The sequence below is a fragment of the Streptomyces sp. NPDC002676 genome (assembly GCF_053592455.1).
Genome location: NZ_JBSFVT010000003.1, coordinates 57,329 through 114,204 on the forward strand (window position 1 = coordinate 57,329; position 56,876 = coordinate 114,204).

At 69.4% G+C, this 56,876-nt stretch carries 51 protein-coding genes and 1 pseudogene (2 of these 52 running past the window's edge); 28 read left to right on the forward strand and 24 right to left on the reverse strand.

The window, feature by feature from the left end:
• Positions 1–1,158, reverse strand: partial view of a cytochrome ubiquinol oxidase subunit I gene (locus ACWD3E_RS10590; protein ID WP_451387179.1) — the 5' portion only. 351 nt of this gene lie to the left of the window's left edge; the window shows 1,158 of its 1,509 coding nt (coding positions 1–1,158); its start codon is at positions 1,156–1,158; the stop codon falls past the left edge of the window.
• Positions 1,159–1,563: 405 nt separating this feature from the next.
• Positions 1,564–2,643 carry a histidinol-phosphate transaminase gene (gene hisC / locus ACWD3E_RS10595; protein ID WP_451387180.1) on the reverse strand — a complete coding sequence of 360 codons (1,080 nt, stop codon included), beginning with the start codon at positions 2,641–2,643 and terminating at the stop codon, positions 1,564–1,566.
• A gap of 419 nt (positions 2,644–3,062) precedes the next feature.
• Here hisC and ACWD3E_RS10600 point away from each other — a divergent pair, with 419 nt between their 5' ends.
• The 3 genes from ACWD3E_RS10600 to ACWD3E_RS10610 all read left to right on the forward strand — a co-directional run bounded on the left by ACWD3E_RS10600 (position 3,063) and on the right by ACWD3E_RS10610 (position 6,659).
• Positions 3,063–4,175 carry a LacI family DNA-binding transcriptional regulator gene (locus tag ACWD3E_RS10600; RefSeq protein ID WP_451387181.1) on the forward strand — a complete coding sequence of 371 codons (1,113 nt, stop codon included), beginning with the start codon at positions 3,063–3,065 and terminating at the stop codon, positions 4,173–4,175.
• A gap of 344 nt (positions 4,176–4,519) precedes the next feature.
• Positions 4,520–5,599 carry a metallophosphoesterase gene (locus ACWD3E_RS10605; RefSeq protein ID WP_451387182.1) on the forward strand — a complete coding sequence of 360 codons (1,080 nt, stop codon included), beginning with the start codon at positions 4,520–4,522 and terminating at the stop codon, positions 5,597–5,599.
• Between the two features lie 181 nt (positions 5,600–5,780).
• The gene (locus tag ACWD3E_RS10610) at positions 5,781–6,659 is read left to right on the forward strand and encodes a hypothetical protein (RefSeq protein WP_451387183.1); all 879 of its coding nucleotides are present in this window, start codon (positions 5,781–5,783) and stop codon (positions 6,657–6,659) included.
• A gap of 129 nt (positions 6,660–6,788) precedes the next feature.
• On the opposite strand, the pseudogene ACWD3E_RS10615 reads toward ACWD3E_RS10610, so the two are convergent.
• Together ACWD3E_RS10615 and ACWD3E_RS10620 are read right to left on the reverse strand one after the other, a co-directional pair.
• Positions 6,789–6,929: pseudogene (locus ACWD3E_RS10615) on the reverse strand (thiamine biosynthesis protein ThiC); the annotation flags it as partial.
• A 19-nt stretch (positions 6,930–6,948) separates the two neighbouring features.
• Positions 6,949–7,938, reverse strand: a complete 990-nt coding sequence (locus tag ACWD3E_RS10620; protein WP_451387184.1) for a DUF5937 family protein — start codon at positions 7,936–7,938, stop codon at positions 6,949–6,951.
• A gap of 103 nt (positions 7,939–8,041) precedes the next feature.
• Here ACWD3E_RS10620 and ACWD3E_RS10625 point away from each other — a divergent pair, with 103 nt between their 5' ends.
• Complete coding sequence (locus ACWD3E_RS10625; RefSeq protein ID WP_451387185.1) at positions 8,042–9,334, forward strand: MFS transporter; 1,293 nt, start codon at positions 8,042–8,044, stop codon at positions 9,332–9,334.
• 61 nt (positions 9,335–9,395) lie between these two features.
• On the opposite strand, the gene thiC is transcribed toward ACWD3E_RS10625, so the two are convergent.
• Positions 9,396–11,210, reverse strand: coding sequence for a phosphomethylpyrimidine synthase ThiC (gene thiC, locus ACWD3E_RS10630; protein WP_451387186.1), 1,815 nt, complete (start codon positions 11,208–11,210; stop codon positions 9,396–9,398).
• 240 nt (positions 11,211–11,450) lie between these two features.
• On the opposite strand from thiC, the gene ACWD3E_RS10635 reads away from it, so the two are divergent.
• Positions 11,451–12,866, forward strand: coding sequence for a YibE/F family protein (locus ACWD3E_RS10635; RefSeq protein ID WP_451387187.1), 1,416 nt, complete (start codon positions 11,451–11,453; stop codon positions 12,864–12,866).
• A 92-nt stretch (positions 12,867–12,958) separates the two neighbouring features.
• Here the strand turns inward: ACWD3E_RS10635 and ACWD3E_RS10640 are convergent, their stop codons facing one another.
• The 4 genes from ACWD3E_RS10640 to ACWD3E_RS10655 form a co-directional block, all read right to left on the reverse strand.
• Positions 12,959–13,396, reverse strand: coding sequence for an SsgA family sporulation/cell division regulator (locus ACWD3E_RS10640; protein ID WP_451349875.1), 438 nt, complete (start codon positions 13,394–13,396; stop codon positions 12,959–12,961).
• A gap of 99 nt (positions 13,397–13,495) precedes the next feature.
• Entirely contained in the window at positions 13,496–14,287 is a 792-nt protein-coding gene (locus ACWD3E_RS10645; RefSeq protein WP_451387188.1) for an IclR family transcriptional regulator, read from the reverse strand.
• Between the two features lie 296 nt (positions 14,288–14,583).
• Complete coding sequence (locus tag ACWD3E_RS10650) at positions 14,584–14,796, reverse strand: DUF5326 family protein (protein WP_365176290.1); 213 nt, start codon at positions 14,794–14,796, stop codon at positions 14,584–14,586.
• 141 nt (positions 14,797–14,937) lie between these two features.
• Positions 14,938–15,255, reverse strand: coding sequence for a cupin domain-containing protein (locus ACWD3E_RS10655; protein ID WP_451349877.1), 318 nt, complete (start codon positions 15,253–15,255; stop codon positions 14,938–14,940).
• A 59-nt stretch (positions 15,256–15,314) separates the two neighbouring features.
• Between ACWD3E_RS10655 and ACWD3E_RS10660 the strand changes: the two genes are divergently transcribed.
• The 5 genes from ACWD3E_RS10660 to ACWD3E_RS10680 all read left to right on the forward strand — a co-directional run bounded on the left by ACWD3E_RS10660 (position 15,315) and on the right by ACWD3E_RS10680 (position 19,021).
• Positions 15,315–15,692, forward strand: a complete 378-nt coding sequence (locus ACWD3E_RS10660; RefSeq protein WP_451387189.1) for a phage holin family protein — start codon at positions 15,315–15,317, stop codon at positions 15,690–15,692.
• 7 nt (positions 15,693–15,699) lie between these two features.
• Positions 15,700–16,203 (forward strand): low molecular weight protein-tyrosine-phosphatase, encoded by a 504-nt coding sequence (locus ACWD3E_RS10665; RefSeq protein WP_451387190.1) that lies wholly within the window; start codon positions 15,700–15,702, stop codon positions 16,201–16,203.
• The gene (locus ACWD3E_RS10670) at positions 16,200–17,348 is read left to right on the forward strand and encodes a cystathionine gamma-lyase (protein ID WP_451387191.1); all 1,149 of its coding nucleotides are present in this window, start codon (positions 16,200–16,202) and stop codon (positions 17,346–17,348) included. The genes ACWD3E_RS10665 and ACWD3E_RS10670 overlap by 4 nt, the downstream gene beginning before the upstream one ends.
• Positions 17,349–17,547: 199 nt before the next feature.
• Positions 17,548–18,453: a LysR family transcriptional regulator gene (locus ACWD3E_RS10675; RefSeq protein WP_451387192.1), complete on the forward strand. Its 906-nt coding sequence runs from the start codon at positions 17,548–17,550 to the stop codon at positions 18,451–18,453.
• An 85-nt stretch (positions 18,454–18,538) separates the two neighbouring features.
• Positions 18,539–19,021 (forward strand): NUDIX domain-containing protein, encoded by a 483-nt coding sequence (locus ACWD3E_RS10680; protein WP_451387193.1) that lies wholly within the window; start codon positions 18,539–18,541, stop codon positions 19,019–19,021.
• A gap of 4 nt (positions 19,022–19,025) precedes the next feature.
• Here ACWD3E_RS10680 and ACWD3E_RS10685 read toward each other — a convergent pair whose 3' ends face one another.
• Entirely contained in the window at positions 19,026–20,504 is a 1,479-nt protein-coding gene (locus ACWD3E_RS10685) for a globin domain-containing protein (protein ID WP_451387194.1), read from the reverse strand.
• Between the two features lie 324 nt (positions 20,505–20,828).
• Complete coding sequence (locus ACWD3E_RS10690) at positions 20,829–21,461, reverse strand: HAD family hydrolase (RefSeq protein WP_451387195.1); 633 nt, start codon at positions 21,459–21,461, stop codon at positions 20,829–20,831.
• A gap of 150 nt (positions 21,462–21,611) precedes the next feature.
• On the opposite strand from ACWD3E_RS10690, the gene ACWD3E_RS10695 reads away from it, so the two are divergent.
• Positions 21,612–22,478, forward strand: a complete 867-nt coding sequence (locus ACWD3E_RS10695; protein WP_451387196.1) for a GNAT family N-acetyltransferase — start codon at positions 21,612–21,614, stop codon at positions 22,476–22,478.
• 79 nt (positions 22,479–22,557) lie between these two features.
• Here the strand turns inward: ACWD3E_RS10695 and ACWD3E_RS10700 are convergent, their stop codons facing one another.
• Positions 22,558–22,977 (reverse strand): GlcG/HbpS family heme-binding protein, encoded by a 420-nt coding sequence (locus tag ACWD3E_RS10700; protein ID WP_451387197.1) that lies wholly within the window; start codon positions 22,975–22,977, stop codon positions 22,558–22,560.
• Positions 22,978–23,102: 125 nt separating this feature from the next.
• The gene (locus tag ACWD3E_RS10705; protein WP_451387198.1) at positions 23,103–24,311 is read right to left on the reverse strand and encodes an MFS transporter; all 1,209 of its coding nucleotides are present in this window, start codon (positions 24,309–24,311) and stop codon (positions 23,103–23,105) included.
• Positions 24,312–24,453: 142 nt separating this feature from the next.
• On the opposite strand from ACWD3E_RS10705, the gene ACWD3E_RS10710 reads away from it, so the two are divergent.
• Both ACWD3E_RS10710 and ACWD3E_RS10715 read left to right on the forward strand, forming a co-directional pair.
• Entirely contained in the window at positions 24,454–24,912 is a 459-nt protein-coding gene (locus ACWD3E_RS10710) for a MarR family winged helix-turn-helix transcriptional regulator (RefSeq protein WP_451387199.1), read from the forward strand.
• 9 nt (positions 24,913–24,921) lie between these two features.
• A complete protein-coding gene (locus ACWD3E_RS10715) occupies positions 24,922–25,374 on the forward strand; it encodes an N-acetyltransferase family protein (protein ID WP_451387200.1) in 453 nt (150 codons plus the stop codon).
• A gap of 59 nt (positions 25,375–25,433) precedes the next feature.
• On the opposite strand, the gene ACWD3E_RS10720 is transcribed toward ACWD3E_RS10715, so the two are convergent.
• A complete protein-coding gene (locus ACWD3E_RS10720; protein ID WP_451387201.1) occupies positions 25,434–26,822 on the reverse strand; it encodes a serine hydrolase domain-containing protein in 1,389 nt (462 codons plus the stop codon).
• A 62-nt stretch (positions 26,823–26,884) separates the two neighbouring features.
• Positions 26,885–28,363 (reverse strand): replicative DNA helicase, encoded by a 1,479-nt coding sequence (gene dnaB, locus ACWD3E_RS10725; protein WP_451387202.1) that lies wholly within the window; start codon positions 28,361–28,363, stop codon positions 26,885–26,887.
• A 482-nt stretch (positions 28,364–28,845) separates the two neighbouring features.
• Here dnaB and ACWD3E_RS10730 point away from each other — a divergent pair, with 482 nt between their 5' ends.
• Positions 28,846–30,183 carry an MATE family efflux transporter gene (locus ACWD3E_RS10730; protein WP_451387203.1) on the forward strand — a complete coding sequence of 446 codons (1,338 nt, stop codon included), beginning with the start codon at positions 28,846–28,848 and terminating at the stop codon, positions 30,181–30,183.
• Positions 30,184–30,335: 152 nt separating this feature from the next.
• Here ACWD3E_RS10730 and rplI read toward each other — a convergent pair whose 3' ends face one another.
• The 4 genes from rplI to rpsF all read right to left on the reverse strand — a co-directional run bounded on the left by rplI (position 30,336) and on the right by rpsF (position 32,020).
• Positions 30,336–30,782, reverse strand: a complete 447-nt coding sequence (gene rplI, locus ACWD3E_RS10735) for a 50S ribosomal protein L9 (RefSeq protein ID WP_451349894.1) — start codon at positions 30,780–30,782, stop codon at positions 30,336–30,338.
• An 18-nt stretch (positions 30,783–30,800) separates the two neighbouring features.
• Positions 30,801–31,037 carry a 30S ribosomal protein S18 gene (gene rpsR / locus ACWD3E_RS10740; protein ID WP_003949403.1) on the reverse strand — a complete coding sequence of 79 codons (237 nt, stop codon included), beginning with the start codon at positions 31,035–31,037 and terminating at the stop codon, positions 30,801–30,803.
• Between the two features lie 41 nt (positions 31,038–31,078).
• Positions 31,079–31,654 carry a single-stranded DNA-binding protein gene (locus ACWD3E_RS10745; protein ID WP_451387204.1) on the reverse strand — a complete coding sequence of 192 codons (576 nt, stop codon included), beginning with the start codon at positions 31,652–31,654 and terminating at the stop codon, positions 31,079–31,081.
• A 75-nt stretch (positions 31,655–31,729) separates the two neighbouring features.
• Complete coding sequence (gene rpsF, locus ACWD3E_RS10750) at positions 31,730–32,020, reverse strand: 30S ribosomal protein S6 (protein ID WP_003956532.1); 291 nt, start codon at positions 32,018–32,020, stop codon at positions 31,730–31,732.
• A 237-nt stretch (positions 32,021–32,257) separates the two neighbouring features.
• Between rpsF and ACWD3E_RS10755 the strand changes: the two genes are divergently transcribed.
• The 3 genes from ACWD3E_RS10755 to ACWD3E_RS10765 all read left to right on the forward strand — a co-directional run bounded on the left by ACWD3E_RS10755 (position 32,258) and on the right by ACWD3E_RS10765 (position 34,920).
• Complete coding sequence (locus tag ACWD3E_RS10755; protein WP_451387205.1) at positions 32,258–32,572, forward strand: hypothetical protein; 315 nt, start codon at positions 32,258–32,260, stop codon at positions 32,570–32,572.
• A 105-nt stretch (positions 32,573–32,677) separates the two neighbouring features.
• Positions 32,678–33,799, forward strand: a complete 1,122-nt coding sequence (femX, locus tag ACWD3E_RS10760) for a peptidoglycan bridge formation glycyltransferase FemX (RefSeq protein WP_451387206.1) — start codon at positions 32,678–32,680, stop codon at positions 33,797–33,799.
• Positions 33,800–33,888: 89 nt separating this feature from the next.
• Positions 33,889–34,920, forward strand: coding sequence for an alanine racemase (locus ACWD3E_RS10765; RefSeq protein ID WP_451349898.1), 1,032 nt, complete (start codon positions 33,889–33,891; stop codon positions 34,918–34,920).
• Positions 34,921–35,023: 103 nt separating this feature from the next.
• Here the strand turns inward: ACWD3E_RS10765 and ACWD3E_RS10770 are convergent, their stop codons facing one another.
• Positions 35,024–36,580, reverse strand: a complete 1,557-nt coding sequence (locus tag ACWD3E_RS10770) for a glycosyltransferase family 87 protein (protein ID WP_451387207.1) — start codon at positions 36,578–36,580, stop codon at positions 35,024–35,026.
• A 119-nt stretch (positions 36,581–36,699) separates the two neighbouring features.
• The gene (locus ACWD3E_RS10775) at positions 36,700–39,357 is read right to left on the reverse strand and encodes a transglycosylase domain-containing protein (RefSeq protein ID WP_451387208.1); all 2,658 of its coding nucleotides are present in this window, start codon (positions 39,355–39,357) and stop codon (positions 36,700–36,702) included.
• 394 nt (positions 39,358–39,751) lie between these two features.
• On the opposite strand from ACWD3E_RS10775, the gene ACWD3E_RS10780 reads away from it, so the two are divergent.
• From ACWD3E_RS10780 to ACWD3E_RS10795, 4 genes are all read left to right on the forward strand, one after another.
• On the forward strand, positions 39,752–40,435 hold the full coding sequence (locus ACWD3E_RS10780; RefSeq protein ID WP_451387209.1) for a PadR family transcriptional regulator: 684 nt from the start codon (positions 39,752–39,754) through the stop codon (positions 40,433–40,435).
• 44 nt (positions 40,436–40,479) lie between these two features.
• Complete coding sequence (locus tag ACWD3E_RS10785) at positions 40,480–41,562, forward strand: inositol-3-phosphate synthase (RefSeq protein WP_451387210.1); 1,083 nt, start codon at positions 40,480–40,482, stop codon at positions 41,560–41,562.
• Positions 41,563–41,656: 94 nt separating this feature from the next.
• Positions 41,657–42,934 (forward strand): MFS transporter, encoded by a 1,278-nt coding sequence (locus tag ACWD3E_RS10790; RefSeq protein ID WP_451387211.1) that lies wholly within the window; start codon positions 41,657–41,659, stop codon positions 42,932–42,934.
• Between the two features lie 99 nt (positions 42,935–43,033).
• A complete protein-coding gene (locus ACWD3E_RS10795; protein ID WP_451387212.1) occupies positions 43,034–43,555 on the forward strand; it encodes an LppU/SCO3897 family protein in 522 nt (173 codons plus the stop codon).
• 105 nt (positions 43,556–43,660) lie between these two features.
• On the opposite strand, the gene ACWD3E_RS10800 is transcribed toward ACWD3E_RS10795, so the two are convergent.
• Positions 43,661–45,127, reverse strand: coding sequence for a CCA tRNA nucleotidyltransferase (locus ACWD3E_RS10800; RefSeq protein ID WP_451387213.1), 1,467 nt, complete (start codon positions 45,125–45,127; stop codon positions 43,661–43,663).
• A 258-nt stretch (positions 45,128–45,385) separates the two neighbouring features.
• Between ACWD3E_RS10800 and ACWD3E_RS10805 the strand changes: the two genes are divergently transcribed.
• The 7 genes from ACWD3E_RS10805 (at position 45,386) to trxA (ending at position 55,223) form a co-directional block, all read left to right on the forward strand.
• The gene (locus tag ACWD3E_RS10805) at positions 45,386–47,755 is read left to right on the forward strand and encodes a DUF6049 family protein (protein ID WP_451387214.1); all 2,370 of its coding nucleotides are present in this window, start codon (positions 45,386–45,388) and stop codon (positions 47,753–47,755) included.
• Positions 47,756–47,800: 45 nt separating this feature from the next.
• Positions 47,801–50,194 (forward strand): murein biosynthesis integral membrane protein MurJ, encoded by a 2,394-nt coding sequence (gene murJ / locus ACWD3E_RS10810; RefSeq protein ID WP_451387215.1) that lies wholly within the window; start codon positions 47,801–47,803, stop codon positions 50,192–50,194.
• Between the two features lie 118 nt (positions 50,195–50,312).
• On the forward strand, positions 50,313–52,034 hold the full coding sequence (locus ACWD3E_RS10815) for a protein kinase family protein (RefSeq protein ID WP_451387216.1): 1,722 nt from the start codon (positions 50,313–50,315) through the stop codon (positions 52,032–52,034).
• A 26-nt stretch (positions 52,035–52,060) separates the two neighbouring features.
• Entirely contained in the window at positions 52,061–52,783 is a 723-nt protein-coding gene (gene sigM, locus ACWD3E_RS10820; protein WP_451387217.1) for an RNA polymerase sigma factor SigM, read from the forward strand.
• A complete protein-coding gene (locus ACWD3E_RS10825; RefSeq protein ID WP_451387218.1) occupies positions 52,780–53,697 on the forward strand; it encodes an anti-sigma factor family protein in 918 nt (305 codons plus the stop codon). Before sigM ends, ACWD3E_RS10825 begins: the two co-directional genes overlap by 4 nt.
• A 172-nt stretch (positions 53,698–53,869) precedes the next feature.
• Positions 53,870–54,817, forward strand: coding sequence for a thioredoxin-disulfide reductase (gene trxB / locus ACWD3E_RS10830; RefSeq protein ID WP_451387219.1), 948 nt, complete (start codon positions 53,870–53,872; stop codon positions 54,815–54,817).
• A gap of 73 nt (positions 54,818–54,890) precedes the next feature.
• Positions 54,891–55,223 carry a thioredoxin gene (trxA, locus tag ACWD3E_RS10835; RefSeq protein ID WP_451387220.1) on the forward strand — a complete coding sequence of 111 codons (333 nt, stop codon included), beginning with the start codon at positions 54,891–54,893 and terminating at the stop codon, positions 55,221–55,223.
• Positions 55,224–55,285: 62 nt separating this feature from the next.
• Here the strand turns inward: trxA and ACWD3E_RS10840 are convergent, their stop codons facing one another.
• Together ACWD3E_RS10840 and ACWD3E_RS10845 are read right to left on the reverse strand one after the other, a co-directional pair.
• Entirely contained in the window at positions 55,286–55,903 is a 618-nt protein-coding gene (locus tag ACWD3E_RS10840; protein ID WP_451387221.1) for a GNAT family N-acetyltransferase, read from the reverse strand.
• A 325-nt stretch (positions 55,904–56,228) separates the two neighbouring features.
• Positions 56,229–56,876, reverse strand: partial view of a ParB/RepB/Spo0J family partition protein gene (locus tag ACWD3E_RS10845; RefSeq protein WP_451387222.1) — the 3' portion only. 513 nt of this gene lie beyond the right edge of the window; the window shows 648 of its 1,161 coding nt (coding positions 514–1,161); the start codon falls outside the window, past its right edge — the gene reads right to left on this strand; its stop codon occupies positions 56,229–56,231.

Below are 56,876 nucleotides of genomic sequence, written 5' to 3' on the forward strand. Positions count from 1 at the left end.
GCTGAGGGCCTTCTTCCTGAACAGGACCAGATGCGGCACCTCGTCCTCGCCCACGCGCAGATGCTTCGGCAGCATGAACTTCTTCCGGGTCAGCCAGAGGCCGGCCAGGCCGATGGCGAAGGAGGTCATGCCGAAGCCGATCATCCAGCGGAAGCCCCAGAAGGTGACGGGGATGTTGGGCCGGTAGTCGCCGGGTCCGAACTTCTTCTGCTCGGCCTTGTTGACATCGTTGATGCCAGGGACGTATGAGCCGAAGTCGTCGTTGGCCAGGAAGGACAGCAGACCCGGGATCTCTATCGCGACGGTGTTGTGGCCCTTCTGCACGTCACCGTAGGCGAAGATCGAGAACGGCGCGGGCTTCTGGCCGTCCCACAGCGCCTCGGCGGCTGCCATCTTCATCGGCTGCTGCTTGAACATGACCTTGCCGAGCGTGTCACCGCTGATCGCGGTGAGCATGCCGGCGATGACCACGGTGATGAGGCCGAGGCGCAGCGAGGTCTTCATCTCGCGTATGTGCTTCTTGCGGGACAGGTGGTAGGCGGAGATACCCACCATGAAGGCACCGCCGGTCAGGAACGCCGCCGACAGCGTGTGGAAGGCCTGGCTGAGCGCGGTGTTCTGGGTCAGGACATGCCAGAAGTCGGTGAGCTCGGCGCGGCCCTTCGCCTTGTTGATCCGGTAGCCGACGGGGTGCTGCATCCACGAGTTGGCCGCGAGGATGAAGTAGGCCGACAGGATCGTGCCGAGCGAGACCATCCAGATGCAGGCCAGGTGGATCTTCTTGGGCAGCTTGTCCCAGCCGAAGATCCACAGCCCGATGAACGTGGACTCGAAGAAGAAGGCGATCAGTGCTTCGAAGGCCAGCGGGGCACCGAAGATGTCACCGACGAACCGCGAGTAGTCCGACCAGTTCATACCGAACTGGAACTCCTGCACGATGCCGGTGACCACACCCATCGCGATGTTGATCAGGAAGAGCTTGCCCCAGAACTTCGTCGCCCTGAGGTACTTCTCGTTCTCCGTGCGCACCCAGGCCGTCTGCAGTCCGGCCGTGAGGGCGGCCAGCGAGATCGTCAGAGGGACGAACAGGAAGTGGTAGACGGTAGTGATGCCGAACTGCCAGCGCGCCAGTGTCTCCGGCGCCAAAGCCAAATCCACGTCGTCAGCTCCTTACTCCGCCGCAGAAGCGGCAGTTTGCCCCTTTTGTTGCAACATCACGGGAGCAATGAGACTCGCTTGTGAACGCGTTCACATTCACAAGCCATTATGACGCACTGATTTTCGACACTCGAAGGGGGGTCCCCCCCTTCGCCTCGATGTCAACCCCTCGGCAGCGACTTCAACATCTTGTTGAATTGCGCGCCTCGACACGGGTGTGGCTGTTTCACGTGAAACGGATGCCCGGCAGGCAGTGGAGCCGGGCACCGTGGCCTTCTGGACGGACGGCGACGCACTCGCCCTCCCCTACGGCCGCCCGCGTCCTGGCCACCGTCCGCGACGGAGACCCCGTACGCGTGGAACTGACGGACGGCCAGGACTGATCGCACCGGCGGGGAGCGCGGACTACAGCTCCTTGCGGAACCCTTCCGCCACCTTCAGGAAGATGTCGTTCGCCTCGGACTCCCCGATCGTGACCCGCACACCCTCGCCGGGGAACGGCCGGACCACCACGCCGTGCTGCTCACAGGCCTGCGCGAACGCGACCGTGCGCTCCCCGAGCCGCAGCCACACGAAGTTCGCCTGGGTCTCCGGCACGGTCCACCCCTGGGCGCGCAGCCCGTCGACCACGCGCGCACGCTCGCACACCAGCGAACCCACCCGGCCCAGCAGCTCGTCCTCGGCGCGCAGCGAGGCCACCGCCGCGTCCTGCGCGAACTGGCTCACCCCGAACGGCACCGCCGTCTTGCGCAGCGCCGCCGCCACCGGCTCATGGGCGACCGCGAAACCGACGCGCAGCCCGGCGAGCCCGTACGCCTTGGAGAACGTGCGCAGCACGCAGACGTTCGGCCGCTCCCGGTACAGCTCGATGCCGTCGGGCACCTCGGTGTCGCGGATGAACTCGCGGTAGGCCTCGTCCAGGACCACCAGCACATCGCCGGGCACCCGGTCGAGGAACCGCTCCAGCTCGGCCCGCCGCACCACCGTGCCGGTCGGGTTGTTCGGGTTGCAGACGAAGATCAGGCGCGTCCGGTCGGTGATCGCGTCCGCCATGGCGTCCAGGTCGTGCACATCGCCGGGCGTGAGCGGCACCTGCACCGGCCGGGCACCGCTGATCTGCGTGATGATCGGGTACGCCTCGAAGGAGCGCCAGGCATAGATCACCTCGTCGCCGGGCCCGCTGGTGGCCTGCAGCAGCTGCTGGGCGACACCCACCGAGCCGGTGCCGGTGGCCAGGTGCGAGAGCGGGACACCGAAGCGCTCCGACAGCTCGTTCATCAGCTCGGTGCACGCCATGTCCGGGTAGCGGTTGAAGGCGGCGGCGGCCTCGGTCACCCGCTCCAGCACGCCGGGCAGCGGGGGATACGGGTTCTCGTTGGAGGACAGCTTGTAGGCGGCCGGTCCGCCCGCGGCTGCGGGCTTCCCGGGCTTGTAGGTGGGGATACCCTCCAGCTCCGCGCGCAGCTTGGGGCTCGTCTCGCTCACCGCAGTCCTCCTCGCGACCGCCGGCGGACTGTCGACGCCGCCGGCTTCCATTACTCCTCACCATATGAGGATTCGGCGCCGCTGCGTACAGGTGCGGGGCAAAGCTCGTGATCCCCACCGGCATCAGGGGCATCGTCAGACGAAGGCGTACGCATCGGGGGGCGCGCCCTACATATATCTATGCGCCGGTGGCTTGCGCCCTGGCGCGCATCACCCGTGAAGGTGAGTTGAGACCTCTTCGAAACATCCGGCCCTTGGCAGGCCCATGCGCGTCAACACGCAACGTCCTCCCATCAAATCGAGCAACCGCCTTAGTTTCAAAGGCAGTTGGCGCTATATGATCATGCAGAAACGTGCCTGTCGACGCGTGCATATGCGTCCGCACTACCCCACCGCATGAGCCCTACTATCGGCTCGCCATGACAGCAGCAGGGAAGCACCAGGTGAGCCGCGCGGAAACCTCACGGCGAAGCAGCCGACCGGGCCGGGCGGGCATCAGAGACGTGGCCGCCGCCGCCGGGGTCTCCATCACGACCGTCTCCGATGCCCTCAACGGCAAGGGGCGGCTCCCGGATGCCACCCGGCGCCATGTCCGCGAGGTCGCCGACCGGCTGGGGTACCGCCCCTCGGCCGCCGCCCGCACCCTCCGTACCGGCAAGTCGGGGCTGATCGGCCTGACCGTGACGACGTACGGGGATGAACCTTTCACCTTCACGGAGTTCGCGTACTTCGCCGAGATGGCGCGGGCCGCCACCTCGGCCGCGCTCGCCCGCGGCTACGCCCTCGTCATCCTGCCCGCGACCTCCCGCCACGACGTGTGGTCCAACGTTGCCCTCGATGGCACCGTTGTCATCGACCCCTCCGACCAGGACCCGGTGGTCAGCGAACTCGTCCGGCAGGGACTGCCGGTCGTCTCCGACGGCCGCCCGGCCGGCGCGCTCCCGGTCACCGCCTGGGTCGACAACGACCACGAGGCCGCCGTACTCGGCATCCTCGACCACCTCGCCGACGCGGGCGCCCGCCGGATCGGCCTGCTCACGGGCACCACGACGGACACCTACACCCACCTGTCCACCACCGCGTACCTGCGCTGGTGCGAACGGGTCGGCCAGGCCCCGGTCTACGAGGCCTACCCTGCGCACGACCCGTGCGCGGGCGCCGTCGCCGCCGACCGGCTGCTCGCCCGCCCCGACCGGCCCGACGCCGTCTACGGACTGTTCGACCCCAACGGCACCGACCTGCTCGCCGCCGCCCGCCGCTACGGCCTGCGCGTCCCCGACGACCTGCTGCTGGTGTGCTGCAGCGAGTCCACCGTGTACGCCAACACCGAGCCGCCGATCACCACGCTCTCCCTGAAGCCGCGCCGCATCGGCACCGCCGTGGTCCAGCTCCTCATCGACGCCATCGAGGGCGTCGAGTCGGACCATCCGGTCGAGCAGGTGATACCGACCGAGCTGATCGTGCGCACCTCCTCCCAGCGGCGCCCGCAGCGCACGACGGTCAGCCCGCCGCGCACCCCGGACGAGGGATAGCGGGGGAGCACGGAAGCACCGGACGGCGCACGGCCGGGACACGCGACGCGCACGGTCCGGTGCGCCCCCGCACGACCGGCCTCCCACCCCCGCCGGCCGCCCCGCACGACCGAGCCGTCCGCCCCGCCGGTCGGCTGACGCGGGCCGGTATCCGGGCGGCGCCAGGGGTAACCCCTGCCCAAACGGGGCGAAAGCCGCGGTGAACTGGAGTCTTGTTCCGATTCACCACCCCTGGGTCATCACACGGCGCGACGCGCATTCCTATGATGGGCCCACGACACCGCGGGCCGTGCGACCAGGCAGTCCGAAGCGGTGCAGATGCGGCGCGATGGTGGAGGGGTCGGATGACTCAGGGGGCCGGTCAGGGACCCGAGACGGAGCGGACGGCGACGTTGCGCGACTTCCGGGTACCCGCGTACGTCCATGAGACCGGTCCGTACGTCCAGGCCGTCCACCCCGGCGACACCGACACGCCCGCCGAGGAGACGTACCCCGACGGCTACACGCCCACCCAGCGCGACCTGCCCGTCATCAACCGCGGAGACACGCTCCAGGTCCCCGTCGATCCGGCTCCCGCCGCCCCGGCCCCGCAGCCCGCGACCGGCCAGGGCCCCCTGTACGTCGTCGGGGACGTCCATGGCTACCTCGACGAACTGGTGGCCGCCCTGCAGGAGAAGGGGCTGATCGACGCCTCGGGCCAGTGGTGCGCGGGCACCACGCGGCTGTGGTTCCTCGGCGACTTCACCGACCGCGGCCCGGACGGCATCGGCGTCATCGACCTGGTGATGCGGCTGTCCGCCGAGGCAGCCGCGGCAGGCGGCTACTGCAAGGCCCTCATGGGCAACCACGAGCTCCTGCTGCTCGGCGCCAAGCGGTTCGGCGACACCCCCGTCAACTCCGGCGCGGGCACCGCCACCTTCCAGGCCGCCTGGCTGCTCAACGGCGGCCAGAAGACCGACATGGACCGCCTCCAGGACCACCACCTGCAGTGGATGGCCCGCCTGGACGCCGTCGAGGAGGTCGACGGCTATTTGCTCCTGCACTCCGACACCACCGCCTACCTCGACTACGGCGACTCGATCGAGGCGGTCAACGACACCGTCCGCGAGACGCTCACGCGCAACGACGCGGACGAGTGCTGGGACCTGTTCCGCAAGTTCACCAAGCGCTTCTCCTTCCGCGACGAGGGCGGCGCCGACGCCGTCCGCTCCCTCCTCGATACGTACGGCGGCACCCGCGTCGTTCACGGCCACAGCCCCATTCCCTACCTGCTCGGCGAAGTCGGCTCCGAGGACGGCGAGGAAAGCACTGGTCCCGTCGTCGAGGGGCCGCACGTCTACGCCGACGGGCTCGCCATCGCCATGGACGGCGGAGTGACCATGGCCGGAAAGCTGCTGGTCCAACAACTTCCCCTGGATAACTGACCGTTCAGCGGGCAGGCGTTCACCGGCGGCTGCGCACACGTCGGTAACTCAATTTCCGGCAATCCCCTGTCACCGCGCGCCGTCACGGCTCTACCATCGGCTTATCCGTAGCAGGCTCCCCTCCGTTTCTGCCCGACGGCTCGCCGGCGTGCGAGCCACAAGCCCTACGGAGCATCGGGGGATGCACATGAACAGCGTTCCGCAGCACCTGCTGAGCGAGGACCGCCAGGAATTCGAGCGGATCCTCGATGAGGCGCTGCGCTCCGCACCACACCGACCGGAACTGGCCGCTGTCGGACAGCGGCTCAACCCCGAACAACTGCGCACCATGGCGCTCAACGCCAGCACACTCATCACGGCCGCCGCGGCGACCGAGTACCAGCACTACGTGACGGTCCGCGAGGAACTGCGCCGTCCGGCGCCGTCCGTCCTCCCGGTCCCCGACGACTCCGGTTCCACGGAACCGGCTTCGGACGGGCCGGGGCTCGCCACCGCCCTTGGCGACACCCCTCTCGGCGAGGCCGCCGAGACCACCGGCGCGGGCGCCGTCGCGGTGATCGCCGTGCTGGCGCCGGTCCTCGCCGGAACCGCCGCGGCGATCTTCCTGCTCGTCGGCTACATCCTGAAGACGGTCGCCCCCGGGCAGACCTTCGCCCAGACCATGCTCACCGCCGGCTGGGTGTTCGGTGCCGTGACCGCGGCCTCGGTCCTCGTCGCCGCCGTCGGGCTGCTGCTCACCGCCCTGCGCAACGGCGCCGCGGCGGACAGCGACGCCCACGACGCGGCGGCCGAGAAGGTCGCCAGGGCCAGAGAGGCCTGGCGGGACGCCCTGCTGGAGCGCGGCATCCTGCCGTTCCTGCAGGATGCGCTCACCCAGCCCGGCGCGGCGGCCCTGCAGCACACGGCCCGTCCCACCCCGACCGGCCGCATGCCCCGCCTGGGCTACGGCCGCCCCGGCTTCAGCAGCCCGGACGACGGCGCCGCATCCGGCCGCCCGAGCTTCACCAGTCCCGACTACACCAGCCCGGACTTCGGCGGCCCGGAGCACCAGCCGGAATAGCCCGGCTCACGCCCCTCGAAAGGCGTGAGCCGAACCGGGCGGGACCAGACCTGCCTTCGCGGCCGACCGGGCGTGGCCCCACCACCCCGGTCAGCCGCCTCCTGCCGTACGGGCGACGTCAGCCGGCCGTCAGTCGGCCAGGGGGAGATAGACCCGGTTGCCCGCCGCCGCGAACTCCTTCGACTTCTGGGCCATACCCTCCTCGGTCTCGGCCCGGCTGCCGCCGTGCTCGCGGCGGATGTCCTGCGAGATCTTCATCGACGACAACTTCAGCCCGTAGGCAGCACATTCACCCATCACCTCGTGCATCCGCAGCAGCCAGCAGGACTTCCGCCGCCTCGGTGCGGATGTACAGCACGTACCGGCCACTGCGGTGCGCGTCGACCAGGCCGGCGGAGCGGAGGGCGGTCAGGTGCTGGGAGACTCCGCCGGCGCTGATCCCGGTGCGGCGGGCCAGGTCGGTTGTTGAGGCGGGTGTGTCGAGTTCGGCCAGCAGGCGGGTCCTGGACCGGCCGATGACCGCTGCCAGGGCCTGTGGGAGGGCAGACCGCCGTTCCCAGAGTGCGGCCACGCCGCGCGGCGGATAGCGCAGGGTGGGTTGCCAGTTCGGGCTGATCACGGAGAAGATCCTGGGCCAGACGAACACCGACGGCACGAGCAGGAGGCCGCGTCCGCCGAGTTGCCGGCTGCCACGGGCGTAATGGTGCCCGACGTACAGGGTGTCCTCGTCCCAGGTCACGTTGGCCCCCAGGTCGCCCAGCAGCTGATCCGCTCCGTGTTCGGCGAACAGCCTGGCCCGGTGAAGCACGTCACCCTCCAAGAGGGAGCGCATCCGCGGCCAGTACGGCGCGAGGGCGACCTCCCAGTAGGCCTCGACGAGTTCAGCGAGTTCGGCGAGACCGCGGCGCGGATCGCTGCGCAGCCGATCGATCCGCTCGGAACGCGGCGCGCGTGGACCGCCGAGGCCGGACCGGACCTGCTCGGGTGGTGTGGCACGCAGTACGGCCATCTCCAGTCCCAGATCGGCGACCGAGGTTGTCGGTGGCGGTGCGATGAAGACCGGTATCGACCGGGGCGGTTCCGGGACCAGATCGGCGAGCAGACGCCAGTCCAACCCCGAGGCGGCCAACCGGCTGCCGACCTCGGCGGTCCACGGGTGGTACAGGGGGTGCTCGGCCGGGCGCTTCAACACCCTGACGCTGGCGACCACCTCCCACAGCGGCGACAGGGCGAACCGGGTGCGGGCCAGGTCGCGGACGGAGAACACCAGGTCCAGCACGGTGCAGCCCTTCTGCGTCGGAAGAGCCCGCGGCCAGCGGGTCAGGATTCAGTACAGCCTAAATTCCTCGCTCGCCGGTCGGCCCCGGCAGGAACCTCACTCCATGACCAGTACTGATCTCGCTCACGGGCCGGGCACGGCCGCGCCCACCCTCGAGCCGTATCCTTCGGCCCTCCGGAACCCGGGCTTCCGACTGCTTGTCGGCGCCGCCGCGGTGAGCAAGCTCGGCACCGCGGTGAGTTCCCTGGCGATACCGCTGACCGCCGTCCTGGCCCTGCACAGCTCGGCCGGACAGGTCGGCGTTCTGGCGACGCTGAGCACCCTCGCCTTCCTGCTGATCGGCCTGCCGGCCGGAGCCTGGGTGGACCGGATCCGGAAGCGGCCCGTGATGATCGCTGCCGACCTTGTCAGGGCCGCGCTGTTCGGGTCCGTGCCGGCCGCCTGGCTGCTCGGCTGCCTGACGATCCAACAGCTCTACCTGGTGGTCCTGTTGGCGGGCGCCGCCACGGTCTTCTTCGACGTGGCCGCACTGAGCCAACTGCCCGAACTGGTCGGGCGGGCACAGCTCACCCAGGCCAACGCCTACCTGGTGACGGTGGACTCCCTCACCCTGATCGGTGGGCGCAGCGCGGGTGGCTTCCTGGTGGCGCTGCTGTCCGCCCCGACGGCGGTCGTGATCGACGCGGCCAGCTACCTGTGGTCGGCGGTCCTCCTGCTGCGTATCCGCCAGGCGGACCCGCGCCCGCAGCACCGGCGCGACGCACGGCTCAGCGGCGAGATCCGGGAGGGCCTGCGCTTCGTGCTCGGCAACCCGACCCTGCGGGCGATTGCGCTCGCAGGGGCACTGACGAACCTGTCCATCCAGCTGTGTCAGACCATGCTGCCGGTGTTGTTCGCCCGTGAACTCGGCTTCTCCGACGGCGTCATCGGCCTGTTCTTCGCGGTTGGTGGTCTCGGCGTGTTCATCGGTTCGATGTCGGCCCGATGGTTGGCCCGCCGGGTCGGCGCAGGCCGGGTGCTGTGGCTGATGGGCCTGGCCATTGCGCCGTTCGGCGCTCTGCTGGCGCTGGCCGATCGCGGACCGGCCCTCTGGTTCGCCGCGGCCGCCTGGCTGATCACCACATGCAAGGTCGGCATCGACAACGTGATCAAGGTCAGCTTCCGCCAGAGCGTGACACCGGACCGTCTTCTCGGCCGGATGAACGCCACCATGCGGGTCCTGCTGACCGGCTCACTCGCGATCGGCGCGGCCCTGGCCGGCCTGCTGGGCGAACTCGCCTCCGTCCGAACCGCCCTCTGGCTCGGTGCCGTCGGGCTCGCCCTGGTCTGGGTACCGATCTTCTTCTCACCACTGCGCACCCAGCGCGAGCTGCCCGGCCCCGGCGCTCTGCGGTGAACGGATGACCACGACAGAGCGCCGCCCCGAGTTCGCTCGGGGACGGCGCTCCGGTTGCCTGTCAGTCCGCCATCGGCAGGTACACCCGGTTCCCGTTCTCCGCGAACTCCTTCGACTTCTGGAGCATCCCCTCAGCGACCTCCTCAGGCGAGGCCCCCTCAGCCGCCGCACCACCGAACCGCTCTGTGATGCTTTGGCTGATCTTCATCGAGCAGAACTTCGGCCCGCACATCGAGCAGAAGTGAGCCGTCTTGGCGGGCTCGGCCGGCAGGGTCTCGTCGTGGAACTCCCGTGCCGTGTCCGGGTCCAGGGCGAGGTTGAACTGGTCCTCCCACCGGAACTCGAAGCGGGCGTCGGACAGCGCGTCGTCCCAGGCCTGCGCATCCGGGTGCCCCTTGGCGAGGTCGGCTGCGTGGGCGGCGATCTTGTAGGTGATGACGCCGGTCTTGACGTCGTCACGGTTGGGCAGGCCCAGGTGCTCCTTGGGCGTGACGTAGCAGAGCATCGCCGTGCCCCACCAGGCGATCATCGCGGCACCGATGCCGGAGGTGATGTGGTCGTACGCCGGCGCGATGTCCGTGGTCAGCGGGCCGAGCGTATAGAACGGAGCCTCATCGCAGATCTCCTGCTGAAGGTCGATGTTCTCCTTGATCTTGTGCATCGGGACGTGACCGGGGCCCTCGATCATCGTCTGCACGTTGAAACCCTTGGCGATCCGGTTGAGTTCCCCGAGCGTGCGCAACTCCGCGAACTGCGCCTCGTCGTTGGCGTCGGCGATCGAGCCCGGCCGAAGGCCGTCGCCCAGCGAGTACGTGACGTCGTAGGCGGCGAGGATCTCGCACAGTTCCTCGAAGTTCTCGTACAGGAACGACTCCTTGTGGTGCGCCAGGCACCACGCGGCCATGATCGAGCCGCCGCGCGAGACGATGCCGGTCTTGCGGTTGGCGGTGAGCGGCACGTACGGCAGCCGGACGCCCGCATGGACCGTCATGTAGTCCACGCCCTGCTCGGCCTGCTCGATGACCGTGTCCTTGTAGATCTCCCAGGTCAGCTCTTCGGCCTTGCCGTCGACCTTTTCCAGGGCCTGGTAGAGCGGCACCGTGCCGATCGGGACGGGGGAGTTGCGCAGCACCCACTCGCGGGTGGTGTGGATGTTGCGGCCGGTGGAGAGGTCCATGACCGTGTCGGCGCCCCAGCGGGTCGCCCAGGTCATCTTCTCGACCTCTTCCTCGATGGAGGACGTCACCGCGGAGTTGCCGATGTTGGCGTTGACCTTCACCAGGAACCGCTTGCCGATGATCATCGGCTCGATCTCCGGGTGGTTGACGTTGGCCGGCAGCACCGCGCGGCCCGCCGCGATCTCCTCCCGGACCACCTCGGGCGACACGTTCTCCCGGACGGCCACGTACTCCATCTCGGGCGTGATCTCGCCCCGGCGCGCATACGCGAGCTGCGTGACCGCCTGGCCGTCACGACCACGCCGCGGCTGACGCGGACGTCCGGGGAAGACGGCGTCGAGGTTGCGCAGCCCCCCGCGCGGCGAGGTGTGCTTGATCCCGTCGTCCTCCGGACGGACGGGACGGCCCGCGTACTCCTCGGTGTCGCCGCGGGCGATGATCCAGTTCTCCCGCAGCGGCGACAGGCCCCTGCGGACGTCGGTGTCGACGAGTGGATCGGTGTACGGGCCCGAGGTGTCGTACAACGTGACCGACTGCCCGTTGGTGAGGTGCACCTGACGGACCGGCACGCGCAGGTCGGAGCGCGAGCCCTCGATGTACGCCTTGTGCCAGCCGATGGACTTCCCGGCCTCCCCGTTCGACGACCCGTTCGTCGCGTTCTGCGTGGAGGCAGGCGTGCGTGCGTCCTTGTTGGTCATGAGACCTACTCCCTACGCCGGCATTACCCGGTAACAGGTTCGGCGGTCGACGCAGCGGCTTCCGTCTGTCGCTGTTTCACGTGAAACTTCGTACGTTCCCTGTGAAACACCGCGAAACGGAGGTCAGCGCCCTCTCAGCCCGGTGCTCCGAGCTCCCGCGTGTGCAAAGGTGCCCCCACGCTAGCGTCAATCCGGGAGCGGTGAACAGAGGGGCCCCGGCGTTCTTGCGATGATCGGGCGGTGACCACGATGCAGCAGTACCCCTCCCAGCCGCCCGAGCCGCCCCGTCGAGGCCGCCCCGGCTCGGGCGGCGGTCACAGTCACGCGCACGGTCACGACCAGGGCCACGGCCACGCGCACGGCCACAGTCACAGCCACGGCCCGGCCGCCCCCGTCTCCCAGCACCTGCGCAAGGTCATCGCCGCGATCCTGATCCCGTTCACGGCGGCAGTCGTGGTCGGCCTGCTGGTGCTCTGGCCCGGAGGAGCCCCGGCGCACAAGCGCACCGGCGTCGGATTCGACCGGCAGACGCAGCAGGCCACGGTCACCGAGGTGATCAAGGTGAGCTGCGCCTCGGTGAACGCCTCGGGCGGCAGCCTGACCGGCGACGTCTCCGCTGCCGGGGGAAACTCCGCCGCACAGAAGCCGAACGGCACCTGCAAGAAGGCGACCATCCGGGTCGACACCGGCAAGGACAAGGGCCGCACGTTCACCGAGATCGTGCAGCCGGACCAGTCACGCCAACTGGACCAGGGCGAGAAGGTCGTGGTCGCCTACGAGCCTTCGGCGCCGAAGAACCTGCAGTACTCGGTCACCGATGTGAACCGGCAGTTCCCGATGGCCCTGCTCGCCGGGATCTTCGCGGTCGCCGTCGTCGTGGTGGGGCGCATGCGTGGTGTCATGGCGCTGATCGCGCTGGCCGTGAGCTTCCTGGTGCTGACCCTGTTCATCCTGCCCGCGATTCTGCAGGGTTCGAATCCGCTGCTCGTGGCGGTCGTCGGGTCCAGCGCCATCATGCTGATCGCCCTGTACATGTGCCACGGCCTGTCGGCCCGCACGTCCGTGGCGGTGCTCGGCACCCTGATCTCGCTGTGCCTGATCGGTGTGCTCGGCTCGCTGTTCATCGGCTGGGCCGCACTCACCGGCAACACGGACGACAGCACCGGACTGATCCACGGCCTGTACCCGAAGATCGACATGAGCGGCCTGCTGCTGGCCGGCGTCATCATCGGCTCGCTCGGTGTCCTGGACGACGTGACGGTGACGCAGACGTCCGCCGTGTGGGAGCTGCACGAGGCCAATCCGTCGATGGGCTGGCGCGGGCTGTACCGGGCGGGCATCCGCATTGGCCGCGACCACATCGCCTCCGTGGTCAACACCCTCGTCCTCGCCTACGCCGGTGCCGCACTGCCGCTCCTGCTGCTGTTCTCGATCGCGCAGAGCAGCGTGGGGACGGTGGCCAACAGCGAGCTGGTGGCGGAGGAGATCGTGCGCACGCTGGTGGGCTCGATCGGCCTGGTCGCCTCGGTCCCGGTCACGACCGCTCTCGCCGCTTTGGTGGTGGCGGCCGACCGGCCCGCACCGGACACGGCGGCACCCGCCGGGGCCCCGACCACCACGGCACGCGGCGGACGGGGCCGACGCCGGAAGCGGTGATCCCGGCGGGAGTCGGTGACCCCGATGCAGAACCGTTCCTGCACCGTCCCGCGCGGCACGGCCGAGCGCCTGACGCCCCGTGCCGTAACGCTTCAGCCGGCGCTCTGCTCCTCGGCCAGGATGCGGTCCAAGGCCTCGTCGAGGTGGGCGTCGAAATCGGCGAGCGCACCCTCCTGACCCAACGGCACCAGCTTGTCCGTACGGTCGAGGAAGGCCACGAGCGGTGGCACCGAGGAGCGGAACAGCGCCTGGTCGGAGCCGACCTGAAGCCGGATCAGCACCTCGCCCAGCACCTCGGAATCGGCGGGGGCGATGTGCACATCCCCCTCGCCGCACGGCCGGCCGACCCCGTCGACCAGCAACTCCCGCCCGAAGGCCCAGGTCACCGGGGCATCACCGGGCAGGTGGAAGGTGAGCCGCACGGCATAGGGATCACTGGTCTCGTAGCGCAACTCCACCGGAATGCGGAAGGAGAGCTCCTCGGACACGAGAAAGCTCATCATGACCTCTGCCTGTACGGACTCGCGCATCGCCTACCCCGTCATATGACGTCGACCGGCCGGGATCGATCCCTTTGACCATGGTCAAATCTTGCTGAACGTACACAGGAGATCACAAGGAGTGAGTTTTCAGATACTGATAGAGAGGGCAAGAGCTCCCAGATGGCGCCCGATCTCGGCCTGCAGCAGGTGCGCCGCGGGCAACAGCCGGTCGGCCTGGTGCGAGGGCAGCGAGATGGCGATCGTGGCCGCCGTGGTGCCGACCGTGATCGGCACCGCCGCACAGACCGTCCCGAGCGCGTACTCCTGCCGCTCCACCACCGGCTCCATGCGCGGCATCCGGTCCAGCCGCCGCAGCAGGGCGTGGTTGTCACGCACGGTGTACGGCGTGATGGCCTGCACGGGATAACGGGCGAGGTGGTCACGGCGGGCCTCCTCGTCCAGCTGGGAGAGCAGGCACTTCCCGACGGCGTGCGCGTGGCCGGTCTCGCGGAAGTCGGCCCACTCCTCGACGGCGGGGGCCTGTCGGGAGGCGGAGACGCACATGACCTCGATCTCACCGTCCCGGTACATCGCGTAGTACACCGGGACACCGATGCGGTCGCGCCAGTGCGCAAGCGTGTCGGCCACCGTGCTGCGACGTTTCTGCTGTGCTCCGCTGCTGCTCAGCTGTTCGGCCGCGTCACCGAGGAAGAACAGCCCCTTCTCGCGGCGCAGATAGCCCTCATGCACAAGGGTGCGCAGCAGGTGGTAGGCCGTGGGCAGGGCGAGGCCGGTCTCGCGGGCGAGCTGTTTGGCGGGGGCGCCGTACTCATGCCGGGCGACGGTCTCCAGCAGGCGCATGGCGCGCTGGACGGAGCCGATGAGGGTCGCGGATGGGGGTGGTTCCAGGCGGGCCCCGGAGCGCGGTTGTCCGGGCACGGCCGCGCCGGACGGCCGGCGGACGGAGGGTGGGCAGGAACGCGGCGGGGCGGGGGGTGCGTGGGGTCCTGCCGGTGCGGTGTCAACCGTGGCCAAGGGGTCACTCCCGAAACGCGAGGGGGCAGCCCGTGCGGGGAAGAGCACGGTGGGGGTATGCCGCCCACGGGGCCGGACCCCGCGGGGAGTTCCGGACTCTAACCGCCCGCCACCGCGCGCAGACGGCCTCCCGGGGAAACTTCCCTCGCCCGAGGGAACCGGTGCTTTCCGTTACCGGTCACCGGCTCTCCCGTGGTCCCTCACCAGTCGCTGCGCGACGAGGAGTTCGACATGAACTTCCGCACGATGTAGATCAGTCCGCCGACCAGAGCGACGAAGATCAGCGCCTTGAAGAGCAGGCCGATCACGAAGCCGACCACGGTCGCTATCAGGCCGCCGAACACGACCAGGGCGATGACCGGCACCGCGACCCACTTCACCCACCACGGAAGTCCCGCGAAGATCTCTCGCATTGCCCTTGTCCTTTGCGTCTGGTGCGTTGTCGGAGTCCCGCACTGTCTGCATCGATGCTAGGGCCGCGAGGGGTCATCGCGGGGGCCTCTCATCCCTTGTCCTCCCCTGACCCGTCCCCTAGGGAACCCCGAGGGCCGGGCTCAGGCCTCAGGTGGAGAGAAGACGACCATCACCCTGAGGTCCTCGCTGATGTGGTGGAACTTGTGGGCCACCCCGGCCGGTACGTAGACCACGCTGCCCCGGGCCACCTCGGTGGTCTCCATGCCGACCGTGATCGACGCCCGGCCGCTGACGACGAGGTACACCTCGTCCTGGTTGTGCGGCTTCTGCGGGTCGTGCTCGCCCGCGTTGAGCGCGTACAGGCCGACCGACATGTTCCGCTCGCGCAGGAACTGCAGGTAGGCACCCTCGTTGGCGGCTCGCTCCGCCTCCAGTTCGTCCAGCCGGAATGCCTTCATCGCCGTTGCCGACCTCGTCTCACTGCTCGTTCTCCATCCGGTCTGCCACGATCAGACACATGAAGAATTTTGTAGTCAAGACGATCGCCAACGCGGGCGCCCTGGCGGTCGCCGTATGGCTGCTCGACAAGATCACCCTTACCGGTGACAGCACGGCCAAGAAGGCCGGCACGCTGATCCTCGTGGCGCTGGTCTTCGGCCTGGTCAACTTCCTGGTCAAACCGATCGTGAAGGTGCTCACCTTCCCGCTGTTCATCCTGACCCTGGGCCTGATCACCCTGGTCGTCAACGCGCTGATGCTGCTGCTGACGTCCTGGGTGTGCGGCAAGCTCGACCTGGGCTTCCATGTGGCGGGCTTCTGGACCGCCGTCCTCGGCGGCCTGATCATCTCGGTCGTGTCCTGGGCGCTGCACGTTCTCCTGCCCGACGAGGACTGAGCGCGCCATGGCCTATCGCGTCTGCTTCGTGTGCACCGGCAACATCTGCCGCTCCCCGATGGCCGAATCCGTCTTCCGCGCGCGCGTGGCGGAGGCCGGGCTGGAGGATCTGGTCGAGGTCGACAGCGCCGGCACCGGCGGCTGGCACGAGGGCGAGCCCGCCGATCCGCGGACCGTCTCGGTCCTCGACGAGCACGGCTACGACACCGAGCACATCGCACGCCAGTTCCAGCCGGCCTGGTTCGCCCGCCGCGACCTGGTGATCGCGCTCGATGCCGGGCACCTGAAGGCCCTGCGCCGCCTCGCGCCCACCGAGGAGGACGCGCTCAAGGTCCGCCTGCTGCGCTCCTACGACCCCTCGTGCGACCCCACGGCAGGCGACGACCTCGACGTACCGGACCCGTACTACGGGGGCCGTGACGGCTTCGAGGAGTGCCTTGAGATGGTGGAGGCGGCGAGCGCCGGTCTGCTCGCCGCCGTACAGGAACAACTGGAGGGACGGGCCGCATGAGCGAGGACAGGGAGGACGAGGGCCGCATCGGCGACGGCACGCGCGCGGTACGGGCGGGGCTGCCCGAGCCGGTCAAGCACGAGCCGACCCTGCCCGGACCGGTCTTCGCCGCGCACTTCCACCTCCCGGGCGAGGTGACCGGACCGTACTCCTACGGCCGTGACGACAACCCGACCTGGACACTGCTGGAGAGCGCCATCGGCGAGCTGGAGGCGCCCGGGCAGGACGACGTCGAGACGCTGGTGTTCGCCTCCGGCATGGCGGCGATCTCCTCGGTGCTGTTCTCCCAGCTACGCGCCGGAGACACGGTCGTACTCCCTTCCGACGGCTATCAGGTGCTGCCGCTGGTCGGCGCCCAGCTGGAGGCGTACGGCATCGAGGTGCGCACCGCGCCGACCCGCCATGACGCCCAGCTGGAGGTCCTCGACGGGGCGCGGCTGCTGTGGCTCGAGTCCCCGTCGAACCCCGGGCTCGACGTGTGCGACATCCGGCGCCTGGTGAAGGCGGCACACGAGCGGGGCGCCCTGGTGGCCGTCGACAACACCCTCGCCACCCCGCTCGGGCAGCGCCCGCTGGAGCTGGGCGCCGACTTTTCGGTGGCCAGCGGCACCAAGCAGCTGACCGGGCACGGGGACTTGCTGCTGGGCTACGTCGCCGGCCGCGAGGGCGAGGCGATGGCCGCCGTACGCCGCTGGCGCAAGATCGTGGGGGCGATCTCCGGGCCCATGGAGGCCTGGCTGGCGCACCGCTCGATCGCCACGCTCCAGCTGCGCATCGACCGGCAGAACGCCACCGCCCGCACTCTCGCCGAAGCCCTGCGGCAGCGGCCCGAGGTGTCCGGGCTGCGCTATCCGGGCCTGCCCGACGACCCCTCGTACAAGATCGCCTCGCAGCAGATGCGGCGCTTCGGATGCGTCGTCTCCTTCACGCTGCCCACGCGCGCGCGTGCCGAGCGTTTCCTGGAGGCCCTGCGCCTGGTGGAGGACGCGACGAGCTTCGGCGGGGTGCGCTCCACGGCCGAGCGGCGCCGCCGCTGGGGCGGAGACGCGGTCCCGGAGGGCTTCATCCGTATGTCCGTCGGTGCGGAGGACCCCGAGGACCTGGTGGCCGACGTACTGCGTGCCCTGGACGAGTCCGCCGAGTGACGAGACGGTCCGAGCCTCCCCCCTCGTGGCTCGGACCGCCCTCGACTCCCCCTTCGGTTCCCTCGCGAAGGACCGCGCCAACAAGGCTAGTTGACTCTGTGTCAGTGTCCAATCACGGTAGCGACAGAGACCTATCGACTTATTTATAGTTGGTGTCTGCCTGGGGGCCGGAGGGAGGCAGGGACAGGGAGGGCACACCATGGATCTGGCCTTGCTGCGCACCTTCGTCACCGTGCACCGGGCCGGTTCCTTCACCCGCGCCGCCGCCCTGCTCGGCCTCTCCCAGCCGGCCGTCACCTCGCAGATCCGCACGCTGGAGCGCCAGCTGGGCAGACCCCTGTTCCTGCGCCAGGCCCGCGGGGTGACCCCCACGACCACCGGCGACGAACTCGCCCACAAGGCGGCGCCCCATCTCGACGCGCTGGTGGAGATAGCCGAGAGCGGCCTGGACGACGAGTCCTCGCTGCGCACGCTCCACCTCGCCGGGCCGCCCGAGTTCACCGCCGAACGCGCGCTTCCGGCCCTCACCGAACTGACCGGCGACGACGGCCAGGGCTTTGCGCTGCGCGCCTCCTTCGGCACCGCGGAGGAGACGCTGGAGGGGCTGGCCGCCGGGCACCACGACCTGGCCATCAGCACGGCCCGGCCGCGCGGCGCCCTGCTCACCGCCACTCCGCTCTGCGACGAGGAACATGTGCTGGTGGCCGCCCCGCGCTGGGCCGAGCGGATCGGCTCGGACGCACCGCGCCTCAAGGGCGCGCCCGCCCTGGAGAACCTGCCCGTCGTCGAGGTCCACGAGTCGCTGCCCCTGGTCTCGCGCTACTGGGCCTCCGTCTTCGACTGCCGCCCCGCCGCCTCGGGCACCGTCATCGTCCCCGACCTGCGCGCGGTGCTCGCCTGCGCGATCGCCGGCGCGGGGCTGGCCGTACTGCCCCGCTATCTTTGCGCCGACGCCCTCGCACAGGGCGTGATCGTGATGCTGCACGATCCTCCGGTGCCGCCGCTGCGCACGTATTTCCTTGTGGTGCGCACGGGAACGCTGGCGATGCCTCATGTCGCGCGGGCGCACGAGTGGCTTCAGCGGGCGGCCACCGGCTGGTGCTGAGCGCCGGTCGGCGATGCACGCCCTGCCCTGACGTGGTTCTGCTTTGTGATGTTTCACGTGGAACCAGCCGGGCCACATTTCTCCCATGACCGTCCGACCCGTGGTCAAGCGCACCGCCCGTGCCGTTCTCCTGGACGGCGACGACCTGATCCTGATCAAGCGCACCAAGCCCGGCGTCGATCCCTACTGGGTCACTCCCGGTGGCGGGGTCGAGCCCGCGGACCCGACCGTCGTGCACGCCCTGCACCGCGAGGTGTACGAGGAACTCGGCGCCAAGATCACCGATGTGGTGCCGTGCTTCGTGGACACGGTGGAGCACATCGGTGAAGACGGCGGCGCGACCGGCGTGAAGGTGCAGCACTTCTTCGTCTGCCGGCTGGAGTCCATGAACCCGTCGCTGCGCCATGGACCCGAAGTGGACGAGCCGACCGGTGAGTACGAGATCGTCCGCATCCCGTTCACCCGCGTCGGCATCGCCTCCGTCCACCTCGTACCGCTGTCGCTGCGTCACTACCTGGACGGCAACATCGAGGGCGTGCGCGCCATGCACGCTCCCGACCTCGCCTAGGGGATCAGGTCCCGACGACGACCAGTTCCTCCACCGAGTCGTGCCGTATGCGGTCCGCGGGGATGCCGATGTCCCGGAGCGCGTCGATGCCGTTGCGGATCATTCCGGGCGGGCCCGAGAGGTAGGCGTCGTACTCGTTCCACGGGCCGTACTCGCGTATGGCGTCAGGAAGCTGGAGATGGGCCAGTTGGTCGATGACGGCCCGGACGGACAGCCAGGGGTGGCTCTGCTGGAGCCTGAGCATGGTGTCGATGTCGTACAGGTCGTGGTCGGTGCGGGCACCGTAGAACACCTCGACCGGGCGCCGGTCACCGTGCTCGGCAACATCCTCGACCAGCGCTTTGATGGGCGCTATGCCAGTGCCGCCGCCCAGGCAGAGCAGTCCGCTGTCGGTGGTGTGGTCGACGGTCATCGAGCCGGTCGGCGGGCCGAGGCGTATGACGTCTCCGGGCCGGGCGCGGTGCACGAGCGCGTTGGAGACCCAGCCTGCCGGGATGGCCTTCACATGGAAGGTCAGCAAACCGTCCGGACGCGGCGCGGAGGCGAAGGAGTAGTGCCGCCAGACCCGGGGCCACCAGGGTGTCTCCACGCTCGTGTACTGCCCGGCAAGGAAGGGATAGGGCTGGTCCGGGCGGACGGTGAGGATCGCGACCTCGGGGGTCCTCAGGTCATGTGCGACGACCTCGGCGTGCCACCAGGCCGGGGCGCGCAGTTCGTCGGCCGCCGCCGCGTCGATCATGACCTGGGAGATCGTCGTGTACGCCCGGACCCAGGCGGCCTCGATCTCCGGGTTCCAGATGTCGTAGCCGTACCTGCTCAACGCGGCGATGAGGCATTCGCCCACGGCCGGATAGTGCTCCGGGCGCGTTCCGTACTTGCGGTGTCCGCGGCCCAGGTTCTGCAGATAGTCGACGAGGACCGGGGTGTTGTCGATGTGTTCGGCGGCGGTGAGCAGCGCCTTCAGCAGCCGGTCCCGCTGGGTGTCCATCGCCGCCGGGAACAGCGACCGCAGGTCGGGGTGGCGGACGAAGAGGAGCGCGTAGAAGTAGGAGGTGACCTTGTCGGCGACGGGGGCGATCTCGGCCATAGTGCGGCGGATGAGGATCGCGTCGGGGGAGCCCTCCGCGGCGGGCGGCTCGGACCGCTGGGAGGGCACGCGGTCCGGCTCCGGAGCCACTTCCGGGTGCGAGGCCGGAGCCTCCGTCGGACGCGGCGGCGGGGCCTCTGCCGGGTGCGGTGCCCCCGCCCGGTGCGAGGCCTCCTCGGGGCGCCATGGCGGAGCCTGGGCCTGCTGGGGGGCGGGAGCGCCCGTGTGGCCGCCGGTGCCCGGCGGGGAGACGGGAAGGCCCGTCGTACGGCTCGCAGCGCCTGGCTGCGGGGCGGAAGTGTCCGGTGGTGGGGCCGAGGGCACCTTGCGCGGCGTGAACCAGCCGCCCCCGCCCGACATGCCGTGCTCCCCCGACGTGGTGGTCGGAGCGTCCATGGTGTGCCCTCGCCTCGAACATCTCTCGGTCGGTCTGCGCACCTTCTCCTCAGAAGGCGCATGCTTTCCCCCGGCGGGTGGCCAGCCGTAGCACTCTTTCTCCGCAGCATCCCATCCTGAGCGGATTCGGCGGCCGTGTATACGAAAACGCGGGTTTTGATCTCTCCGTCCCGTTAGGCTGCTTGCCCTGTTCGCGGCCCGGCCGGGCGTGCACTGCATCCCAGGCGTGAACCGGAGTCGACCCTACCGGCCCTCGCTGTGCACACAAGTCCCCCCTTGCTCCATCACAAACGAGGCAAGCGGGCGAACCCCGAATTCCCTCAACTACCGGTCGTCGGCGACCAATTCATAGGCATCCCACAGATCCCGTCCGGTATAGGCGTGCGTCGCGAGTCCGGCCAGGTGCCCGTCCGCATTGACCGCGACAGAAACCGGCACGGCAGCAAACAGGTCCTTGTCCGACATTGAGTCGCCATACGCGACGCAGTCGGCGCGTGTCACACCGAACTCCTCGCAGAGCCGGTCCGCGATGGTCACCTTGGCCGCGGCGCTGAGTACCCCGGCGGGGTCCACGGGCTCGGTGAACGGCACTGCGGGGAAACGCGATCCGTAGGCCGCATGCGCGCCCCAGCCGAGAAGACGTTCCACGAAGAACGAGGGCGAGAGGGACACCACCGCGCAATACTCGCCCGACTGCCGGATCTCCGCCCATACCTCGCGGATCCGGGCCAGCCACGGAGCCCCCTCGAACGCGGCGCTCACCTGCGCCTCGGTCAGGTCGGTCCACAGGTCGTACACGAGCGTTGCGTACTCAGGGGGGCCTATCCTCCCCGCCGCAATCGCACGCTCCAGCGCGACTGTCTCCGCCTCCCTCCCCAACTGGCGAGAAATCTCCACCGGAGCAGTCGTGCCGTGCAGCAAAGTGCCATCGAGATCGAAGAGATGAAGTCTCGCCATGGGCCCGAGGCTAATCGGCAGCCGATGTTTCACGTGAAACACTCGTGACGGCCCATGCCCTGTGAGAACGGCCACGGCATGGCCAAAAGCACGTACGTCTGCATCGAAACGGGTGGACGCCGGGGGTGCCGGTCGGACAGCCTGACCTGCGTGCCGACTCCTTCCCTCACCGATCTGCCCATTCGCCGTCTGACGCTCCGGGATCTCACCGCCTGCGCCGACTTGTCCGAAGACCGGGGGTGGCCGCGCGAGGAACACAAGTGGGGCTTCCTCCTCACCGCCGGGAAGGGTTACGGCATCGACGATCCCGGCGGTGGCCTTGTCGCCGCTTGCGTGGTCACGGAGTACGGCTCTTGGGGGCGGCCGGAACTCGGCGCCATCGGCATGGTTCTGGTGGCCGAACGGTATGCCCGCCAGGGCGTCGGGCGCCGCTTGATGCAGCATGTCGTGGGGGCCATGGGCACCACCCCGCTCACCCTGCACGCCACGCCCAACGGCCGGCCGCTCTACGAAGAGCTGGGTTTCAAGGTCACCGGCCGGGCGGAGATGCTGACCGGGCACTTCGTTTCCGCGGACCCGGAATCCCGGGTGGCGACGCGCGCCGCCACCGCGGAGGACCTCTCCTCGATCCTCCGCCTCGACGAGGAGGTGTTCGGTGCCGACCGGACGCCACTCATCGCCCGGCTCCCCGCCTTCGCGGACCAGTTGAGGGTGGCCGAGGACGGCGGCCGGATCATCGGCTACACCGCTGCCTGGCCCAACATGAACACGCATGTCGTCGGCCCGCTGATCGCTCGTGACACGGAGACCGCCAAGGCCCTCATCGCCTCACTCGCGGCCCACACCGAGCGACCGCTGCGCACCGACATCGACGTACGCCACGAGGAGCTGCTGGCCTGGGCCAAGGAGCGGGGGCTCGCGTCCGTGGCCTTCAACTCGGTCATGACCTACGGCGTCGCGGACCTGCCGGGAGACTGGACGCGGCGGTTCGCGCCGCTGACGGTGGCCGCGGGCTGAGCAACCGTGACATGACCAACGCCGGCCCACCGCTCCAGGGCGGGGCCGGCGTTGCCGCTGTGTGGCGGTTGCTGGGCGATCAGGCGAGTGCCTGCACGGCTGCCGTGGCAAAGCCGTGGTCCTGGTCCGGGGCACCCCCGCCTACACCGATCGCACCGATCAGCCGGCCGTCGCGGTGGACGGGGATGCCGCCCGCGATGAACAGCAGGGGCCGGTCGAGGGCCGTGGGCAGCGTGTGGAAGAGGCCGCCGGGCTGGACGGCGTCGACCAGATCGGCCGTGGCCGCGTTCAGCTGGAGCGCCGTGTAGGCCTTGCGGGTGCTGGTCTCGCCCGAGATCAGCACGGCCCGGTCGTCCCGGCGGAAGGCGAGCAGGTGGCCGCCGGCGTCCAGGACGGTGACGCTGACGGTGACTCCGGCGTCCTCGGCCGCACGGCGGGCCGTGGCAACGAGCAGCTCGGCGTCCTCGGTGGTGAGCGGGGAGACGGCGGTGGTGCTCATGGGGGTTCTCCTTGGTGTTTCTGAGGTGAGGGGGGCCGTTCCGGAGTGCGCCTGTCGGTACGGGCGCCTGTCGGATGGTCATGGCGTCTGCGGGATCGTGCCGGCGACCCCGCGCAGCGGGCGGCTCAGTGGTGGACGGGAGTCCGTCGGCCGTCGGTGCCGGCGGCGGTCACTACGACGCTGGGCCTGCTGTCGCGGCGCTCCAGGGCGGCCGAGAGGACGGCGAGGACCAGGGCGGCTGCGGCGAGGACGGCGCCGACCCAGTTGGGGGCGGTGTAGCCGAAGCCGGCCGCGATCACGATGCCGCCGAGCCAGGCGGAGAGGGCGTTGCCCAGGTTGAAGGCGCCGATGTTCACGGCCGAGGCGAGCGTCGGGGCGCCGTGCGCCTGGTCGAGGACGCGCTTCTGCAGCGGCGGGACGGTGGCGAAGCCCAGGGCGCCGATCAGCATGATCGTGACGGCTGCCGCGATCTTGTTGTGCGCGGTGAGTGTGAAGAGCGCCAGGACGACGGCCAGGGCGCCGAGGGACACGTACAGCATCGGCATCAGGGCGCGGTCGGCGAACTTGCCGCCGACGAGGTTGCCGCCGACCATGCCGAGGCCGAACAGGACCAGCAGCCAGGTGACCGAGCCATCGGCGAAGCCCGCGATGTGGGTCATCATCGGCGCAATGTAGGTGATGGCCGCGAAGACGCCGCCGAAGCCGAGGACGGTCATCGCCATGGCGAGCAGGACCTGGGCGTTCTTGAAGGCGGCCAGCTCGTGGCGCAGGTGCACGCCCTCCGGGCGGGGCAACTCGGGCACCAGCTTGGCGATGCCCGCGAGGCCGACGGCGCCGAGGGCCGCGACGATGGCGAAGGTGACGCGCCAGCCGACGCTCTGCCCGATGAGCGTGCCCAGCGGGACGCCGACGACATTGGCGACGGTCAGACCGGTGAACATCGTCGCGATGGCTCCGGCCTTCTTGTCCGGGGCCACCAGCTCGGCCGCGACGACCGAGCCGATGCCGAAGAAGGCGCCGTGGGCGAGGGAGGCGACCACCCGGCCGATCAGCATGATCGTGAAGGTGGGGGCCACCGCGGAGACCAGGTTTCCCGCGATGAACAGGCCCATCAGGAGCATCAGTATCCGCTTGCGCGAGACCTTGGTGCCGAGCACGGTCATCAACGGGGCACCGATCACCACGCCCAGGGCGTAGCCGGTCACGAGCAGGCCGGCCGTGGGGATGGAGACCCCGAAGTCATCCGCGACCTCGGGCAGCAAGCCCATGATCACGAATTCGGTGGTGCCGATTCCGAAGGCCCCGATCGCGAGGGCCAGAAGCGCGAGAGGCATGTGGGGGTACACCTTCCAGACGATTGCAGGAGCGCTTTTCGTGTCTCAACAATAATTGCATACGCGGGCTAACGCAAAACGAGACTATTGCGCGTATGCCCTACCCTGGATTCAGCCGCTCCGGGACGGAGGAAGAACACCAATGACAGCGACGGACCCCGCGCTCACCGCCCTCGCCCAGGGCTGGTGCACCCTCTCCCTGCTGCACGGGAGGATCGAGGGGCACATCGAGCGCGCCCTGCAGGCCAAGCACGACCTCAGCGTGCGCGAGTACTCCCTGCTCGACGTGCTCAGCCGGCAGCACGACGGCGAAGGCGGGCATCTGCAGATGAAACAGGTCGCCGACGCGGTCGTCCTCAGCCAGAGCGCCACGACCCGGCTGGTGACCCGTCTGGAGAACCGAGGCCTGCTGGAGCGCTACCTGTGCCCCACCGACCGTCGCGGCATCTACACGAACGTCACGGAGGTCGGCCTGCGACTGCTGGAGGAGGCACGGCCCACCAATGACACCGCCCTGCGCGAGGCCCTGGACGAGGCGGCCAGGAACCCCGCGCTGGTCCCGCTGGTCCGCGTCGTGGAGTCCCTGAACGTGCCCGCATAGAGTGCGGCCATGGGAGATCTTGAAATACGGACCGCGACCGCCGACGACCTCCCGGCGATCGTCGCCCTGCTCGCCGACGATCCGCTGGGCGCCCAGCGCGAGTCACTCGAGGACCTGACCCCGTACCGGACCGCACTGATACGCCTGGAGTCGGACCCCAACCAGCACCTCGTCGTCGCCGTGCGCGAAGGCCGCGTGGTCGGAACCCTCCAGCTCACGATCATCCCCGGGCTCTCACGCAAAGGGGCGACCCGCTCGATCATCGAGGGCGTGCGCATCCATGCCGACGAGCGTGGCAGCGGCCTGGGCACACAGTTCATCGAGTGGGCAATCGAGGAATCCCGGCGCCTGGACTGCCAGTTGGTGCAGCTGACCTCCGACAGCAGCCGCACGGATGCCCACCGTTTCTACGAGCGGCTCGGCTTCACCGCCTCGCACGTGGGCTTCAAGCTCCAGCTCTGAAAACGGCTCGGGTGGGTGTTTCACGTGAAACACCCACCCCAGCCGTCGCTCCGGACCGGCTACTCCTCGATCCCCCGCCAGCCCTTCGGGTCCACTCCACCGGGCACGTCGGCCCCGTCCTCGTACGGTTGCCGTGTGAACACGAAGGAGCCGAGGTCGAGGTGACTCACGGACCCGTCCTGGCGGCGTACGGGCCGCAGCAACTCTCCGGCGTAGTACCCCTCCAGGCCGGTCCATGTGCCGTCACCGTTCGGGCGGAAGCGGGCCCGGCGGCCACCACCGGTCAGCGGACCCAGGGCGATGAGGCCGTCGGCCGTCACGCGCAGCCCGAAGGCATGGGTCCCCCAGTACCACTGCCCGGCCAACTCCAGGACCGCCGGGTCGGCTTCACGCAGGGGTCGCCACGGCTCGGGGAGCCGCGGTTCCGCCTCGGCGACGATACGCACCAGGTCGGCACCCACCGCTCCCAGCAGCGGGCCACTGGTGCAGTTGGCCAGCACCACCGCCGCCACGTCGTCCTCCACGCTGATGGTGAGGTTCGCGAGGAAACCCGGAAGCGAGCCGGAGTGCCCGGCGAGGAGCCTTCCGTCCCGGTGCTGGATCTGCATGCCTAGGCCGTAGGTGACTCCTTCCACCACATCCGCGGCCTCGGCAGGCGCCGCGGGTGTCCGCATCTCCCGCACCGACTCCGCGCTCAGCACCCGGTCGTCTCCCCCGGCCAGGAAGGCGGCGAACCGCGCAAGATCCCCGGTGGTCGACCACAGCTGGCCGGCGGGGGCCATACGGCCGAGGTCCTCCAACGGTTCGGGCAGCAGCGCGTCGGCCCAGGGGTGCACCGCCCAGCCACCCGCGTGCGGCGCCTGCGGCTGGGCGGTGGTGCGGTGCAAGCCCAGCGGTTCGAGCACCTCCCTGCGCAGCACGTCCGCCCAGGGCGCCCCGCGCAGTTCCTCCACCAGCGCGCCCAGAAGTGTGTAACCGGGGTTGGAGTAGTGGTGCCGGCGGCCCACTGGGTGGAGGAGGGGCTGCTCGCCGAGGACATCGCTCAGCTCGGGCCGCAGCGAGCCCGGGGTCCGCTCCCACCAGGGCCCGGGCGACTCGGCCGCCAACCCCGCGGTGTGCGCGAGCAGTTCGGCGATCGTCGCCTCGCCCGCTCCGGTGCCCGGCAGATGCTTCTCCAGCGGATCACCTAGGTCGAGCAGGCCCTCGTCGCGCAGCCGCAGGACCAGTACGGCCGTGAAGGTCTTGGTGATGGACCCGATCCGGTACTGCACGTTCTCGTCCGGTCCGTGCCCGTCCACGGAGGTCCGCGATCCGTGCCACACGGCCTGCCCGCCCCGCACGACCGCGGCGACGAGCGACGGCGCCCGTCCTTCGGCCTGCGCCACGGCGATCCGGTGCAGCAACGCCCGCCGGGTGCCCGGGAACAGTTCTTCCTGAGATGTCGTCATGGACCCAGTCCAACCCCTGCACGCGCCGCGCGTCGAATTCGTTTCCCCGGTGGTCCGGCCGATCAGGTCTGTGCCATGTCCACGAAGCGGGAGTAGTGGCCCTGGAAGGCGACCGTGATCGTCGCCGTCGGGCCGTTTCGGTGCTTGGCCACGATCAGGTCGGCCTCGCCCGCGCGCGGGGACTCCTTCTCGTAGGCGTCCTCGCGGTGCAGCAGGATGACCATGTCGGCATCCTGCTCGATGGAGCCGGACTCACGCAGGTCGGAGACCATCGGTTTCTTGTCCGTGCGCTGCTCGGGGCCACGGTTGAGCTGAGAGAGCGCGATGACCGGGATCTCCAGCTCCTTGGCGAGCAGCTTGAGGTTACGGGACATGTCCGAGACCTCCTGCTGGCGGCTCTCGGCGCGCTTGGAGCCGCCGGACTGCATCAGCTGGAGGTAGTCGATGACGACGAGCTTCAGGTCGTTGCGCTGCTTGAGCCGCCGGCACTTGGCGCGGATCTCCATCATCGACAGGTTCGGGGAGTCGTCGATGTAGAGCGGGGCGGCGGAGACGTCCGGCATCCGGCGGGCCAGGCGCGTCCAGTCCTCGTCGGTCATCGTGCCGGAGCGCATGTGGTGCAGGGCCACCCGCGCCTCGGCGGACAGCAGACGCATCGCGATCTCGTTGCGGCCCATTTCGAGGGAGAAGATGACGCTGGGGAGGTTGTGCTTGATCGAGGCGGCGCGGGCGAAGTCCAGCGCGAGGGTGGACTTACCCATGGCGGGACGGGCCGCGATGACGATCATCTGGCCCGGGTGCAGGCCGTTCGTCAGTGAGTCGAAGTCCGTGAACCCGGTGGGTACACCCGTCATCTCGCCACTGCGCGAGCCGATCGCCTCGATCTCGTCCAGCGCGCCTTCCATGATGTCGCCGAGCGGCAGATAGTCCTCGCTGGTGCGCTGCTCGGTGACGGCGTAGATCTCGGCCTGGGCGCTGTTGACGATCTCGTCCACGTCGCCGTCGGCCGCGTATCCCATCTGCGTGATCCGCGTGCCGGCCTCGACCAGGCGGCGCAGGACGGCCCGCTCGTGGACGATCTCCGCGTAGTACTCGGCGTTGGCCGCCGTCGGCACGGTCTGGACGAGGCTGTGCAGGTAGGCCGCGCCGCCGACCTTGTTGATCTCGCCGCGCTTGGTGAGTTCGGCGGCGATGGTGATGGGGTCGGCCGGCTCACCCTTGGCGTAGATGTCGAGGATCGCCTGGTAGATCGTCTCGTGGGCGGGCTTGTAGAAGTCGTGGCCCTTGAGGATCTCGACGACGTCGGCGATGGCGTCCTTGGAGAGCAGCATGCCGCCCAGCACGGACTGTTCGGCGTCCAGGTCCTGCGGCGGCACCCGCTCGAAGGCGGAACCCCCGCCGTCCCAGCCGCCGTTCTCCCGGCCTCGGTCGTGCTGTTCGTCACGGCCACGGCCTCCGTCGCCGCGCCGCCGGGAGGCGGGCAGACGATCACTGGGTCCGGTGTCGGCCCACGGATCGTCCAAGGGCTCGGAAATGCTCACCGAGCCACCTCCTCCCGTCCGCACGGCGGACCTCGCCGTGCCCTCTTTTGTACGGCACGACACTGACAAATCGAGAGGCCCAACTCCGGCTCTGGCGCGTCGGATTTATGACGTTTCCCGGCCCCTGGGACGGACGTCTCGCGGGCCGGAGGAAAGAGCGGGCGCCGGACAACGGTAGGCCCGTCGGCACCGTCAGCCAATCTGGTTATCCACAGGCCATGTGGACGACGGCCCGGATGCTGTGGAGAACCTGCCGAAACCTGTGCACGACACGGTGGACAGTCCTGTGAACAAGACCTCGATCCCGGTTGCCAGAAGGCTCTGACCTGCGAATTCAACGTCCACCGGCTGTGCAGAAGAAAAACTTCCCCAGTCGGGCCAAGATCGCTTCGAACACCGCGCGAAAGCACACACCCGGAGACGGTGAGTAAGGGGCACAGCTCGATTGCATCTCTTACCTGTGGACGACTAAATTAGTGCTCATGACACAGGCTCCCGCGATACCCAGGGCCACCCGACGGCGGCACGACCGAGAGATCGTCGCGCTGGCCGTCCCGGCCTTCGGCGCACTCGTCGCCGAGCCCCTCTTCGTCATGGCCGACAGTGCGATCGTCGGCCATCTCGGAACCGCCCAGCTCGCCGGCCTCGGGGTGGCATCGGCCCTCCTCGCCAGTGCTGTGAGCGTCTTCGTCTTCCTCGCCTACGCGACCACGGGCGCCGTGGCCCGGCGCGTCGGCGCCGGCGATCTGCCCTCCGCCATCCGCCAGGGCATGGACGGCATCTGGCTGGCACTGCTCCTCGGCGCCGCCGTCATCGCCGTCGTTCTCCCCCTGGCCCCCGGCATCGTGGACCTCTTCGGCGCTTCCACCACCGCTGCCCCCTACGCGACGACGTACCTGCGCATCTCCGCACTGGGCATCCCCGCCATGCTGATCGTCCTCGCCGCCACCGGTGTGCTCCGCGGACTGCAGGACACCAGGACTCCGCTGTACGTCGCCGTCGCAGGCTTCGTCGCCAACGCCGTGCTCAACGTCGGGCTCGTCTACGGCGCCGGACTCGGCATCGCGGGCTCGGCCTGGGGGACGGTCATCGCGCAGTGCGGCATGGCGGCCGTGTATCTGACCGTGGTCGTCCGCGGGGCTCGCCGGCACGGGGCTTCCCTGCGTCCGGACGCCGCCGGTATTCGCGCCTCGGCACAGGCCGGCGTTCCGCTGCTGGTGCGGACCCTCTCGCTGCGGGCGATCCTGATGATCGCCACGGCCGTCGCGGCCCGCCTCGGCGATGCCGACATCGCCGCCCACCAGATCATCCTGTCCCTGTGGAGCCTGCTGGCCTTCATCCTCGACGCGATCGCGATCGCCGGGCAGGCGATCATCGGCCGCTACCTCGGTGCGGACGACGCCCAGGGCGCCCGCGCGGCCTGCCGTCGCATGGTCCAGTGGGGCACCGCGACCGGTGCCGCGCTCGGCCTGCTCGTCGTCGCCGCGCGGCCCCTCTTCCTCCCGCTGTTCACCGGCGACTCCGTGGTCAAGGACACGGCACTTCCCGCCCTCCTGATCGTGGCGCTCTGCCAGCCCGTCTGCGGGATCGTCTTCGTCCTGGACGGCGTCCTGATGGGAGCGGGCGACGGGCCGTACCTGGCCGGGGCGATGGTCGTCACGCTGGCCGTGTTCGCACCGGTGGCCCTGCTCGTTCCCACGCTGGGTGGGGGACTCACCGCGCTCTGGGTGGCGATGACGCTGATGATGACCGTGCGCATGATCACCCTGTGGCTGCGGACCCGCTCCGGCCGCTGGCTGGTGACGGGCGCGACCCGCTGAACAGGTCATCCGGGAGCTGCCGTCCCTGTTTCACGTGAAACATGCCGCGCCCGGCGAACCCCGGTACCGAACACCGAATCGCGGTAACGAACACGAAGAGGGGCCGCCCCTGCGGGGGCGGCCCCTCTCAGCTGCTCAAGACGAGCGCAGCGTCACGCCGCGACGACCTCGATGTTGACCTTGGCGGCAACCTCGGGGTGCAGACGCACGGACGTCTCGTGGGCGCCCAGGGTCTTGATCGGGGCGGACAGCTCGATGCGGCGCTTGTCGACCTCGGGGCCACCGGAAGCCTTGATCGCGGAAGCGATGTCGGCCGGGGTGACGGAACCGAAGAGACGACCGGCTTCGCCGGAGCGGACGGCCAGGCGGACCTTGACGCCCTCGAGCTGGGCCTTCACAGCGTTGGCCTGCTCGATGGTCTGGATCTCGTGGATCTTGCGGGCGCGGCGGATCTGCTCGACGTCCTTCTCGCCACCCTTGGTCCAGCGGATAGCGAACTTCCGCGGGATCAGGTAGTTGCGAGCGTAACCGTCCTTGACGTCGACGACGTCGCCAGCGGCACCGAGGCCGGAAACCTCGTGGGTGAGGATGATCTTCATGAGTCGGTCACCCTTCCCTTAGCGCGCGGTGGAGGTGTAGGGCAGCAGCGCCATCTCACGGCTGTTCTTCACAGCCGTGGCGACGTCACGCTGGTGCTGCGTGCAGTTGCCGGTCACGCGGCGGGCACGGATCTTGCCGCGGTCGGAAATGAACTTCCGCAGCATGTTCGTGTCCTTGTAGTCCACGTACGTGACCTTGTCCTTGCAGAACGCGCAGACCTTCTTCTTAGGCTTGCGCACAGGCGGCTTCGCCATGGTGTTTCTCCTGTGTGATCAAGAAGTGGGGATGCGAGCCCTTAGAAGGGGGGCTCGTCCGAGTAGCCGCCACCGCCGCCGGAGCCTCCGCCCCAGCCGCCGCCACCCTGGTTGCCACCGGCGGGAGCGCCGGTCGCCCACGGGTCTTCGGCCGGAGCGCCGCCCTGCTGACCGCCGCCGGGGCCACCGCCCCAGCCGCCGCCACCCTGGCCGCCACCGCCGCCGTAACCGCCCTGGCCACCGCGGGCGCCACCGGCGGTCTTGGTGACCTTGGCCGTGGCGTTGCGCAGGCTGGCGCCGACTTCCTCGACGTCCAGCTCGTAGACCGTGCGCTTGACGCCCTCACGGTCCTCGTAGGACCGCTGCTTCAGCCGGCCCTGCACGATGACGCGCATGCCTCGCTGGAGCGACTCGGCGACGTTCTCCGCCGCCTGGCGCCAGACCGAGCAGGTCAGGAAGAGGCTCTCGCCGTCCTTCCACTCGTTCGTCTGGCGGTCGAAGGTACGGGGAGTGGACGCGACACGGAACTTCGCGACCGCCGCACCGGACGGGGTGAAGCGCAGCTCGGGGTCGTCGACAAGATTGCCGACGACCGTGATGACGGTCTCGCCTGCCATGGGGGAACCTCTCGGCGGGTTTGCTGCTGGCTGCTTGGTGCTACTCGAATCCCGAGATCAGCTGAGCGGGAGAGCTCAGTGGGTCTCGGGGCGGAGGACCTTGGTCCGGAGGACCGACTCGTTCAGGTTCATCTGGCGGTCGAGCTCCTTGACGACCGCAGGCTCGGCCTGCAGGTCGATGACCGAGTAGATGCCCTCGGGCTTCTTCTTGATCTCGTACGCGAGACGACGACGGCCCCAGGTGTCGACCTTCTCGACCTTGCCGTTGCCCTCACGGACGACGGAGAGGAAGTTCTCGATCAGGGGGGCGACAGCGCGCTCCTCCAGATCGGGGTCGAGGATGACCATCACCTCGTAGTGACGCATGTGGAACCCACCTCCTTTGGACTCAGCGGCCACGGTCGTTCCGTGGCAGGAGGGTTGTGATGCGTACGCATCGGCGTCCGCGTGGACAGACCTGAGCAGGTCTGAGCAGACACCGGTGCAGACGGTACAGACTACCTGCACACCGGCTTCCGGTTGAAATCCGGCGGTAGAGGCCGTCAGTCTGTACACATCGGGTGTCCACGGCGCTACGATGCGCCGCCTTCCGCAGGAGGTGCCATGACTCAGGCATTGCGACCCAACACAGCCGGCTCTCTCTTCGCCCACGACGGCAAAGTCCGCCCGGTCCAGGACACCCTGATGGCGGTGACACTGGTCCTTGGGCTGCTGTCCTTCATCACGTCCTTCTTCCACGGCCTGCATCTGCTCACGTCCTGGACCGGCCTGCTGGGCATCGTCGTCGGCGCGTACGGGCAGTGGATCTCGGAGACCACGCGTGAGCGGACCGGCCTGATCGTGGGTCTGGTTGCCGCGGGGATCGGCTTCCTGATCGGCATGGCGAACGGCGGACTGTTCGGCGGCATCATCAGCTGACCCCGTACTGCCCAGTCGGGGCGCTCGCACGGCGCAGTAGGCTTCGGCGCGAGAGCCGGAGCCCCTGTACCCATGGGGACACACCAGCCCGAGGAGCGCCCCGACATGAGCCTGACCCTGAGGACCATCAGCCGCGAGCAACATCTGGCCTACATCCAGAGCCTGCCGGCGGCAAGCCACATGCAGGTCCCGGCCTGGGCCGATGTGAAGGCGGAGTGGCGCTCCGAGAGCCTCGGCTGGTTCGACGAGCGCACCGGCGAGCTGGTCGGCGCGGGCCTGGTCCTCTACCGCCAGCTGCCCAAGATCAAGCGCTATCTCGCCTATCTGCCCGAGGGCCCGGTCATCAACTGGTTCGCGCCGAACCTGGACGACTGGATCCAGCCGATGCTGGCGCACCTGAAGCAGCAGGGTGCCTTCTCGGTGAAGATGGGCCCGCCGGTGATCATCCGGCGATGGAACGCCGAGACCATCAAGAAGGGCATCCAGGACCAGGACGTGAAGCGCCTGCGCGACCTGGAGGCCGACTTCATCGAGCCGCGCGCCTTCGAGGTCGCCGACAAGCTGCGCCGCATGGGCTGGCAGCAGGGCGAGGACGGCGGCGCCGGCTTCGGCGACGTGCAGCCGCGCTACGTCTTCCAGGTGCCGCTGGCGAACCGTTCCCTGGAAGAGGTCCACAAGAACTTCAACCAGCTGTGGCGCCGCAACATCAAGAAGGCCGAGAAGGCCGGCGTCGAGGTCGTCCAGGGCGGCTACCAGGACCTCGCCGAGTGGCAGCGGCTGTACGAGATCACGGCCGTGCGCGACCACTTCCGGCCGCGCCCGCTGTCGTACTTCCAGCGCATGTGGACGGCCCTCAACACCGAGGACCCCAACCGCATGCGGCTGTACTTCGCGCGCCACAACGGCGTGAACCTGTCGGCGGCGACCATGCTGGTCGTCGGCGGCCACGTCTGGTACTCCTACGGCGCCTCCGACAACATCGGCCGTGAGGTCCGGCCCTCGAACGCGATGCAGTGGCGGATGCTGCGCGACTCCTACGCGCTCGGCGCGACCGTCTACGACCTGCGCGGCATCTCCGACTCGCTGGACGAGAGCGACCACCTGTTCGGCCTCATCCAGTTCAAGGTCGGCACGGGCGGGCAGGCCGCCGAGTACCTCGGCGAGTGGGACTTCCCTCTGAACAAACTGCTCCACAAGGCGCTCGACATCTACATGTCGCGCCGTTGAACCGCGGGCGTTTGATTCCATAGCCTTCAGCCTTCAGAGCTCACTCATCCCTGTTTCACCCCAGCCACGAGAAAGGTCCGGGTCCGGCCATGGCGCTCACGCTCTACGTCGACACCGCGCGCTGGCGGGCGCACCACAAGCACGTGCAGGAGCAGTTCCCGGGACTCGTCCCGGTCTGCAAGGGCAACGGCTACGGCTTCGGACACGAACGGCTGGCGGAGGAAGCCACGCGGCTCGGTTCGGACCTGCTCGCCGTCGGCACGACGTACGAGGCCGCGCGCATCAAGGACTACTTCGGCGGTGACCTGCTGGTGCTCACGCCTTACCGGCGCGGCGAGGAGCCCGTGCCGCTGCCCGACCGCGTCATCCGCTCGGTGTCGTCGATCGACGGCGTGTACGGCCTCGTCGGCGCCCGTGTCGTCATCGAGGTGATGTCCTCGATGAAGCGGCACGGCATCAGCGAGCAGGAGCTGCCGCAGCTGCACCAGGCCACGGAGAACGTCCGGCTGGAGGGCTTCGCCATCCATCTGCCGCTGGACCGCGCCGACGGCTCGGACGCCGTCGAGGAGGTCATCGGCTGGATGGACCGGCTGCGCGCGGCCCGGCTGCCGCTGCACACCATGTTCGTCAGCCACCTCAAGGCCGAGGAACTCGCCCGGCTCCAGCAGCAGTTCCCGCAGACCCGGTTCCGCGCCCGGATCGGCACCCGGCTGTGGCTGGGGGACCACGAGGCCACGGAGTACCGCGGCGCCGTCCTGGACGTCACACGCGTGTCCAAGGGCGACCGCTTCGGCTACCGGCAGCAGAAGGTGGCCTCGGACGGCTACCTGGTGGTCGTGGCGGGCGGTACGTCGCACGGGGTGGGCCTGGAGGCCCCGAAGGCCCTGCACGGCGTCATGCCGCGCGCCAAGGGCGTCGCACGGGCCGGCCTGGCCACGGTGAACCGGAACCTTTCCCCGTTCGTCTGGGGCGGCAAGCAGCGCTGGTTCGCGGAGCCGCCGCACATGCAGGTGTCGATCCTGTTCGTCCCGTCCGACGCCCCCGAGCCGACGGTCGGCGACGAGCTGGTCGCCCATCTGCGGCACACCACCACGCAGTTCGACCGCCTCGTGGACCGCTGACGGCCCTCAGGACAGCGAAAAGGCCGTACACGGAGCTTTCGTGTACGGCCTTTCCTTCACCGGCCTTGCTCTCAACGGCGTACCTTCGCCGTAGGACGTTCGCTCAGAGCGAACTGTCCTCGGAGGGACGGCTTCCCCACTCCACCTGAGGCACGTCGAAGTGGGCGGCGTGCCGCGGCGGATGGGCCGCCGCGCCGAGCACGAAGACGTCCTCCGCACCGTCGAGCACCCCTCCCGAGGGGTCGTCGTCGCCCGAGCGGCGCACCGGGTCCCGCTCCGGCATGAGGATGTCCCGTACGACGACGGCGCACAGGTACAGCGTGCCCAGCAGATGCAGCGCGATCGCCCAGTGGTAGCCGTGCGTCGGCAGGCCCTTGTGGGCGTCTCCGCTGGTCGTGTAGGCGAGGTACATCCAGATGCCCAGGAAGTACGCCAGCTCGCACGCCTGCCAGATCAGGAAGTCCCGCCACTTGGGGCGGGCGAGGGCCGCCAGCGGCACCAGCCACAGGACGTACTGCGGCGAGTAGACCTTGTTGGTGAGGATGAAGGCCGCGATCATCAGGAACGCCAGCTGGGCGAAGCGCGGCCGGCGCGGGGCGGTGAACGTGAGCGCCGCGATGGCGAGGAAGGAGAACACCACCAGCGCGCTGGCCGCGGTGTTCACGAAGTCGGTGCTCGGCGGGTGGCTGGAGTTCTGCGCCCAGATCAGCCAGAAGGAGCCGAAGTCGACGCCCCGGTCGTGGCTGAACGTGTAGAACTTCGCCCAGCCCTCGCGGATGTGGAAGCCCGTCGCGTCGTGCGTGAGCATCACCGGCAGGTTCACCACGAGCCAGGCGCCCACCACGGCGCCCACCGCCTGGAAGAAGTCCCGCCACTTGCCGGCCCGCCAGCACAGCACGAGCAGCGGGCCGAGCAGGAGGACGGGATAGAGCTTGGCGGCCGTGGCGAGGCCCAGCAGGACACCGAAGGCGAGCGCGCGGCCCCGTGCCCACATCAGCATCGCCGCGGCGGTGAGGGCGACCGCGAAGAGGTCCCAGTTGATGGTGGCGGTCAGCGCGAAGGCGGGTGCCAGGGCGACCAGCAGGCCGTCCCAGGGGCGCCGGCGGTGGGTGCGCGCCACGCAGACGGCGATGACGGCCGCGCAGACCATCAGCATTCCGGCGTTGGCGAACCAGTACCACTGCTCCTGGTGCTGCATGCTGCCGCTGTGCGGGGTCAGCCAGGACGCCACCTCCATGAACACGCCGGTCAGCACCGGGTATTCGAGGTAGCCCATGCCTCCGGAGACGTCGTCCGGGATGCGGTCGAAGTACGGCACGAGCCCGCCGGCGAAGCCGCGCCCCTGGTAGAGATGCGGGATGTCGGAGTAGCAGGCGTGCGTGTACTGCGAGCTGGCACCGAAGAACCAGGCGCTGTGATAGCAGGGCGCCTTCTGGACCAGGCCCAGGGCGAACATGCCGATCGCCACCAGGACGACCACCCGGACCGGAGTCAGCCAGGAGGTCCCGAGCAGGGCGCGCCGCCCGACGGGGCCGCCGATCAGCTCACTGCCTGCCGCCGCGACCTCGTCCTCCCGGGTCGGCCGCACCGGTTCCGCCCCGGTGGGCCGCAGGGGCTCGGGCGGGTGGGCGCTCGCGGGCGTCATCTCTGCACTGGGCATGGGGCACATCCTGCACTACCTCTGTTGCCGTTCAGGTGGCCGCGTACGGGGGAAGCGCAAAGAGGCCGGTGCCCGGCGCCCCCGCGAGGAAGCGCCGCACACCGGCCTCCGGTCATCGGTCAGCCCTGGGTACCGCCGAAGATCCCGCCGTTTCCGTTGCCTTTGGTACTGCCGCCCGGCCCGGTCGAGTCACTGACCGACGGACTGGGACTCACACCGCCGTCCGTGCCACCGATGGTGTCCGTGCCTCCGGTGGTGGTGCCGCACTTCCAGCCCTTGCACGTCTGGCTCGCCGACGGCGACGGCTCGATGCTGCTCTCGCTGGGCGACGGGCTCGGCGAGTCGCTCGGCGTCTGGCTCGGCGTGTTGATGACCGTCGGGGTCGGGGTGGGCGCGCCCACCTCGTCCTGGACGTTGTCGATCTTGGTGGCGGGCGGGAAGCCCGTGTCGTTCGCCCCCTCCAGCGCGACCTTCATGTACTCGGTCCACACCGACGTCGGGATGTCACCACCGTGGATGGAGTCCACGCCGGCGGTGCCGTTCATGGAGAGCAGCTCGTGGTCCTTGGGGTTCTCGCGGAACATCGCCACCGAGGTCGACAGCTGCTTGGTGTAGCCGACGAACCAGGCCGACTTGTTCTTGTCGGTCGTACCGGTCTTGCCGGCCGCCGTACGCCCCAGGGCCCTGGCGTTCTGGCCCGTACCGTTCTGGATGACGTTCTGCAGGACGTCCGTGACGTTGTTCGCCACGTTGTCCGGCATCGCCGGGGTGGACTTCGGCCTGGCGAAGCCCGGCTGCTCGTCGCCGTTGTACTTGAGCTTGGTCACCGAGTACGGGTCCGTGTGCGTGCCGGACGCGGCGAACGTGGCGTAGGCGTCGGCCATGCGGATCGCGCTCGGGGTGGACGTACCGATGGCGAAGGACGGATTGAGCGTGGAGAAGCTGTCCTTGAGGATGCCGGACGCCTCGGCGACGTCCCGGACCTTCGGCAGACCCACGTCCACGGCGAGCTGGACGAACGGGGTGTTGATGGACTGCTCCATCGCCTTGCGCAGGGTGATGTAGCCCCAGCGGTGAGGACTCTCGTTGTTCTGATAGAAGGTCGAGTTGTCCTTGTTGAGGTAATACGTCCCGTCCGGCCGCATGACCTTGAGATGGTCGTCGCCGTTGTACTTGCTCAGCGGGGAGATGCCCAGGCCGTCGGACTTGTAGGTCCCGTACTGCATGGCCGCGGCGAGCACGAACGGCTTCCACGTCGAACCCACGGGGACACCGGAGGTGTCCGCGTTGTTGGTGAAGTGGTTGTTCTCGTAGCCGTCACCGCCGTAGAGGGCGACGATCGCGCCGTCGTTCGGCTTCACCGACGCCGCGCCGAACTGGACGTACTTGTCCTTCGGCTCCGTCTTGGGGTGCAGGCGCTGCTGCTGGATCTTCTTGACCGCGGCGCTCAGGGCGTTGACCTTGGACTTCTCGAAGGTCGTGTAGATCTGGTAGCCGCCCTTGTCGAACTGGGCCTCTGTGATGTGGGAGTGGTTCAGGACGTACTTCTTGGCCGTGTCTGCCAGATAGCTGATCTGGCCGGTCATGCCCTTGGTCGCCTTGCGGCCCTGGGGCTTGGGGTACTCCTTGACGGCATCCTGGTACTGGGAGTCCGAGATGTGCTTGTCCTTGTGCATCTCGCCGAGGATCCACTGCCAGCGTGCGTGGGACCGCTGGTAGTTGGCCGAGGGGGTCGCCGCCGGGTCGAGGTCGGCGTTGCCGGCCGGGTCGTAGTACGTCGGGCCCTTGAGCAGCGCGGCGAGGAAGGCGCACTGGCTCGTCGAGAGCTGGACCGCGTCCTTGCCGAAGTACGTCTGCGCGGCGGCCTGGATGCCGTAGGCGCCACGGCCGTAGTAGGACGTGTTCAGGTACCCCTGCATGATCTGGTCCTTGGAGAGCTTCGTGCCCACCTTGATGGAGATGAACATCTCCTTGAACTTGCGGGTGACCGACTGTTCCTGGCTGAGGTACGTGTTCTTGACGTACTGCTGGGTGATCGTCGAACCACCCTGCGTCTGACCGCCCCTCGCCATGTTGGCCAAAGCGCGCAGGATACCCATGGGGTCGACGCCCGAGTCCTTGTAGAAGGACTTGTTCTCGGCCGAGATCACCGCGAACTGCATCGCCTTGGGGATCTTGTCGATGGTGACGTTCTGCCGGTTCACACCGGTGCCCGTGGCCACCATCTGGGAGCCGTCGGCCCAGTAGTAGACGTTGTTCTGCGACTTGGCCGCGTCGTTCTCGTTGGGGATGGAGACCATCGCGTAGCCGACGCCGACCATCACCACCAGGCTGCCGACGAAGCCGAAGAACATCCCCGAGACGAGCTTCCAGGAGGGCACCCAGCGGTGCCAGCCGAACTTGCCCGCGCGCGGGTAGTCGATGAACCGCTTCTTGCCGGGTGCCGTCCCGGCCCGGCCCCTGCCGCGCCCGGGACCGCCCGGTCCGCCCGGGCCACCGCGGCGGCCCGGACCCGCGTTGTCTGCGGCTCTGCGCCGACCGCCTCTCTGTGCGGCGCGGCGGGCCTCGGCACGGCTGCCGTAGGCACGGTCCTCACCTCCCGGACCGCTGGAGTCCGACCCATAGGAACCGGATCCATAGGAGTCGGCAGGAGACCCGGTGGCGCCTCGCGGTGCCGCACGGCGGCCGGAGGACGGACCGGGCTGGCCGCGTCGGGCCGCGGCACGTCCGTCGCCGCCTCCCTGCGGCTGCGGCGGTTTGCGACGGTGCTCGCTCATCGAACGACTACTCCTCGGGCAGGCGCACCCCTGCGCGCCTGGAACGGCGGCTGATTTCCGGTCCCCCCGGAGTACGGATGTGGTCGGTTCCGCATTCACCCGTACTGCACCGGGGACAACGACGCTCCCCAGGCGTCACTTGGTTCCCGGTGGTGTGCATGCCGCACACACTACGCACCGCCAAAACGCACCGAGCTTCTAAGTTCACCCCAAATCAGGCAACTTGCCTCCTGCGAATCGGGGATGTGATCCCGTTCACCACTCTCCCCCTTGTCGCACCCGGAAGGCCGTTCTATCGTCATGATGTATCGAGTCGATACATCAGCGCGAGATAAGCGCGCTGACAGACGCTGCGCGTGACCCTGCGGGCACCGCGGACCGAGAGGAGGCGACGATGAGCCGACGTTCCGGCATCCTCGAGTTCGCCGTGCTCGGCCTGCTGCGCGAGTCCCCCATGCACGGCTATGAGCTGCGTAAACGACTCAATACGTCACTGGGTGTGTTCCGTGCGTTCAGCTACGGGACCCTGTATCCCTGCCTCAAGACGCTGGTCACCAGCGGCTGGTTGATCGAGGAACCCGGAAGCACCCACGAGGACGCCCTCACCGCCCCCCTCGCCGGACGCCGCGCCAAGATCGTCTACCGGCTGACGGCGGAGGGTAAGGAGCATTTCGAGGAGCTGCTCTCGCAGACCGGCCCCGACGCGTACGAGGACGAGCACTTCGCGGCACGGTTCGCCTTCTTCGGGCAGACCTCGCGCGATGTGCGCATGCGCGTGCTGGAGGGCCGGCGCAGCCGCCTGGAGGAGCGCCTGGAGAAGATGCGCGCCTCCCTGGTCCGCACGCGCGAGCGCCTCGACGACTACACGCTCGAGCTCCAGCGCCACGGAATGGAGTCCGTGGAGCGCGAAGTGCGCTGGCTGAACGAGCTCATCGAGAGCGAGCGGGCCGGGCGGGACCTGAGAGGTTCCGTTTCCGGGGGGTCCGCTCAGCAGGACACCACCACTGGATCGACGGGCGTCCTGCCCCGTCCCGGGGAAACCCCCCGGACGGATACGCCCGACGACACCGCCACGTGACGGCCCAGTCAGGGCCTCACTCGTACACACAGGGAGCAACCGGAATGGGTTCGGTTCGCGTAGCCATCGTCGGCGTGGGCAACTGCGCCGCCTCGCTGGTTCAGGGAGTCGAGTACTACAAGGACGCCGACCCGGCGTCCAAGGTCCCCGGCCTGATGCACGTGCAGTTCGGTGACTACCACGTGCGTGACGTCGAGTTCGTCGCCGCGTTCGACGTCGACGCCAAGAAGGTCGGTCTCGACCTCGCGGACGCCATCGGCGCCTCCGAGAACAACACCATCAAGATCTGCGACGTGCCCTCCACCGGTGTCACCGTCCAGCGCGGCCACACCCTCGACGGTCTCGGCAAGTACTACCGCCAGACCATCGAGGAGTCCGAGGCCGAGCCGGTCGACGTCGTCCAGATCCTGAAGGACAAGCAGGTCGACGTTCTGGTCTGCTACCTGCCCGTCGGTTCCGAGGACGCTGCGAAGTTCTACGCGCAGTGCGCCATCGACGCCAAGGTCGCCTTCGTCAACGCCCTCCCGGTCTTCATCGCCGGCACCAAGGAGTGGGCGGACAAGTTCACCGAGGCCGGTGTGCCGATCGTCGGTGACGACATCAAGTCCCAGGTCGGCGCCACCATCACGCACCGCGTCATGGCGAAGCTGTTCGAGGACCGCGGTGTCATCCTGGACCGCACCATGCAGCTGAACGTCGGCGGCAACATGGACTTCAAGAACATGCTCGAGCGCGAGCGCCTCGAGTCCAAGAAGATCTCCAAGACGCAGGCCGTCACCTCGCAGATCCCCGACCGGGAGCTCGGCGAGAAGAACGTCCACATCGGCCCGTCCGACTACGTCGCGTGGCTCGACGACCGCAAGTGGGCGTACGTCCGCCTCGAGGGCCGCGCCTTCGGTGACGTCCCGCTGAACCTCGAGTACAAGCTCGAGGTGTGGGACTCCCCGAACTCCGCGGGTGTCATCATCGACGCCGTGCGCGCCGCGAAGATCGCCAAGGACCGCGGCATCGGCGGCCCGATCCTCTCCGCGTCCTCGTACTTCATGAAGTCCCCGCCGGTCCAGTACTTCGACGACGAGGCCCGCGAGAACGTCGAGAAGTTCATCCGCGGCGAAGTCGAGCGCTGAGCACTCCGCTCGCCGAGAACGCTCCTGCCAGGGCTGTGAGGGGTCCCCGGGTTTCACGACCCGGGGACCCTCCGCATGTGTGAGGCTGTGCCCCATGCCCGTCGTCCGTGACCTGCGCGTCCTGCTACGCCTGCGGAACTTCCGGCGCCTGCTGTACGTGCGCCTCCTCTCCCAGGGAGCCGACGGCGTCTACCAGGTCGCGCTCGCCGCGTACGTCGTCTTCTCCCCGGAGAAACAGGCCTCGCCCGCCGCGATCGCCTCGGCGATGGCGGTCCTGCTCCTTCCGTACTCGCTGGTCGGCCCCTTCGCCGGCGTCCTGTTGGACCGGTGGCGACGCCGCCAGGTCTTCTTCTACGGCAACCTGCTGCGGGCCCTCCTGGCGGCGGTGACCGCCGTGCTGATGGTCAGCGAGGTCCCGGACTGGCTGTTCTACGCCTCCGCGCTGTGCGTCACGGCCGTCAACCGCTTCGTCCTCGCCGGACTGTCCGCGGCTCTGCCGCGCGTGGTCGACGCCGACCGCCTGGTACTGGCCAACTCCCTCTCCCCGACGGCCGGAACGCTCGCCGCGACCGCGGGCGGCGGCCTCGCCTTCGCCGTCCGGCTCGCCGCGTCGGGCTCCTCCGCGGCGGTGGTGCTGCTGGGGGCCTTCCTCTATCTGTGCGCCGCTGCAACCTCGCTGACCATGGCTCCCGGCCTGCTCGGCCCCGACCGGCAGCCGACGCGGCCCCGCCTGCGGACCGCGCTCGTCGTCACCGCGCGCGAGCTGCTCGCGGCCGTCCGGCATCTGGCCGAACCCCGGCGCCGGGAAGCGGTCTGGGCGCTGACCTCGATGACGCTGATGCGCCTCTGCTACGGCGCGCTGCTCGTCCTGCTGCTCATGCTGTGCCGGTACGCCCTCGCCACGACCCCCAACGAGGGACTCAAGCTGCTCGGACTCGCGCTGGCGGCGTCCGGCGCGGGCTTCTTCGCGGCTGCCGTGGTGACGCCGTGGGCGGCGGGACGGCTGGGCCCCGGCCGATGGATCGCGGTCTGCTCCGGCGCGGCCACGGTTCTGGAACCCGCGCTCGGCCTGCCGTTCGCCCTCGGCCCCCTGCTGGTCGCGGCCTTCGTGCTGGGCCTCATCACGCAGGGCGCCAAGATCTCCACGGACACGATCGTCCAGGCGTCCGTGGACGACGGCTTCCGGGGCCGGATCTTCTCCGTGTACGACGTCCTGTTCAACGTCGCCTTCGTCGGCGGCGCCGGAGTGGCCGCTCTGATGCTTCCACCGGACGGCCGCTCCGCGCTCCTCATCGTCGCAGTCGCAATCGTCTACGGGGCGGTTGCTGTGACTATGGGCCGCTTTGAACGGCAGAGAGTGTCACATCAATGACACAGAGTCCCTCTGGATTACAGGCGCGTCAGTGGCAACCGCTAACTTACGTGGGTCTTATCTCTTGCCATGTGCACCACGTCCCAGGGGGACCCCGAAGTGACTACTCCGCCGCAGGGCCAGGTTCCGTACCCGCCGCAGGGCCAGGCTCCCTACCCGCCGCAGCAGGGTTACCCGCAGCAGGGTTACCCGCAGCAGGGCGGCGCTCCGTACCCGCCGCAGCCGGGCTACCCGCAGCAGGGCGGGGCCCCGTATGCTCCGGTGCCGCCGCAGCCCAAGCGCAAGCTGAGCTTCAAGACGATCAAGAACATCGTCATCGTCGTGATAGCCGCCGGTGTCGCCATCGGCGGCTACTTCGCCAGCCGGAATGACGCCGACACGGCGAAGGTCGGCGACTGCATGCACCGCGGCAGCAGCAGCGACACCAACCCGGACCTCGAGGTCGTCGACTGCGGCTCGTCGAAGGCCCAGTACGTGGTGCTGGCCAAGGTCGATGGCAAGTACTCCGGCGCCTCGGCTCAGCTCACATGCGAGAACAAGGCCAAGGACTTCCAGTACGCCTACACCGAGGAGAAGAGCGGTGGCTCCTTCCTGCTCTGCCTGAAGGACTACAAGAAGTAGCACCGGCCAAGACGCGAGGGGCGATGTTTCACGTGAAACATCGCCCCTCGGTTGCTCCTCGTCCGGCGTCGTGTTTCACGTGAAACATGACCCCGGACCACGGGCTCAGCTCTGCTCCGCCCACCATTCCTTGAGCGCCGCCACTGCCGCATCGTGCTCCATGGGCCCGTGCTCCAGGCGGAGTTCCAGCATGTGCTTGTAGGCCTTGCCCACGACCGGGCCGGGGCCGACCCCCAGGATCTCCATGATCTGGTTGCCGTCGAGGTCCGGGCGGATCGCGTCCAGCTCCTCCTGCTCCTGGAGCTGGGCGATGCGCTCCTCCAGGCCGTCGTAGGCCCGGGACAGCGCGGCGGCCTTGCGCTTGTTCCGCGTGGTGCAGTCGGAGCGCGTCAGGTAGTGCAGGCGCTCCAGCAGGGGGCCGGCGTCACGGACGTAGCGGCGCACCGCCGAGTCCGTCCACTCCCCGGTGCCGTAGCCGTGGAAGCGCAGATGAAGTTCGACCAGCCGTGAGACGTCCTTCACGAGCTCGTTGGAGTACTTCAAGGCGGTCATGCGCTTCTTGGTCATCTTCGCGCCGACCACCTCGTGGTGGTGGAACGAGACCCGGCCGTCCTTCTCGAAGCGGCGCGTGCGCGGCTTGCCGATGTCGTGCAGCAGCGCGGCCAGCCGGAGCGTGAGGTCGGGACCGCTCGGCTCCAGTGCCATCGCCTGCTCCAGCACGATCAGCGTGTGGTCGTAGACGTCCTTGTGCCGGTGGTGCTCGTCACGTTCCAGGCGCAGTGCCGGCAGCTCGGGCACGACGTGGTCGGCGAGCCCGGTGTCGACCAGCAGCGACAGGCCCTTGCGGGGGTGGGCGGAGAGGATCAGCTTGTTCAGCTCGTCCCGGACCCGCTCGGCCGAGACGATCTCGATCCGCCCGGCCATGTCCTTCATCGCGGCGACGACCTCGGGGGCCACCTCGAAGTCCAGCTGAGCGGCGAACCGGGCGGCACGCATCATCCGCAGCGGGTCGTCCGAGAACGAGTCCTCCGGAGTGCCGGGCGTGCGCAGCACCTGGGCGGCGAGGTCCTCCAGGCCGCCGTACGGGTCGATGAACTCCTTCTCCGGCAACGCGACGGCCATCGCGTTGACCGTGAAGTCACGGCGGACCAGATCCTCCTCGATGGAGTCGCCGTACGACACCTCGGGCTTGCGCGAGGTGCGGTCGTACGCCTCCGACCGGTAGGTGGTGATCTCGATCTGGAAGTCCCAGTCGGTCTCGCCGACCCGGGCACTCTTCTGCGCGCCGACGGTGCCGAAGGCGATGCCCACCTCCCAGACGGCGTCCGCCCACGGCCGCACGATCTTCAGTACGTCCTCGGGGCGGGCGTCGGTGGTGAAGTCCAGGTCGTTCCCGAGCCGGCCGAGCAGCGCGTCGCGCACCGAGCCGCCGACCAGGGCGAGAGAGAACCCGGCCTCCTGGAATCGGCGGGCGAGGTCGTCGGCGACGGGGGCCACCCGCAGCAGCTCGCTCACCGCGCGCCGCTGCGCCTGACTCAGGGCAGAGGGAGTGTCATCGTTGGGGTTCGGCACAACAGAAAAGGGTACGTGGCCCGGACGCCGCGGAGCGCCTCCATTGCGGGGGCCCCGGACAGTACCCTGCATACCCCCGCAAGCACAGTTCTTGCGACGTACGGCCGCTCTCCGCTCGATACTGGATATAGAGGGCGGCTCGCCGGTGTTCTTCGATCTTGTGACGGAGACCGCGGCACTTCGCCTCCGCGCGCATCGTTACCATGCGTGGACGCACATTCCGACGACCACTGACGACGACGAGGGACGGGCGAGCGCGTGGCCGACGCGGCAGACTTCCAGGGGACCAGTGCCTCACCTGCCCGCCGCTGGCTGCGGCGCACCGGAGCGCTGCTCGCCGGGGCGCCCCTGCTGGCCGGACTGCTCCAGCTGCCGGCGGCCGTCCCCGCGCAGGCCGCTTCCTGGGACAGGGTGTCCGTCGCCCTGGACTCACTCAGCCCCAGCGCCCCTACGGACGGCGACACGGTCACCGTCTCGGGCACGGTGACCAACAACGGCAAGCGGACCGTCACCGACGCCCACGTGGGCCTGCGCCTGGGCCCCCCGCTGAACACCCGCTCGGCGATCGACGACGTCGCCCAGCACCCGGACGACGTGCAGAGCAGCACCGGCTCCGAGGTCGACGGGAAGTACACGGAGAAGTTCGCGAAGCTGGCCCCGGGGGTCGCCGAGCACTTCAGCATCTCCGTCCCCGTGGACAAGCTCGACCTCGGCCAGGACGGCGTCTACGAGCTCGGCGTGGCCCTCTCCGGCCAGACCTCCGCGCAGCCCTGGCCCCAGGTGCTCGGCATCCAGCGCACCTTCCTGCCGTGGCAGCCCTCCGAGCCCGACACCAAGACGAAGACGACCTTCCTGTGGCCGCTGCTCTCCACGGTCCACATGACGGCCAAGACCGGCGCCGGTGAGCTGCAGACGCCGGTCTTCCTCAACGACGACCTCGCCAAGGAGATCGCACCGGGCGGCCGGCTGGCCGCGATGGTGGATCTGGGCAAGGACCTCGACGTCACCTGGGTGATCGACCCCGACCTGCTGGCGGCCGTGGACGCGATGGCGGGCAACTACCGGCTCCCGGCAGCCGACGGCGCCACCACGCCGGGCCCCCGCCAGTCCCAGGGGCTCGCCAAGCAGTGGCTGGCCAAGCTGCAGAAGGCCGTGGCGGGCAAGGAGATCGTCGCGCTGCCCTTCGCCGACCCGGACCTGGCCTCCCTCGCGCACAACGGCACCAGCGTCACCGGCTCGCTCAGCCACCTCAAGGACGCCACCGACGTCGCCACCACCACCGTGAAGACTGTGCTCCATGTCACACCGAGCACCGACTTCGCCTGGCCCGCGGAAGGCGCCGTCGACCCGTCGATCATCAAGGTCGCCACCTCTGCCGGGGCGGACCGGGTGATCGCCCGCAGCGACAGCCTCCAGGAGACCGCAGGGCTGCCCTACACGCCCTCCGCGGCACGACCCATCGGCGGCGGCACCACGGCGGTCGTCGCCGACGCCCGGCTCTCCACGGCCTTCGAGGGCGACCTGACGAAGGCGGACTCGGCCACTCTCGCCGTGCAGGAGTTCCTGGCCCAGAGCCTGGCCCTGAACACGCAGACGGACCAGGAGCGCAGCATCGTCGTCGCCCCGCAGCGGATGCCGTCGACGAGCCAGGCGCAGGCCATGGCGGCGGCGCTGAAGGCACTCGAGGGCGGGACCTGGACCGAGTCCCAGGGCCTCAGCACGGCCGCGAAGGCCAAGCCCGACCCGAAGGCCACCACGCGGATCCCCTCGACGTCCGTCTACCCGTCCTCGCTGCGCCGGCAGGAGCTGAAGAAGTCGGCGTTCGTGCAGATCGCGCGGACCGAGGACAAGCTCGACAACTTCCAGGTGATCCTCACCGACCGGTCCCGCGTGGTCACCCCGTTCGGGCGGGCCATAAACCGCGAGATGTCCACGTCGTGGCGGGGCCGCGGCACGGCGGCCGGCGCCTACCGGGACGGGGTGGAGAAGTGGCTGGACGACCTCGCCGACCAGGTCAAGCTGATCGACAAGTCGGAGACCAAGCTCTCCGGCCGCAGCGCCACCATCCCGGTGACCGTCCAGAACAACCTCGTGCAGCCCGCCGGCCACCTGGTCCTGCGGCTCACCTCGACGATGCCGACCCGTCTGAAGATCGGCGGCAAGCCCTACGACGAGCAGCCCGTCTCGGTGTCCGGCGGCCACAGCCAGTCCGTGAAGTTCACCACCTCGGCCAATGCCAACGGCCGGGTCACCGTGATCGCCCAGCTGTACACCGAGGACGGCACGGCGTACGGGGACCCCGTCAGCTTCGACGTGAAGGTCACGGAGGTCACGCCCACCGTCATGCTGGTCATCGGCGGCGGTGTGCTCCTCCTCGTCCTCGCCGGCTTCCGCATGTACACCCAGCGCAAGCGGGCTGCCGCCCGCCAGGGCGAGGATGACGGTCCCGACGCGGCGGGGGAGGAGACCGACGAGCCCGGGAACCCCGGCACGCCCGGAGACCGTCTCCCGGAGGAGTCGGGCTCCGGCTCCGGGGCAGACGACCCGGAGCAGCAGAGTGACCCGGCGCCGGACACCGCTCCGGAAAACACCGACCCGTCCGGGACGGGTGAGAGAGTGGACCGTTGAGCGATGTCGTGGCCGGTCGGCCCGGGACGATGAGGTGGGGTAAGCATGAACGCGCCGTACGACGGTGAACGCGGCCAGGGCGCGGCCGGCTCGGGCTACCCCGAGGCGCCGCCCGAGGCCGGTCAGGTGCCGCCGCAGCACGCGGCGGACATGTACCTCCAGGACGCCTACGACCAGGACCCCTACCGGGCGCAGGATCTGACCGCCCAGGACCCGGTCGCCGAGGCGCTCTACGACCGTGCCGCGCACCCGCCGCCGCCTCCGGGCACGTACGACCAGCAGCAGCCGCTCTACGCCCCGCCGGCCCAGTCTCCGTACGCCCCCGACCCGCGGGTGTGGGCGCAGACCCCGGCGCCGGAGCCGGAGGGCGCCGCCCCGTACCTGCCGTACGGCGACGATCCGCGCACCACCCAGTTCGTGGGCGTGGACGACCTGGTCACGCACTCCGGCGAGGAGCGCCACGAGCCGGACGCCTTCGCACACCTGTTCCAGGACCAGCAGCAGGGCGGCGGGCAGCAGCCGATGCAGCCGCCGGCCGTCCCCGGCCCGGCCGCGGCGCCGGGCGCCGGGCAGGGGACTGCGGGCCAGTACGGGGCGGGCCAGTACCCGGCAGGCGAGTACCCGGCGGCGCAGTACGGGCAGGGCCAGCAGCAGGGAACGTACGCGGGTGCCCCCTACGCCGGGACCCCGTACCAGGCCGCTCCCGCCTCTCCCACCGCCGGACCCCCGGTGCAGCCTCCCGTGCCGACCCCGGCTGCGGCTCCTGCTGCGGCCCCCGCCCCGGGTCCGTCAGGTCCCGCGAAGAAGGGCGGAAAGGCCTCCGGGCTGCTGAAGTCCAGCGCCGTCATGGCGGCGGGCACGATGGTCTCGCGCCTCACCGGCTTCATCCGCTCCGCGCTGATCGCCGCCGCCCTGGGCCTCGGCTTTCTCGCCGACTCCTTCCAGGTGGCCTACCAGCTGCCGACCATGATCTACATCCTCACCGTCGGCGGCGGACTCAACTCCGTGTTCGTCCCGCAGCTGGTGCGGTCCATGAAGGAGGACGAGGACGGCGGCGAGGCCTTCGCCAACCGGCTGCTGACGCTCGTGATGGTGGCGCTGGCCGCGCTGACCGGACTCGCGATGTTCGCGGCGCCGCTGCTGGTACGGCTGCTGTCCCCCACCATCGCAAACAGCCCGCCCGCCAACGAGGTCGCGGTCACCTTCACCCGCTACTTCCTGCCCTCGATCTTCTTCATGGGCATCCATGTGGTGATGGGTCAGATCCTCAACGCGCGGGGGAAGTTCGGCGCGATGATGTGGACTCCGGTCCTCAACAACATCGTCATCATCGTGTCGCTCGGCATGTTCATCTGGGTCTACGGCACCGCCTCGCACTCCGGCATGGCCGTCACGAACATCCCGCCGGAGGGCCAGCGCCTGCTCGGTGTGGGTGTGCTGCTCGGTCTGGTCGTCCAGTCCCTCGCGATGATCCCGTACCTGCGTGAGACCGGGTTCCGGATCCGTCTGCGCTTCGACTGGCGAGGGCACGGGCTGGGCAAGGCGGCGATGCTCGCCAAGTGGACGATCCTGTTCGTCCTCGCCAACCAGGCGGGCGCCATGGTCGTGACCCAGCTGTCCACCGCCGCCGGCAACGACTCCGGCATCAAGGGCGCCGGCTTCGCCGCCTACGCCAACGCCCAGCTGATCTGGGGCCTGCCGCAGGCCATCATCACCGTGTCCCTCATGGCCGCGCTGCTGCCGCGCATCTCGCGCTCGGCTGCCGAGGGCGACGGCGGGGCCGTCCGCGACGACATCTCCCAGGGCCTGCGCACCACCGCGGTCGCCATCGTGCCCATCGCCTTCGGCTTCCTCGCGCTCGGCATCCCGATGTGCACGCTGATCTTCGGCTCCGCGGGCACCAGCTCAGCCGTCAACATGGGCTACATGCTGATGGCCTTCGGCCTCGGCCTGATCCCGTACTCCGTGCAGTACGTCGTCCTGCGCGCCTTCTACGCCTACGAGGACACCCGCACCCCCTTCTACAACACCGTCATCGTGGCCGCGGTGAACGCGGGCGCCTCGGCGCTCTGCTACTTCCTGCTGCCGGCCCGCTGGGCGGTGGCCGGCATGGCCGCCGCGTACGGCCTCGCCTACGCCATCGGTGTGGGCGTCGCCTGGAGCCGGCTGCGCAAGCGGCTGGGCGGCGACCTGGACGGCGCACGGGTGCTGCGGACGTACGCGCGGCTCGGCATCGCCTCGGTGCCGGCCGCCCTGCTCAGCGGCGCGGCCTGCTACGGCATCGGGCACACCCTCGGCCAGGGCGTCGCCGGTTCCTTCGCCGCACTCCTCGTCGGCAGTGCGGTGCTGCTCGGCGTCTTCTACGTCGCCGCCCGCCGCATGCGCATCGAGGAACTCAACTCGCTCGTGGGAATGGTGCGCGGACGTCTGGGTCGATGAGTCGGGGGTAGTCGCACAACCATCGTCCCCGGCTGCGTGTCGTGCATAGCGGCGGACTGTGGGCACAATTGGTTTCGGCGTCGGACAGCGTGCAACGGATGGGGAGGCAGGGACGACGGTGGCGGAACGGAGCACGGCTGCCGTCGACGTGGCAGACAACAGCGGCAACCAGCCGCTGACCGCCAAGGCGGACCAGTCCACGGCCGACGGGGTGGCCAAGATGCCGGAGCGGGACACGGACAGCGACAAGGCACAGGGGAGCGGCGGGGCCGAAGGCCCCGTGAAGAAGTCCTCGCCCCCCGAACTGCACAGCGGTCACAAACTCGCCAGACGCTACCGTCTCGAGGAGTGCGTCACCCGTCTGGACGGATTCAGCAGCTGGCGTGCGGTCGACGAGAAACTCCGTCGTGCCGTCGGCGTCCACATCCTGCCCGCGGACCATCCACGGGCCCGCTCCGTCCTCGCCGCCGCCCGCTCCTCCGCGCTGCTCGGCGATCCGCGCTTCGTCCAGGTCCTCGACGCCGTCGAGGAGAACGACCTCGTGTACGTCGTGCACGAATGGCTGCCCGACGCCACGGAACTGTCCGCCCTGCTCGCCTCCGGGCCGCTGGAGCCGCACGACGCCTACCAGATGGTCAGTCAGGTGGCCTCCGCCATGGCCGCCGCGCACCGTGAGGGCTTGGCCCATCTGCGGCTGAACCCGAACGCCGTCCTGCGTACCTCCACCGGCCAGTGGCGCCTCCGCGGCCTCGCCGTGAACGCCGCGCTGCGCGGCATCAGCTCCGACACCCCGCAGCGCACCGACACCGAGGCGATCGGCGCCCTGCTGTACGCCGCGCTGACCCAGCGCTGGCCGTACGAGAACGACGCCTACGGCCTGTCCGGGCTGCCCAAGGACGTCGGCCTGATCGCACCCGATCAGGTGCGGGCCGGGGTTCACCGCGGCCTGTCCGAACTGGCCATGCGCGCTCTTGCCAACGACGGGGCGACCGCGTCCCGGCACGAGGCCCCGTGCACCACGCCCGAGGAACTGGTGAAGGCGATCGGCGAGATGCCCCGCATCCGCCCGCCGGAGCCGGCGTTCACGGCACCGCCGGAGTACCAGCGCACGACGTACCAGCAGGGCACGTACGGCCGCCCCACGCCGCGCCCCGGTGCCACGCAGCCGATCGCACCCCCGCCGCCTCCGCTGCAGAGCCGCACCGGCAGGGCCCTGAAGTGGGCGGTCTCCGCCCTCCTCATCGCCGCCCTCGGCCTGGGCAGCTGGCAACTGGCGGACGCCCTGATGGGCCAGGCCAACAAGTCCGACGACACGAACAAGAGCCAGCAGACGGACGACGGCGACAAGAGCGGCACGAAGGCGCAGGCCGCGCCGATAAAGATCCAGGACAGCCGGGAGTACGTCGCTGAGGGCGACCCGCAGCACCCCAACGATGTCCCGAAGACGTACGACCACGACGGGTCGACGTACTGGCGGACCAAGACCTTCAACGCCGGTCCCGAGATCGCGCCGTACCGGCCCGGCGAGGGCATCATCTACGACCTCGGCTCCGCCAAGCAGGTGAACACCGCCACGATCAACCTGCGCTACCCCGGCGACCACACCACGGTCGAGCTGTACGCGGCCGATTCACTGACACCGGCGTCGCTGGACTCGATGCCCCAGTTCGGCAAGGTCACGACCACAGGCACCACCGCTACGGTGAAGGCCGGCAAGTCCGTGAAGACGCGGTACGTCCTGGTGTGGCTGACGGCCGTGCCGAAGTCGGGTTACGACGCCGACGCGTACGCCAGTGCGGGCTTCAAGCAGGCCATCACCGAAGTGAAGTTCACGGGCTGACGTCTCACCCGAACCGGAGGGGGCAGATGGCAGAGGGCGCCGGATACGACGGAGTGAGCGACCAGGACCTGCTCGCCCGCCATGTCGAAGGCGACCCCGAAGCCTTCGGTGAGCTCGTGCGGCGGCATCGTGACCGGCTCTGGGCCGTGGCGCTGCGGACGCTGGGGGACCGGGAGGAGGCCGCTGACGCGGTGCAGGACGCGCTGGTGTCGGCCTACCGGGCGGCGCACACCTTCCGGGGGCAGTCGGCCGTCACCACCTGGCTGCACCGGATCACGGTGAACGCCTGCCTGGACCGCGCCCGCAAGGCCGCCTCGCGCAAGACCTCACCGGTGGACGACACCGAGCGGCTGGAGCAGATGCTTGAGCCGCACGAGGCGGCCTCGGCCCCGGCCGAGCGCAACGACCTGCACCGGCAGCTACTGGAAGCGCTCGGCACGCTTCCGTATGAGCAGCGTGCCGCTCTGGTCCTCGTCGACATGCAGGGGTACCCCGTCGCCGAGGCCGCCCGCATCCTCGATGTCCCCACGGGGACGGTGAAGAGCCGGTGCTCCCGGGGCAGAGCCAGGCTTCTGCCCCTGCTCACCCATCTGCGCCAGGACGGCACAGAGGCCGGAGAAGAACCCGGGCCGGGACGGAACCGGGTACAGGGGACATCCGTCCCACCCGCAGCGGGGCCACAAGAAGGCCCCCCGGACACAGGGCCGAGCGATTCAGCCGTAGTGAAGGGCGGAGGTGGGCGAGCGTGACTTCCACGACGGACACGGCCGGACACCCGGACGTCGCAGAGATCTCCGACCTCACCGAAGGCCTGCTGCCGCCGTCACGGTCCGCGGATGTGCGGCGCCATCTGGACGCTTGTGAGCTGTGCGCCGACGTCCACGCCTCGCTGGAGGAGATCCGGGGGATGCTGGGGAGCCTTCCGGGCCCGCCGCGTATGCCTGCGGATGTCGCCGGTCGTATCGATGCCGCCCTCGCCGCCGAAGCGCTGTTGAACTCCACCACGCCCGAGGCCGCCGACGGGACCGGCGCGGTCTCCAGTCCGAGCGAGTCCCCCGCCGCGCATGTTTCACGTGAAACATCGGTCCCGGCGGACCGGCCCGCCGGACGCCCGCATGCGACGACCGGACCGGGGCGGAAGGGGCCCGGGCGGGGTCGGCGCCGGAGGACCGTCGTCCTGGGTGCCGTGTTCACCGCCGCTGTGCTCGGCGCCGGGACCTTCGTCCTGCAGTCGTTCAGGGACCACACCTCCGACACGACCGCCCACAGCACGGCCAGCTCGGCTGCCAGTCCTTTCTCCGGGCACAGCGTCCAGAACCAGGTGCAGGAGCTGCTCGCCGCGAAGCAGGGCACACAGCCGGGCTCCGAGCGGCCACGCAGCGGCTCGGGCCAGGAGACTCCGGGGTCGAGCGGGAACGCGCACACGTTCGTCCAGAGCCATGTCCCGGTCCCCGACTGTGTCCAGCAGGCGATCAAGCGCAGTGACACCGTCCTGGGTGCCAGGAGCGGCAGGTACGACGGAAAGGATGCCTACCTCGTCGTCCTGCCCGACGCCCATGACAGCGCACGCGTCACGGCCTATGTGGTCGACGCGGCCTGCGTGTCCCGGCAGCCCGTCTCGGCGGGCAAGGTGCTCCTGGAGCAGTCCTTCGCCCGCCCCTGAGTCGCTCGTCTCTGTGCAGGCACTCATCCCTGTGTAGGCGCTCGTCCCTGTCTCCGTGTGTACCCGGACACGGCGGGAATGCGGGCCCCTTAGGATCCGTTGGGTGGGGTGAGAGTCCTGAAGGGTGCTCCCACCGGTCGACCGACGCAGACCAGAGACGAGGAATCAAGCCGTGAGCGACGTCCGTAACGTGATCATCATCGGCTCCGGGCCCGCCGGCTACACGGCGGCGCTGTACACCGCGCGTGCCTCGCTGAAGCCCCTGGTGTTCGAGGGCGCCGTCACCGCCGGTGGTGCCCTGATGAACACCACCGAGGTGGAGAACTTCCCGGGCTTCCGCGACGGCATCATGGGCCCCGAGCTGATGGACAACATGCGGGCGCAGGCAGAGCGCTTCGGCGCCGAGCTGATCCCGGACGACATCGTCTCCGTCGACTTGGCCGGTGAGATCAAGACCGTCACCGACACCGCGGGCACCGTCCACCGGGCGAAGGCCGTCATCGTCACGACCGGCTCCCAGCACCGCAAGCTCGGCCTGCCGAACGAGGACGCGCTCTCCGGCCGTGGTGTCTCCTGGTGCGCCACCTGTGACGGGTTCTTCTTCAAGGACCAGGACATCGCCGTCATCGGTGGTGGCGACACCGCGATGGAGGAGGCCACCTTCCTCTCCCGGTTCGCCAGGTCCGTGACGGTCGTCCACCGCCGTGACACCCTGCGCGCTTCCAAGGCGATGCAGGACCGCGCCTTCAACGACCCGAAGATCAAGTTCGCCTGGCACAGCGAGGTCGCCGAGATCCAGGGTGAGCAGAAGCTCTCCGGCCTGAAGCTGCGCAACGTCAAGACGGGCGAGCTGTCCGACCTGGCCGTGACGGGCCTGTTCATCGCGATCGGCCACGACCCGCGCACCGAGCTGTTCAAGGGCCAGCTGGACCTGGACGACGAGGGCTACCTGAAGGTCGCCGCGCCCTCCACCCGGACCAACCTGACCGGCGTCTTCGCCGCCGGCGACGTGGTCGACCACACCTACCGTCAGGCGATCACCGCGGCCGGCACCGGCTGCTCCGCCGCCCTTGACGCCGAGCGCTTCCTCGCGGCCCTCGCCGACGGGGACCAGGCGTAGGCGCAAGCGACCACCCGACACACCTCCACCCCTCTTCCCCACCCCACCGCATCATCAAGTGAAGGAGCCCGCTGTGGCCGGCACCCTGAAGAACGTGACCGACGCCGACTTCGACGAGGTCGTCCTCAAGAGCGACAAGCCCGTCCTGGTGGACTTCTGGGCCGAGTGGTGCGGCCCGTGCCGCCAGATCGCCCCGTCCCTGGAGGCCATCGCGGCCGAGCACGGCGGGCAGATCGAGATCGTCAAGCTCAACATCGACGAGAACCCCAACACGGCCGCCAAGTACGGCGTCATGTCCATCCCGACACTGAACGTCTACCAGGGCGGCGAGGTGGCCAAGACGATCGTCGGCGCCAAGCCGAAGGCCGCGCTTCTCCGCGACCTCGACGAGTTCATCGCCGAGTGACGTTTCACGTGAAACACGAATGGGCCAACCCCTGAGGGTTGGCCCATTCGCTTTACCGCGGCTTACAACGGCCGCAGCGCGGGCTCCTTCTGGACCGCTCCCAGGAGCCGGTCGAGTGCCAGCTCCACGTCCTGCTTCCAGGAGAGCGTGGACCGCAGCTCCAGCCGCAGCCGGGGGTTCGTGGGATGCTGCCTGACCGTCTTGAAGCCGACGGCCAGAAGATGCTCGGCAGGCAGCAGGCAGGCGGGCTCCTTCCAGCGGGCGTCACCGAACGCCTCGATGGCCTTGAAGCCGCGCCGCAGCAGATCCTTGGCGACCGTCTGGACCATCACCCGGCCGAGCCCCTGGCCCCGGTACCCGGGCATGATGAACGCCGTCATGAGCTGAACGGCATCCGGCGAGACCGGGCTCGTGGGGAACGCCGCGGAGCGCGGCACATAGGCCGGGGGCGCATAGAGCACGAAGCCCACCGGGACGTCGTCGACGTAGACCACCCGGCCGCACGATCCCCAGTCCAGCAGAACGGCGGAGATCCAGCCCTCCTTCTCCAGCGCGGCCGTGCCTCCGTTTACCGCTGCCTCTCCGCTGACGGGATCCAGTTCCCAGAAGACGCACGAGCGGCAGCGCTGGGGAAGGTCCTGAAGGTTGTCCAGCGTGAGCGGTACGAGCCGGCGCCCCATGAAGGCTGTTCCTCGCTTCCCTCGCCCGCGGCATCGCGAGCGGCTGTCAGAGCGCTCCGTTCCCTGAGCAGGCTGCCGACGAATCCGCCGACTACTCCGAGGCCCAGGCCCGCGCTCACCAGTCCGGTGCGGCTCATCGTTCGCATGGCCCCTGTCTCCCCACTCAGAGATGCTGCCAGGTGGATGCGCCATACCCGTTCGCATCGTATCCACGATGCGATTGCCTCGATACCGCCTCAAAGCAAAGAGCGGGCCGCGTCCCGGCACACACCGGACACGGCCCGTTCCTGTACGACCAGGCGTAGCGCCCAGGGGCGTCCGAGGATCAGATGTCGTCGCCCTCGTCGTCGCCCTCGTCGTCGCCCTCGTCGTCGCCCTCGTCGTTGCCCTCGTCGTTGCCCTCCTGGAGGCTCTCCTGGAGACCCTTCTGCAGGACCGGTCCCTCGCCCGGGGCGAGGGTGCCCAGGATCCGCTCAAGGTCCTCCATGGAGGCGAACTCGACCGTGATCTTGCCCTTCTTCTGGCCCAGGTCGACCTTCACCCGGGTCTCGAAGCGGTCGGAGAGGCGGGTCGCCAGGCTGCTCAGTGCCGGGGAGACCCGGGCACCGGCTCGCGGTCCCTTGGAGCGCTGAGTCGTCTGGGGACGCGAGCCCATCAGGGTCACGATCTCCTCGACGGCCCGCACGGACAGCCCCTCGGCCACGATGCGATGGGCCAGCCGGTCCTGCTCCTCCGAGTCCTCGACGGACAGCAGCGCCCGCGCGTGCCCGGCAGAGAGGACCCCGGCGGCGACCCGGCGCTGAACCGCCGGCGAGAGCTTCAGCAGACGCAGGGTGTTGGAGACCTGCGGCCGGGAGCGCCCGATCCGGTCCGCGAGCTGGTCGTGCGTGCAGTTGAAGTCCTTGAGCAGCTGATCGTAGGCGGCTGCCTCTTCCAGCGGGTTCAGCTGGGCGCGGTGCAGGTTCTCCAACAG

Coding starts and splice junctions, on each gene's coding strand:
- ACWD3E_RS10600 (WP_451387181.1), top strand. CDS start 3,063: ATGACAGCAGCAGGGAAGCACCAGGTGAGCCGCGCGGAAACCTCACGG.
- ACWD3E_RS10605 (WP_451387182.1), top strand. CDS start 4,520: ATGACTCAGGGGGCCGGTCAGGGACCCGAGACGGAGCGGACGGCGACG.
- ACWD3E_RS10610 (WP_451387183.1), top strand. CDS start 5,781: ATGCACATGAACAGCGTTCCGCAGCACCTGCTGAGCGAGGACCGCCAG.
- ACWD3E_RS10625 (WP_451387185.1), top strand. CDS start 8,042: ATGACCAGTACTGATCTCGCTCACGGGCCGGGCACGGCCGCGCCCACC.
- thiC (WP_451387186.1), bottom strand. CDS start 11,210: ATGACCAACAAGGACGCACGCACGCCTGCCTCCACGCAGAACGCGACG.
- ACWD3E_RS10640 (WP_451349875.1), bottom strand. CDS start 13,396: ATGCGCGAGTCCGTACAGGCAGAGGTCATGATGAGCTTTCTCGTGTCC.
- ACWD3E_RS10650 (WP_365176290.1), bottom strand. CDS start 14,796: ATGCGAGAGATCTTCGCGGGACTTCCGTGGTGGGTGAAGTGGGTCGCG.
- ACWD3E_RS10655 (WP_451349877.1), bottom strand. CDS start 15,255: ATGAAGGCATTCCGGCTGGACGAACTGGAGGCGGAGCGAGCCGCCAAC.
- ACWD3E_RS10660 (WP_451387189.1), top strand. CDS start 15,315: ATGAAGAATTTTGTAGTCAAGACGATCGCCAACGCGGGCGCCCTGGCG.
- ACWD3E_RS10665 (WP_451387190.1), top strand. CDS start 15,700: ATGGCCTATCGCGTCTGCTTCGTGTGCACCGGCAACATCTGCCGCTCC.
- ACWD3E_RS10670 (WP_451387191.1), top strand. CDS start 16,200: ATGAGCGAGGACAGGGAGGACGAGGGCCGCATCGGCGACGGCACGCGC.
- ACWD3E_RS10675 (WP_451387192.1), top strand. CDS start 17,548: ATGGATCTGGCCTTGCTGCGCACCTTCGTCACCGTGCACCGGGCCGGT.
- ACWD3E_RS10680 (WP_451387193.1), top strand. CDS start 18,539: ATGACCGTCCGACCCGTGGTCAAGCGCACCGCCCGTGCCGTTCTCCTG.
- ACWD3E_RS10685 (WP_451387194.1), bottom strand. CDS start 20,504: ATGGACGCTCCGACCACCACGTCGGGGGAGCACGGCATGTCGGGCGGG.
- ACWD3E_RS10690 (WP_451387195.1), bottom strand. CDS start 21,461: ATGGCGAGACTTCATCTCTTCGATCTCGATGGCACTTTGCTGCACGGC.
- ACWD3E_RS10700 (WP_451387197.1), bottom strand. CDS start 22,977: ATGAGCACCACCGCCGTCTCCCCGCTCACCACCGAGGACGCCGAGCTG.
- ACWD3E_RS10705 (WP_451387198.1), bottom strand. CDS start 24,311: ATGCCTCTCGCGCTTCTGGCCCTCGCGATCGGGGCCTTCGGAATCGGC.
- ACWD3E_RS10710 (WP_451387199.1), top strand. CDS start 24,454: ATGACAGCGACGGACCCCGCGCTCACCGCCCTCGCCCAGGGCTGGTGC.
- ACWD3E_RS10715 (WP_451387200.1), top strand. CDS start 24,922: ATGGGAGATCTTGAAATACGGACCGCGACCGCCGACGACCTCCCGGCG.
- ACWD3E_RS10720 (WP_451387201.1), bottom strand. CDS start 26,822: ATGACGACATCTCAGGAAGAACTGTTCCCGGGCACCCGGCGGGCGTTG.
- ACWD3E_RS10730 (WP_451387203.1), top strand. CDS start 28,846: ATGACACAGGCTCCCGCGATACCCAGGGCCACCCGACGGCGGCACGAC.
- rplI (WP_451349894.1), bottom strand. CDS start 30,782: ATGAAGATCATCCTCACCCACGAGGTTTCCGGCCTCGGTGCCGCTGGC.
- rpsR (WP_003949403.1), bottom strand. CDS start 31,037: ATGGCGAAGCCGCCTGTGCGCAAGCCTAAGAAGAAGGTCTGCGCGTTC.
- ACWD3E_RS10745 (WP_451387204.1), bottom strand. CDS start 31,654: ATGGCAGGCGAGACCGTCATCACGGTCGTCGGCAATCTTGTCGACGAC.
- rpsF (WP_003956532.1), bottom strand. CDS start 32,020: ATGCGTCACTACGAGGTGATGGTCATCCTCGACCCCGATCTGGAGGAG.
- ACWD3E_RS10755 (WP_451387205.1), top strand. CDS start 32,258: ATGACTCAGGCATTGCGACCCAACACAGCCGGCTCTCTCTTCGCCCAC.
- femX (WP_451387206.1), top strand. CDS start 32,678: ATGAGCCTGACCCTGAGGACCATCAGCCGCGAGCAACATCTGGCCTAC.
- ACWD3E_RS10765 (WP_451349898.1), top strand. CDS start 33,889: ATGGCGCTCACGCTCTACGTCGACACCGCGCGCTGGCGGGCGCACCAC.
- ACWD3E_RS10770 (WP_451387207.1), bottom strand. CDS start 36,580: ATGCCCAGTGCAGAGATGACGCCCGCGAGCGCCCACCCGCCCGAGCCC.
- ACWD3E_RS10775 (WP_451387208.1), bottom strand. CDS start 39,357: ATGAGCGAGCACCGTCGCAAACCGCCGCAGCCGCAGGGAGGCGGCGAC.
- ACWD3E_RS10780 (WP_451387209.1), top strand. CDS start 39,752: ATGAGCCGACGTTCCGGCATCCTCGAGTTCGCCGTGCTCGGCCTGCTG.
- ACWD3E_RS10785 (WP_451387210.1), top strand. CDS start 40,480: ATGGGTTCGGTTCGCGTAGCCATCGTCGGCGTGGGCAACTGCGCCGCC.
- ACWD3E_RS10790 (WP_451387211.1), top strand. CDS start 41,657: ATGCCCGTCGTCCGTGACCTGCGCGTCCTGCTACGCCTGCGGAACTTC.
- murJ (WP_451387215.1), top strand. CDS start 47,801: ATGAACGCGCCGTACGACGGTGAACGCGGCCAGGGCGCGGCCGGCTCG.
- sigM (WP_451387217.1), top strand. CDS start 52,061: ATGGCAGAGGGCGCCGGATACGACGGAGTGAGCGACCAGGACCTGCTC.
- ACWD3E_RS10840 (WP_451387221.1), bottom strand. CDS start 55,903: ATGGGGCGCCGGCTCGTACCGCTCACGCTGGACAACCTTCAGGACCTT.